This is a genomic window from Rhizobium sp. SRDI943 (assembly GCF_057653695.1).
In genome coordinates, this window is the sequence record NZ_CM172787.1 from 4,197,625 (window position 1) to 4,255,295 (window position 57,671).

The 57,671-nt window shown below is 62.1% G+C and carries 48 protein-coding genes, 1 tRNA gene, 1 pseudogene and 1 riboswitch (2 of these 51 only partly in view); of the genes and pseudogenes, 18 read left to right on the plus strand and 32 right to left on the minus strand.

What is annotated here, in order from left to right; genetic code table 11:
• From AC245Y_RS21120 to tesB, 3 genes are all read right to left on the minus strand, one after another.
• Window positions 1-1,136: the 5' portion of an ammonium transporter gene (locus AC245Y_RS21120; protein WP_017995459.1), read on the minus strand. The gene continues 295 nt to the left of window position 1, outside the view; 1,136 of the gene's 1,431 nt are visible here — the first part of the coding sequence; the start codon lies at window positions 1,134-1,136; the stop codon falls past the left edge of the window.
• 27 nt (window positions 1,137-1,163) lie between these two features.
• Entirely contained in the window at window positions 1,164-1,514 is a 351-nt protein-coding gene (locus AC245Y_RS21125; RefSeq protein WP_003543684.1) for a P-II family nitrogen regulator, read from the minus strand.
• Between the two features lie 210 nt (window positions 1,515-1,724).
• Window positions 1,725-2,609, minus strand: a complete 885-nt coding sequence (tesB, locus tag AC245Y_RS21130; protein ID WP_012759387.1) for an acyl-CoA thioesterase II — start codon at window positions 2,607-2,609, stop codon at window positions 1,725-1,727.
• A gap of 83 nt (window positions 2,610-2,692) precedes the next feature.
• Between tesB and AC245Y_RS21135 the strand changes: the two genes are divergently transcribed.
• Window positions 2,693-3,907, plus strand: a complete 1,215-nt coding sequence (locus AC245Y_RS21135; protein ID WP_012759388.1) for a ubiquinone biosynthesis hydroxylase — start codon at window positions 2,693-2,695, stop codon at window positions 3,905-3,907.
• A 45-nt stretch (window positions 3,908-3,952) separates the two neighbouring features.
• Here AC245Y_RS21135 and AC245Y_RS21140 read toward each other — a convergent pair whose 3' ends face one another.
• The 4 genes from AC245Y_RS21140 to AC245Y_RS21155 form a co-directional block, all read right to left on the minus strand.
• Entirely contained in the window at window positions 3,953-4,141 is a 189-nt protein-coding gene (locus AC245Y_RS21140; protein ID WP_017995460.1) for a Trm112 family protein, read from the minus strand.
• Between the two features lie 9 nt (window positions 4,142-4,150).
• Window positions 4,151-4,837, minus strand: a complete 687-nt coding sequence (locus AC245Y_RS21145) for an LON peptidase substrate-binding domain-containing protein (protein ID WP_017995461.1) — start codon at window positions 4,835-4,837, stop codon at window positions 4,151-4,153.
• A 176-nt stretch (window positions 4,838-5,013) separates the two neighbouring features.
• Entirely contained in the window at window positions 5,014-5,988 is a 975-nt protein-coding gene (gene trxA / locus AC245Y_RS21150) for a thioredoxin (protein ID WP_017995462.1), read from the minus strand.
• 160 nt (window positions 5,989-6,148) lie between these two features.
• On the minus strand, window positions 6,149-6,658 hold the full coding sequence (locus AC245Y_RS21155; RefSeq protein WP_012759392.1) for a prolyl-tRNA synthetase associated domain-containing protein: 510 nt from the start codon (window positions 6,656-6,658) through the stop codon (window positions 6,149-6,151).
• A 256-nt stretch (window positions 6,659-6,914) separates the two neighbouring features.
• On the opposite strand from AC245Y_RS21155, the gene AC245Y_RS21160 reads away from it, so the two are divergent.
• The 11 genes from AC245Y_RS21160 (at window position 6,915) to AC245Y_RS21210 (ending at window position 19,640) form a co-directional block, all read left to right on the plus strand.
• Window positions 6,915-6,989: transfer RNA gene (locus AC245Y_RS21160), tRNA-Gly, on the plus strand.
• A 273-nt stretch (window positions 6,990-7,262) separates the two neighbouring features.
• Window positions 7,263-7,667, plus strand: coding sequence for a hypothetical protein (locus tag AC245Y_RS21165; protein ID WP_157628344.1), 405 nt, complete (start codon window positions 7,263-7,265; stop codon window positions 7,665-7,667).
• 28 nt (window positions 7,668-7,695) lie between these two features.
• Window positions 7,696-9,138, plus strand: a complete 1,443-nt coding sequence (locus tag AC245Y_RS21170; protein WP_012759393.1) for a M81 family metallopeptidase — start codon at window positions 7,696-7,698, stop codon at window positions 9,136-9,138.
• Between the two features lie 210 nt (window positions 9,139-9,348).
• Window positions 9,349-10,080 carry a FadR/GntR family transcriptional regulator gene (locus AC245Y_RS21175; protein ID WP_012759394.1) on the plus strand — a complete coding sequence of 244 codons (732 nt, stop codon included), beginning with the start codon at window positions 9,349-9,351 and terminating at the stop codon, window positions 10,078-10,080.
• A gap of 91 nt (window positions 10,081-10,171) precedes the next feature.
• A complete protein-coding gene (locus AC245Y_RS21180) occupies window positions 10,172-11,680 on the plus strand; it encodes an ABC transporter substrate-binding protein (RefSeq protein ID WP_012759395.1) in 1,509 nt (502 codons plus the stop codon).
• Between the two features lie 125 nt (window positions 11,681-11,805).
• Window positions 11,806-12,753 (plus strand): ABC transporter permease, encoded by a 948-nt coding sequence (locus AC245Y_RS21185; protein ID WP_012759396.1) that lies wholly within the window; start codon window positions 11,806-11,808, stop codon window positions 12,751-12,753.
• Window positions 12,750-13,625, plus strand: a complete 876-nt coding sequence (locus tag AC245Y_RS21190) for an ABC transporter permease (protein ID WP_017995465.1) — start codon at window positions 12,750-12,752, stop codon at window positions 13,623-13,625. The genes AC245Y_RS21185 and AC245Y_RS21190 overlap by 4 nt, the downstream gene beginning before the upstream one ends.
• A 21-nt stretch (window positions 13,626-13,646) precedes the next feature.
• Window positions 13,647-15,431 (plus strand): gamma-glutamyltransferase family protein, encoded by a 1,785-nt coding sequence (locus AC245Y_RS21195; RefSeq protein WP_017995466.1) that lies wholly within the window; start codon window positions 13,647-13,649, stop codon window positions 15,429-15,431.
• Between the two features lie 2 nt (window positions 15,432-15,433).
• Entirely contained in the window at window positions 15,434-16,189 is a 756-nt protein-coding gene (locus AC245Y_RS21200; RefSeq protein ID WP_017995467.1) for a DUF1028 domain-containing protein, read from the plus strand.
• Window positions 16,190-16,212: 23 nt separating this feature from the next.
• Window positions 16,213-18,051 carry an ABC transporter ATP-binding protein gene (locus AC245Y_RS21205; protein ID WP_020487047.1) on the plus strand — a complete coding sequence of 613 codons (1,839 nt, stop codon included), beginning with the start codon at window positions 16,213-16,215 and terminating at the stop codon, window positions 18,049-18,051.
• Between the two features lie 254 nt (window positions 18,052-18,305).
• Window positions 18,306-19,640: a glucoamylase family protein gene (locus tag AC245Y_RS21210; protein WP_017995469.1), complete on the plus strand. Its 1,335-nt coding sequence runs from the start codon at window positions 18,306-18,308 to the stop codon at window positions 19,638-19,640.
• A 125-nt stretch (window positions 19,641-19,765) separates the two neighbouring features.
• Here AC245Y_RS21210 and AC245Y_RS21215 read toward each other — a convergent pair whose 3' ends face one another.
• From AC245Y_RS21215 to hglS, 6 genes are all read right to left on the minus strand, one after another.
• Window positions 19,766-20,803: an ABC transporter ATP-binding protein gene (locus AC245Y_RS21215; protein ID WP_017995470.1), complete on the minus strand. Its 1,038-nt coding sequence runs from the start codon at window positions 20,801-20,803 to the stop codon at window positions 19,766-19,768.
• Window positions 20,800-22,467, minus strand: a complete 1,668-nt coding sequence (locus AC245Y_RS21220; protein ID WP_017995471.1) for an ABC transporter permease — start codon at window positions 22,465-22,467, stop codon at window positions 20,800-20,802. Before AC245Y_RS21220 ends, AC245Y_RS21215 begins: the two co-directional genes overlap by 4 nt.
• A gap of 149 nt (window positions 22,468-22,616) precedes the next feature.
• Window positions 22,617-23,633, minus strand: coding sequence for an iron ABC transporter substrate-binding protein (locus AC245Y_RS21225; RefSeq protein ID WP_026157504.1), 1,017 nt, complete (start codon window positions 23,631-23,633; stop codon window positions 22,617-22,619).
• A 212-nt stretch (window positions 23,634-23,845) separates the two neighbouring features.
• Complete coding sequence (gene amaB / locus AC245Y_RS21230; protein ID WP_017995473.1) at window positions 23,846-25,384, minus strand: L-piperidine-6-carboxylate dehydrogenase; 1,539 nt, start codon at window positions 25,382-25,384, stop codon at window positions 23,846-23,848.
• Window positions 25,385-25,429: 45 nt separating this feature from the next.
• Window positions 25,430-26,713: an NAD(P)/FAD-dependent oxidoreductase gene (locus AC245Y_RS21235; RefSeq protein WP_017995474.1), complete on the minus strand. Its 1,284-nt coding sequence runs from the start codon at window positions 26,711-26,713 to the stop codon at window positions 25,430-25,432.
• Between the two features lie 68 nt (window positions 26,714-26,781).
• Window positions 26,782-28,212: a 2-oxoadipate dioxygenase/decarboxylase HglS gene (hglS, locus tag AC245Y_RS21240; RefSeq protein WP_017995475.1), complete on the minus strand. Its 1,431-nt coding sequence runs from the start codon at window positions 28,210-28,212 to the stop codon at window positions 26,782-26,784.
• A gap of 84 nt (window positions 28,213-28,296) precedes the next feature.
• On the opposite strand from hglS, the gene AC245Y_RS21245 reads away from it, so the two are divergent.
• The 3 genes from AC245Y_RS21245 (at window position 28,297) to AC245Y_RS21255 (ending at window position 30,937) form a co-directional block, all read left to right on the plus strand.
• Window positions 28,297-29,205 (plus strand): LysR family transcriptional regulator, encoded by a 909-nt coding sequence (locus AC245Y_RS21245; RefSeq protein WP_017995476.1) that lies wholly within the window; start codon window positions 28,297-28,299, stop codon window positions 29,203-29,205.
• Window positions 29,206-29,273: 68 nt separating this feature from the next.
• Window positions 29,274-29,510 (plus strand): Lrp/AsnC ligand binding domain-containing protein, encoded by a 237-nt coding sequence (locus AC245Y_RS21250; protein WP_012759409.1) that lies wholly within the window; start codon window positions 29,274-29,276, stop codon window positions 29,508-29,510.
• Window positions 29,511-29,758: 248 nt separating this feature from the next.
• On the plus strand, window positions 29,759-30,937 hold the full coding sequence (locus AC245Y_RS21255; protein ID WP_017995478.1) for a glycosyltransferase family 4 protein: 1,179 nt from the start codon (window positions 29,759-29,761) through the stop codon (window positions 30,935-30,937).
• Between the two features lie 124 nt (window positions 30,938-31,061).
• On the opposite strand, the gene AC245Y_RS21260 is transcribed toward AC245Y_RS21255, so the two are convergent.
• From AC245Y_RS21260 to epmA, 9 genes are all read right to left on the minus strand, one after another.
• A complete protein-coding gene (locus AC245Y_RS21260; RefSeq protein ID WP_017995479.1) occupies window positions 31,062-34,373 on the minus strand; it encodes an oligosaccharide flippase family protein in 3,312 nt (1,103 codons plus the stop codon).
• Window positions 34,374-34,461: 88 nt separating this feature from the next.
• Entirely contained in the window at window positions 34,462-35,640 is a 1,179-nt protein-coding gene (locus AC245Y_RS21265; RefSeq protein WP_017995480.1) for a glycosyltransferase family 4 protein, read from the minus strand.
• Between the two features lie 45 nt (window positions 35,641-35,685).
• Window positions 35,686-38,166, minus strand: coding sequence for a glycoside hydrolase family 2 protein (locus AC245Y_RS21270; protein ID WP_017995481.1), 2,481 nt, complete (start codon window positions 38,164-38,166; stop codon window positions 35,686-35,688).
• 16 nt (window positions 38,167-38,182) lie between these two features.
• On the minus strand, window positions 38,183-39,175 hold the full coding sequence (locus AC245Y_RS21275; RefSeq protein ID WP_017995482.1) for a DUF1839 family protein: 993 nt from the start codon (window positions 39,173-39,175) through the stop codon (window positions 38,183-38,185).
• A complete protein-coding gene (locus AC245Y_RS21280; RefSeq protein WP_026157505.1) occupies window positions 39,166-40,074 on the minus strand; it encodes an amino acid--[acyl-carrier-protein] ligase in 909 nt (302 codons plus the stop codon). The genes AC245Y_RS21275 and AC245Y_RS21280 overlap by 10 nt, the downstream gene beginning before the upstream one ends.
• Before the next feature lie 5 nt (window positions 40,075-40,079).
• A complete protein-coding gene (locus AC245Y_RS21285) occupies window positions 40,080-41,261 on the minus strand; it encodes an acyl-CoA dehydrogenase family protein (RefSeq protein ID WP_017995484.1) in 1,182 nt (393 codons plus the stop codon).
• Window positions 41,261-41,512, minus strand: a complete 252-nt coding sequence (locus AC245Y_RS21290) for an acyl carrier protein (RefSeq protein WP_012759417.1) — start codon at window positions 41,510-41,512, stop codon at window positions 41,261-41,263. Before AC245Y_RS21290 ends, AC245Y_RS21285 begins: the two co-directional genes overlap by 1 nt.
• 262 nt (window positions 41,513-41,774) lie before the next feature.
• Entirely contained in the window at window positions 41,775-42,827 is a 1,053-nt protein-coding gene (locus AC245Y_RS21295) for a lysine-2,3-aminomutase-like protein (protein ID WP_017995485.1), read from the minus strand.
• Window positions 42,824-43,885, minus strand: coding sequence for an EF-P lysine aminoacylase EpmA (epmA, locus tag AC245Y_RS21300; RefSeq protein WP_017995486.1), 1,062 nt, complete (start codon window positions 43,883-43,885; stop codon window positions 42,824-42,826). The genes AC245Y_RS21295 and epmA overlap by 4 nt, the downstream gene beginning before the upstream one ends.
• Before the next feature lie 149 nt (window positions 43,886-44,034).
• Between epmA and efp the strand changes: the two genes are divergently transcribed.
• Window positions 44,035-44,604 carry an elongation factor P gene (gene efp / locus AC245Y_RS21305; protein WP_012759420.1) on the plus strand — a complete coding sequence of 190 codons (570 nt, stop codon included), beginning with the start codon at window positions 44,035-44,037 and terminating at the stop codon, window positions 44,602-44,604.
• Window positions 44,605-44,827: 223 nt separating this feature from the next.
• On the opposite strand, the gene AC245Y_RS21310 is transcribed toward efp, so the two are convergent.
• The 6 genes from AC245Y_RS21310 to metA form a co-directional block, all read right to left on the minus strand.
• Window positions 44,828-45,556, minus strand: a complete 729-nt coding sequence (locus AC245Y_RS21310; protein ID WP_017995487.1) for an SIS domain-containing protein — start codon at window positions 45,554-45,556, stop codon at window positions 44,828-44,830.
• Between the two features lie 17 nt (window positions 45,557-45,573).
• The gene (gene nagA, locus AC245Y_RS21315) at window positions 45,574-46,725 is read right to left on the minus strand and encodes an N-acetylglucosamine-6-phosphate deacetylase (RefSeq protein ID WP_017995488.1); all 1,152 of its coding nucleotides are present in this window, start codon (window positions 46,723-46,725) and stop codon (window positions 45,574-45,576) included.
• The gene (locus tag AC245Y_RS21320; protein ID WP_017995489.1) at window positions 46,725-47,756 is read right to left on the minus strand and encodes an SIS domain-containing protein; all 1,032 of its coding nucleotides are present in this window, start codon (window positions 47,754-47,756) and stop codon (window positions 46,725-46,727) included. Before AC245Y_RS21320 ends, nagA begins: the two co-directional genes overlap by 1 nt.
• Window positions 47,753-48,526, minus strand: a complete 774-nt coding sequence (locus AC245Y_RS21325) for a GntR family transcriptional regulator (RefSeq protein ID WP_003543751.1) — start codon at window positions 48,524-48,526, stop codon at window positions 47,753-47,755. The genes AC245Y_RS21320 and AC245Y_RS21325 overlap by 4 nt, the downstream gene beginning before the upstream one ends.
• Before the next feature lie 165 nt (window positions 48,527-48,691).
• Window positions 48,692-49,714, minus strand: coding sequence for an aldose epimerase family protein (locus AC245Y_RS21330; RefSeq protein WP_017995491.1), 1,023 nt, complete (start codon window positions 49,712-49,714; stop codon window positions 48,692-48,694).
• A 226-nt stretch (window positions 49,715-49,940) separates the two neighbouring features.
• Window positions 49,941-50,864, minus strand: a complete 924-nt coding sequence (metA, locus tag AC245Y_RS21335; protein WP_017995493.1) for a homoserine O-acetyltransferase MetA — start codon at window positions 50,862-50,864, stop codon at window positions 49,941-49,943.
• A 48-nt stretch (window positions 50,865-50,912) separates the two neighbouring features.
• A riboswitch (SAM riboswitch) is annotated at window positions 50,913-50,990 on the minus strand.
• A gap of 114 nt (window positions 50,991-51,104) precedes the next feature.
• Between metA and AC245Y_RS21340 the strand changes: the two genes are divergently transcribed.
• Window positions 51,105-52,994: an ABC transporter ATP-binding protein/permease gene (locus AC245Y_RS21340; protein WP_017995494.1), complete on the plus strand. Its 1,890-nt coding sequence runs from the start codon at window positions 51,105-51,107 to the stop codon at window positions 52,992-52,994.
• Between the two features lie 71 nt (window positions 52,995-53,065).
• Here AC245Y_RS21340 and AC245Y_RS21345 read toward each other — a convergent pair whose 3' ends face one another.
• The 4 genes and pseudogenes from AC245Y_RS21345 to AC245Y_RS21360 all read right to left on the minus strand — a co-directional run bounded on the left by AC245Y_RS21345 (window position 53,066) and on the right by AC245Y_RS21360 (window position 56,876).
• Window positions 53,066-53,695, minus strand: a complete 630-nt coding sequence (locus AC245Y_RS21345) for a hypothetical protein (protein WP_032996483.1) — start codon at window positions 53,693-53,695, stop codon at window positions 53,066-53,068.
• A 120-nt stretch (window positions 53,696-53,815) separates the two neighbouring features.
• Window positions 53,816-55,633 carry an ABC-F family ATP-binding cassette domain-containing protein gene (locus AC245Y_RS21350; protein ID WP_017995496.1) on the minus strand — a complete coding sequence of 606 codons (1,818 nt, stop codon included), beginning with the start codon at window positions 55,631-55,633 and terminating at the stop codon, window positions 53,816-53,818.
• 3 nt (window positions 55,634-55,636) lie between these two features.
• Window positions 55,637-56,291: pseudogene (locus AC245Y_RS21355) on the minus strand (thiamine diphosphokinase).
• Window positions 56,292-56,348: 57 nt separating this feature from the next.
• Entirely contained in the window at window positions 56,349-56,876 is a 528-nt protein-coding gene (locus AC245Y_RS21360) for a MarR family winged helix-turn-helix transcriptional regulator (protein WP_012759429.1), read from the minus strand.
• Between the two features lie 116 nt (window positions 56,877-56,992).
• On the opposite strand from AC245Y_RS21360, the gene AC245Y_RS21365 reads away from it, so the two are divergent.
• A protein-coding gene (locus AC245Y_RS21365; RefSeq protein WP_012759430.1) for an MDR family MFS transporter crosses the window boundary here: on the plus strand, window positions 56,993-57,671 show its beginning. It continues 860 nt past the right edge of the window; only the first 679 of its 1,539 coding nucleotides appear in the window; it begins with the start codon at window positions 56,993-56,995; the stop codon falls past the right edge of the window.

Genomic DNA, 57,671 nt, shown 5'->3' on the forward strand with positions numbered 1-57,671 from the left:
CAATGGACGCCGAAGACATCAAGGCTGTCGTCGTAGTTGAACTTGTTCTTCACGACGTCGACGAAGAAGTAGCAGACCGGTGAGACGATCAGGCCGAGAACGATCGAGCCCATCGGGCCGGCAAAGCCTGCCGCCGGGGTAATGGCGACGAGACCGGCAACCGCGCCGGAAGCGCCACCCAGCATGGAAGCCTTGCCGCGGGTGAGGGTTTCGACGATGCACCAGGACACAGCGGCGGCAGCCGTGGCGACGAAGGTGTTGATGAAGGCAAGCGAGGCGTAGGAATTGGCTTCGAGGTTGGAGCCGGCATTGAAGCCGAACCAACCGACCCAGAGCAGCGAGGCGCCGACCATGGTCAGCGTCATCGAGTGCGGAGCCATGATTTCCTTCTTATAGCCCGTGCGCTTGCCGAGCATGATGGCGCCGACGAGGCCCGCAATACCGGCATTGATGTGAACGACCGTGCCGCCGGCGAAGTCGATTGCGCCATAGGAGAAGATCAGTCCGGCCGGCGAGGTGTAGGAGCTCGGACCGCCCCAGAACCAGACCATGTGTGCCATCGGGAAGTAGATGAAGGTGACCCAGAGCACGACGAAGAGCATGACGGCCGAGAACTTGATGCGTTCGGCGAATGCGCCGACGATCAGGCCAGGCGTGATGCAGGCAAAGGTCATCTGGAATACGATGAAGGTGTATTCCGGAATGGCGACGCCCTTCGAGAAGGTTTCAGCGAGCGACGACGTGTTGACGCCGGCGAGGAAGGCCTTGGAGAAGCCGCCGACGAAGCTGTTCAGCGAGCCGCCGTCGGTGAAGGCGAGCGAATAGCCGTAAGTCACCCAGATCAGCGCCACGACGGCGGTGATCATGAATACCTGCATCAGCACCGAGAGCATGTTCTTGGCGCGGACGAGACCGCCGTAGAAAAGCGCAAGGCCGGGGATGGTCATCAAAAGGACGAGCGCCGAGGAGACGAGCATCCAGGCATTGTCACCCTTGTCCATGGTGTAAGCAGGAGCAGCAGCAGCGGTGGCAGCAGCTGGTGCAGCCTCCTGCGCAAAAGCGACGGCCGGCGCCAGAAGGGCGGCCGAAGCTGCGCAAAGCCGCGCAAAGGTGGAAGAAAACTTCGAAATTGACATTGGAAAAAGCTCCTTGATCTGCCGTTCTTACAGCGCTTCTGAATCGGTTTCGCCCGTACGGATGCGCACGGCATGGTCGATCGAATAGACGAAGATCTTGCCGTCGCCGATCTGGCCGGTCTTGGCCGATGCCGCAATGGCCTCGACCGCCCTGTCGACGAGTTCCGATGCAACAGCGATTTCGATCTTGAGCTTCGGCAGGAAGCTGACTGCATATTCGGTGCCGCGATAGATTTCGGTGTGCCCCTTCTGGCGCCCGTAGCCCTTCACCTCGGTTACGGTCAGCCCCTGAATACCGATCGCCGTAAGGGCTTCGCGGACCTCATCGAGCTTGAACGGCTTGATAATGGCCATCACAATTTTCATCTGGTTTCCCATCCTTCGTTATCCTCGGCACGGAGCCGACTCTCCTTGCCGCTGACGTTCCTGAACAGCGACCGGCGATATACATTCAAGGGGCGTGCCAGATTCAAGGCAGATCGTAAGTTATTGAAAAGTAAAGGTTATAATAAATAATGCCAATAAACAGGCAAATGACCGGCCGATAAGCGCACAAATAACGCGCAAATTCAAAAAGATGCACATTATTTATTCATTTGCCTTTTTCCGAATCAGACCTTCCTGCGCGACAGAGGCAATCAGCTCACCCGATCGCGTAAATAGGCTACCCCGGGTTAATCCTCTGGCGCCAGAAGCCGACGGACTGTCCTGCGTATAAAGCAGCCAGTCGTCGAGTTTGCAGGGTCTGTGGAACCACATGGAGTGATCGAGGCTCGCCACCTGCAGGCTCTGGTCGAAGATGGACGTTCCGTGCGCATAGAGCGACGTATCGAGCAGCGTCATGTCCGAAAGATAGGCAAGCACGGCCGCCTGATACAGCCTGTTGTCGGGAACCGGGCCGGTAGCGCGCACCCAGACATCCTGCTTCGGATCGAGTTTCCTGTCGGAAAAATAATGCGTCAGCGAGACGGGACGGATCTCGATCGGCCGCTCGCGCTGCCAGTATTTTCGGATCGCCTCCGGCGCGTGCGCGAGATACTGTTCCTTGATCTGCTGCTCGCCGAGCAGCGCCTCCGGCATCTCGACATCGGGCATCGTAATCTGATGTTCGAAGCCCGGCTCCTCCACCTGGAAGGAGGCCGACAGCGCGAAGATCGCCTTGCCGTGCTGGATGGCGACGACGCGCCTCGTATTGAAGCTCGATCCATCGCGGATGCGTTCCGCCTGGTAGATGATCGGCACCGAGGGATCGCCGGGACGCATGAAATAGGCATGCAGCGAATGGACGAAACGCTCGCCCTCGATGGTGCGCTGCGCCGCCATCAGCGCCTGGCCGATCACCTGGCCGCCGAAGACCCGCTGCCAGCCGACCTTCGGGCTGCGGCCGCGGAAGATATCGACCTCGATCGGCTCGAGGTCGAGCGTAGAAAGCAGCGTCTCCATCGCCGAAGGCTCTGATGTCTCGCGCGTCATTTCTATGTCTCCCGGCGGTAGGAAGTGAAGTTGCGATGATCTATATAGAGCACATCTGAGGCACAAGGTACGGGAGCGGCGCGATGTTGGACATGCTGGTTGTGGGCGGGGGTTATGTCGGCCTTTCCGCCGCTGTAGCGGTCAAACAGGCAGCACCCCATCTGAATGTCGCCGTCGTCGAGGCGGCCCCCGAGCATGTCTGGAAAAACGATACGCGCGCTTCCGCCGTCATCGCGGCGGCGGCAAAGATGCTCGAGGTCTTCGGCATCTGGAACGAGATCGAGCCGGAAGCCCAGCCGATCACCAAGATGATCGTCACCGACTCCAAGACCTCCGATCCGGTGCGTCCGGTTTTTCTGACCTTCGACGGCCAAGTCTCCGAAGGCCGGCCCTTCGCCCACATGATCCCGAATGTTGCCATGGTCGCAGCCCTGCGCGGCGCCTGCGAGCGGCTCGGCATCGATATCCGCCATGGGCTCGGCGCCACGGAGCTGAAAACCCACGACACTCATGTCACCGTCACGCTTTCGGACGGTGGTACGCTGGAAACCAAGCTATTGGTTGCCTGCGACGGCGTGCGCTCGAAACTGCGCGATCTCGCCGGCATCAGGACCGTCACCTGGGACTACGGCCAGTCCGGCATCGTTGCAACCGTCGAACACGAGCGGCCGCATGACGGCTGCGCCGAGGAACACTTTTTGCCGGCCGGCCCCTTCGCCATCCTGCCGCTCAAGAACAACCGCTCCTCGCTCGTCTGGACGGAGCGCACGCCGGATGCCAACCGGCTGGTCGCCGCCGACGACCTGATCTTCGAGGAAGAGCTCGAACGCCGCTTCGGCCACAAGCTTGGGAGCCTGAAAGTGATCGGCGACAAGCGTGCCTTCCCGCTCGGCCTGACGCTCGCCCGCTCCTTCGTCGCGCCGCGTTTCGCGCTGGCTGGCGACGCCGCCCATGGTATCCACCCGATTTCGGGGCAGGGCCTCAATCTCGGCTTCAAAGATGTGGCGGCACTTGCCGAAACCATCGTGGATGCCGATCGCCTCGGCCTCGATATCGGCTCGATCAATATCCTAGAGCGCTACCAAACCTGGCGCCGCTTCGACACTTTCCGTATGGGGGTGACGACCGACGTGCTGAACCGGCTCTTCTCCAACGACGCAACGCCGATCCGCATCGCCCGCGACGTCGGACTCGGCATCGTCGACCGGCTGCCACGCCTCAAATCCTTCTTCATCGGCCAGGCGGCCGGAACGACGGCAAAGGACAATCCGCGGCTGCTTGCCGGAGAGACGATTTAAAGAGGCGCTTGCGCATAACTCGAAATCGGAAACGCTAAGGACGCTCTATTCATCAAGACGGCGAGCCTCTGACACCAGCATGATCGGAATGCCGTCGCGGATCGGATAGGCAAGCCGCGCCTTTTCCGAGACAAGTTCATTCTGGTCGCGATCATAGGAAAGCCGGCCCTTGGAGAGCGGGCAGACCAGGAGATCGAGCAGCTTTGGATCGACGCGGCTGAGTTTTTCGTCCATGGCTGAAGTCTACTGCAGAACCGTATCGGAGTCACCGAAGACGCGCGCCAGCACGATTTCGGTAATGGCGATCAGCGTCTCGGCTCGCGTCTTCAGGTCAGGCGCCTCCAGCAGCGCTTGCTTTTCCGCCGGCCCGAAGGGCGACATCATCGCCAGCGAATTGACCAGCGTCAGATTGCTCGCGCGTTCGACGCTCTCCCAGTCGGCCTCGAGCTTGTTGGCATCGAGATAGGCCTTGAAGGCGGTCAGAAGCGCTGCGCGATCGACCGCCTCCTCCTCATTCGCGGCCGAGAGGTCGGCGATAAAAGGGGCGATACGGAAGATGCGGAAGGGATCGCTGGTCGCTTTCTCCTCCAGCAGCCGGAAGCGGCAGACGCCGGTCAGCGATACGATATAGCGCCCGTCGCCGGTCTCGGCGAAAGAGGTGATGCGGCCGAGGCAACCGACGGCGGCAAGGTTGGGCTCGCCGCCCTTGTCCTCGTGTTCGCCGAATGCCGGCTGCACCATGCCGATCAGACGGTTTCCGGTCAGTGCTGCATCCAGCATCGCCAGATAGCGCGGCTCGAAAATGTTGAGGGGAAGCTGCCCGGCCGGCAGCAGAAGGGCGCCGGTCAGGGGGAAGACAGCGATCGCATCAGGCAGATCGCCCGGCTTCAGGTATCTGGCATTCCCGACTTGCATGAAACCGTCCCGCATTCTTGTAACGGGCTTGCCCGTCCTGACGAGAATGTGGTGCCCTCGTCCGAAAACGCAAGGGCAGATGCTCGAAACTTAACTCGTACGCCGAAAATCGGAATCGGTTCTCGGAAAAGATCCTGCACCGATTCAATGCGATAGACCGACCGTGGCGCGTGCTGCGGATGCGCGGCGCCCTAGGAAAACAGCATCGCCGAAAGCTTGCGCCGCGCTGCAACCGTCGCTGGATCCTTGAAGCCCCAGACCTCGAAGAACTGCAGCAGCTGGCGGCGGGCGCCGTCGTCGTCGAAGGCACGGTCCTTGCGCATGATCAGCAGCAGATGGTCGGCCGCTTCGTCGCGCCGGCCTTCGACATTGCGGATCTTGGCAAGCTTGATCCGCGCTTCGTGGTCATCGGGATTGGCGGCCAGTTCACGCTCGAGCGCAACGGGATCACCGAGCTTGCGGGCCTCCTCGATCTGCTCGAGCTTCATCAGCACGGCCTGGATGCCGGCGTCTTTCGCCAGCTCTTCCGGCAATTCCGTCAGTATTTCGCGCGCCCGCTGATGCTGGTTGGCTGCGATCATGCATTCGGCCATGCCGGCAAGCGCCTTGGCATTCTCGGGATCGGCCTGCATCACGGCGCCGTAGAGCTGAGCGGCCTCGTCGATATTGCCGGTGGCAAGCAGTTCCGCCGCTTCCGCAACCACCGCTTCGATTTCGGCCGCCTCGTCGGCGCCGGCCGGACCGGCGATCCGGTCGATGAACTGCTGGATCTGGCTTTCCGGCACCGCGCCCATGAAACCGTCGGCGGGACGGCCGTTGACGAAGGCGATGACGGCGGGGATCGACTGGATGCCGAGCTGACCGGCGATCGAGGGATGGTCGTCGATATTCATCTTGACCAGCCGAACGCGGCCCTTGGCTTCGTTGATGACCTTTTCCAAGACCGGCGTCAGCTGCTTGCACGGGCCGCACCAGGGTGCCCAGAAATCGACCAGTACCGGCTGCTTGCGCGATTCCTCGATGACGTCCTTGGCGAAATTCGCGGTCGTCGTCTCCGTGATGTAGCTGCCGGCCGCAGCCGCGGGTTCCGGCGCAGCACCGAAGTTTGTCGTCGCCGTCATCTGATTTCCGAAGGAAGCATTATAGGGGTTGTCGCTGCCGCTCATAGGTATCTCCCGCCGCGCCGATCCTGCCGGCGTCTTTGCTAAAGCATGTCGCGCAAAACTGTGTGGCGGTTTTGCGATAAAGGCATGCGCAAAACCAAAGACTAAAGCGCGGCAGGCGAATCTAAAAGATCGAGACGCGCTTTAGCGCTAAAATCGTATGTCAGGACGTCACTTTCAAGACAAGTGGCTTATGTCCCGTCGCTTCCATGAAACGGATAAGATCGCTGCTCGCAATCGAGGTCGTCGCATCATTGGATAGCGGATGGCAGTTGACGATCTCGTACGCCATCAGCTCGGCATCGAGCACGAAGGTGACATTCTCAGCGGTATCGTTGATCGCGCCGAAGGCCGTCACCGAACCCGGAGCGACGCCGAGATACTCCATCAGCTTCTCCGGTCTGCCAAAGGAAACCCGGCCCGACCCGCCGATCGCATTATGCACCTGCTTGAGGTCGACGGCAGCATTTTCCTCCACGGTCAGCAGAAAATACCTGTCCTTCTTGTCTTTGACGAACAGGTTCTTGGTGTGGCCACCGGGGATTTCATCGCGCAGCGACACCGATTCCGCCACGGTGAAAACAGGCGCATGATCGACCGTCTTATGGGCGATCCCGAGCCCGTCGAGAAAGGCAAACAATTCTTCTCTTGTCTTCGGGGCATTTTCGGACATCGGGCAATCCATTGGACAGGAAGGGAAAAAAGCGAGGCGTCCTGATTAAGGCGGTCCACATCGTTTGGCAATCTTTGCGACCGACGCTTTGCCCCGCATTTGCGGCCTTTCTGCCGGGCGTCAGCGAACACCAGAATTTTTCTTCGCCTCTCCGTCATTTCCCTGTTGCATTTGAAAACCCGTTAGGCCATATAGCGCCGGTCGCCGCGAGGCGGCGCCCACGGTCCAACAACTACCCCGGACCGATGTGGATTGAGCGGGTGTAGCTCAGGGGTAGAGCACAACCTTGCCAAGGTTGGGGTCGAGGGTTCGAATCCCTTCGCCCGCTCCAGTTTCTCAAATAAAATTAAATGTCTGCTTAGCGCCGGGATAGACGCCCTTGCGCCAACGCACGGCAAGAGCAGATTTGACGCCTTGCGCTGCTCCGAGCTCATTTTGGCAGGAATCCATGAGCTGGATAACCATTCTCGAAGAATACGACGATAGCCTCTGAGTGGGTGGGCGCATCGACTTACTGTTCGGCGAACCTGTCGAGGCGCTGCGCTGAATTCATCGGCCAGCCAGACCCCCACCATAATCTATATAGCACTTCGGAATCCCGAAATTGGTTGCGGTGTTGAAATCATTGGATGTTTCCTCGCGGCGACACCACCCAAAACGCGACGAATTTCGGGATCCCGAAGTGGGATTTTTTCTTTATGGCGATGCGGCCGCGTTTGTCGGCAACAATCGGCCCGCGGCATCCGACGGAAGAAACCGAACCGGTCGGAGGCTCACCGATTACGGCACTTTCGACCTCGACGCCGGCTTAGAAGATCAAGATTGTAATTTATTTTGGTTGATTGGTTCGTTTGTAAACTTATTGTCGAGGCAAAAGGACGCGTCTGCGGATCGGATCCCGAATGTTCAGTTTATCGCAGCACAACTCAGTCGACCGACACAGATCCGCACCCGGCGCGTCGATACCGGCGCTGGAGCCGGGTTGCCAGCATCGCCCATAACTTTCTGACTGCTCCCAACATCAACTGAGGTTTCCCATGCGCATCGCCGTCGGTGGCATTCATATCGAATGCAGCACATACAACCCCGTCCTGAACGAGGAGAAGGATTTCCGCGTGCTGCGCGGCGCGGCGCTGCTGGAAGCGCCGTATTTCGCCTTCCTCAGGGATTACGCTGCCGAATTTCTGCCGACGATCCATGCCCGCGCCATCGCCGGCGGCCCGGTTTCGCGTGCCACCTACGAGGCCTTCAAGGGTGAATTCCTCGAGCGGCTGAAGCCGATGCTGCCGCTTGACGGTCTCTATCTCGCCATGCACGGCGCCATGTATGTCGAGGGCATGGAGGATGCGGAAGGCGACTGGATCAGCGCGGCCCGTGCGCTGGTCGGCAAGGATTGCACGGTCTCGGCAAGCTACGATCTGCACGGCAACGTCACGCAACGCATCATCGATGCGCTCGATATCTATTCCACCTACCGCACTGCGCCGCATATCGATGTCGAAGAGACGATGCGCCGCTCCGTTTCCATGCTGGTAAAGAGCCTGAAAACCGGCGAGAGGCCGGTCGTGCTCTGGGTGCCGATCCCGGTCGTGCTGCCCGGCGAGCGCACCAGCACCGTCGATGAGCCGGCAAAGAGCCTCTATGACATGCTGCCCGGGATCGATGCGATCGACGGCGTCTGGGATGCATCGCTGATGGTCGGCTATGTCTGGGCCGACGAACCGCGCGCCACCGCCGCCGCGATCATGACCGGCACCGACCGCACCGTGCTGGAGCGCGAGGCCAAACGCCTCGCGAGGGCTTATTGGGATGCGCGCGAAGACTTTGTCTTCGGCTGCAAGACCGGCACGCTCGAGGAATGTGTCGAAAGGGCGATCGCAAGCCCGACCGCTCCTGTGGTGCTTGCAGAATCCGGCGACAACCCGACCGGCGGCGGCGTTGGGGACCGGGCTGATGTGCTGGCAGAGCTGATTGCCAGGGGCGCCACCGGCGTCGTCTTTGCCGGCATCGCCGACAAGGCGGCGACCGAGGCCTGTTATGCCGCTGGCATCGGTGCGGAACTGGAGCTCAGTGTCGGCGCCTCGCTCGACACCCAGGGTAGCAAGCCCGTTCACGGCCGCTTCACGGTCAAGTTCCTGCATGAGACATCAGATCCCACAGACCGCCAGGCGGTAGTTTCGGTCAGTGGTATCGATCTCGTGCTCTCCGCCAAGCGTCGGCCCTATCACAACATCGTCGACTTCACCCGGCTCGGCCTCGACCCACACAAGGCCAGCATCATCGTCGTCAAATCGGGCTATCTCTCGCCGGAACTGGCGCCGATCGCCAATCCGAACCTGATGGCGCTATCAACAGGGGTCGTCGATCAGTTCGTCGAGCGCCTGCCGCGGCTGCGCAAGCAGCGTCCGACCTATCCTTTCGACAAGGATTTTGCCTTCGAGCCGCAGGTTTTTCTCTCCGCACGCTCGACGCTGGCCTGAGCTTCAGCTGAACCAATTGCATTTTCTGGATGACATTGTCGATCGCGGCGCCGCCCTGTCGCCGCGATCGACTGCTTTCCCGTATCGCGGCAATAGCGGGATTTGAGCAAAAAACGGGCAGATTTGGATTTGCACAAAAAAGCGCTTGACGGTCGGCGCTATTTGGTTTGGACTGAACCAATAGAAAATTGGTACGGACCATTTAAGCGAATGCCGATGGATGAGACGCAGGGCAATTCGAATTATGCGCTGGAGAGGCTGAGGGCTCTGCTGCGGTCCGACAGTCTCGACGCCGACGGCAAGCTGCCGACCGAGCGCACCCTTTCGGAAATGCTTGGCGTCGGCCGCCGTGCCGTCCGCCGTGCCCTCGAAGTGCTGGAGGCTGAGGGCCGCATCTGGCGCCGCCAAGGCTCCGGCACCTATGCCGGCCCGCGCCCCGACGGCTGGAGCGATCATGTCGGCTCGATCGTTGCCGGCACCGATCTCATGGAAGTCATGGAAGTGCGCCTGCGCATCGAACCGCAGCTCGCCCAGCTTGCCGCCATGCGCGCCAAGGCCGCCGATATCGAGCGCATGTATGATCTGGTGAAGAAGATCTACGAAAGCACCGATGCCGACGGCCGCGAACTTTGGGACGGGGCGCTGCACCGCCAGATCGCCCAATGCGCCGGCAACGGCTTCTTCCTCACCATCTTCGACGTCATCAACCGGGTGCGCCAGGACGAGGCCTGGCAGACGATCCGCGAGCGCGCCCGCAGCGCCAGCCGGACGCGGCCCGTCACCTTCGGTCAGCACACGGCGATCGTCGATGCGATCGCCGCTCGTGATCCTGCCAGGGCGGGCGAAGCGATGCGCCAGCATCTGCTGACGCTGCAGGAAAGCCTCATCCGCATCACCTCGCTCGATCATAGCGAAACGGAGGTCGACAAGACCCTCGCCTGAACAGCGAGGTGAGCAGGGAGAAGAGAGACGGGCGGGCCATAACCGCCGGAATGGAAGCCAAAACCAAACAAACAGAACAGAGGAGAATGGAATGAAGATCGCCAAATTGCTGACCGCCACCGTTGCCGGCGCGCTGTTTGCGCTTCCTGCCTTCGCCGTCGACCTGAAGATCGGATTGCAGGACGATGCCGACGTGCTCGATCCCGCGCAGTCACGCACCTTCGTCGGCCGCATCGTCTATACTGCAATGTGCGACAAGCTGGTCGACGTCTCGCCGGATCTGAAGATCGTGCCGCAGCTTGCCACCGAATGGAGCTGGTCGGCCGACGGCAAAGAGCTCACCATGAAGCTGCGCCAAGGCGTCAAGTTCCATGACGAGACCCCGTTCAACGCCGAAGCCGTCGTCGCCACCATCGAGCGCAACATCACCTTGCCGGAATCACGCCGCAAGAGCGAGCTGACCTCGGTCGCAAAGGTCGAGGCGACAAGCGAATACGAGGTCAAGTTCACCCTCAAGGCGCCTGACGTCACCCTTCTTGCCCAGCTTTCCGACCGCGCCGGCATGATCGTCTCGCCGAAGGCCGCCAAGGAGCTCGGCGCCAAGTTCGGCGATCACCCGGTCTGCGCCGGTCCGTTCAAGTTCGTCGAACGCATCCAGCAGGATCGCATCGTGCTCGAAAAGTTCCAGGACTACTGGAACAAGGACAAGATCTTCATCGACAAGCTCACCTATCTGCCGATCCCGGATACGACGGTGCGCCTCGCCAATCTGCGTTCCGGCGATCTCGACATGATCGAGCGCCTGGCCGCGACCGATGCTGAAGCCGTGAAGGCGGATTCGAGCCTGGTCTATGCCGACGCCGTCGGCACCGGCTACATGGCGCTCTATACCAATATCGGCAACGGCGCGCGTGCCGACAATCCTTTCGGCAAGGACAAACGCCTGCGCCAGGCTTTCTCGCTGGCGATCGACCGCGATGCCGTCAACCAGATCGTCTATGAAGGCACGGCCGTCTCCGGCAACCAGCCCTTCCCGCCGAGCAGCCCGTGGTTCGACAAGGATATTCCCGTCCCCGCCCGCGATCTCGACAAGGCCAAGGCGCTGATCAAGGAAGCCGGCTTCGACCGCGTGCCGATCGAGCTGCAGATCCCGAACAATCCCGTTGCCATGCAGATGATGCAGATCATCCAGTCGATGGTCGGCGAAGCCGGCTTCGACGTCAGCCTGAAGTCGACGGAATTCGCCACGCTGCTGAGCGAGCAGACCGCCGGCAACTATCAGCTCAGCCGTTCCGACTGGTCCGGCCGCGTCGATCCCGACGGCAATATCCATCAGTTCATCACCTGCAAGGGCGGCATCAACGACACGAAATACTGCAACGCCGAGGTGGACAAGCTGCTGAACGAAGCTCGTGCTTCGACCGACGATGCCGTGCGCAAGCAGAAATACGATGCCGCCGCCGTCATCCTCAACGACGATCTGCCGATCATCTATCTCGGCCATCAGTCCTGGATCTGGGCGCTGCACAAGAACATCACCGGCTTCGTTCCGTCGCCGGATGGCATGATCCGCCTCGTCGGCGTCAAGAAAGCCGGCTGATCCCTAGAGCATGATGCCGAAAAGTGTGAGCGGTTTTCGGACGACATCATGCTCTACTTTTTGATCCAGCAAATCATGCGGCGGAAACCCTCCGCCGCATGACCCCAGTCGTGTCAGGATCGCCCATGTACACCTACATCGCCAAACGGCTCTTGGTCGCCATACCGACGCTTTTGATCATTTCGGTCTTCGTCTTCTCGCTGCAGAAGCTGCTGCCCGGCGATCCGATCCTCGCCATGGCCGGTGAGGAACGCGACCCGCAGGTTCTCGAATTCCTGCGCGAGAAATACCGGCTGAACGATCCCGTGCCCTATCAATATGTCCGCTGGCTGGGTGCGGCCCTGCAAGGCGATCTCGGCATTTCGCTGCGCACCAACCAGCCGGTTCTGCAGCTCATCGCCGAAAAGCTGCCGGTCACCATCCAGCTCGCCATCATGTCGATGATCTTCGCCTTTGTCATCGGCGTGCCGATGGGCATCCTGGCGGCCGTCAAGAAGAACACGATGATCGACTATCTCGCCAACATCATCGCGCTGACCGGTCTGTCGATCCCGAATTTCTGGCTCGGCATCATGCTGATCCTGCTGGTTTCGGTCAATCTCGGTTGGTTGCCGGCATCAGGTTACGAACCCTTCTTCAGCAATCCGCTGCGTTCGCTGGAAACCATGCTGATGCCCTCCTTCGTGCTCGGCAATGCGCTGGCCGCGACCCTAATGCGGCATACACGCTCGGCGATGCTGAGCGTCCTCAGCACCGATTACATCCGCACCGCCCGCGCCAAGGGGCTGGCTGAAAGCTCGGTCGTGCTCGAACACGGCTTCCGCAATGCCATGCTGCCGATCGTGACGCTGACTGCCTTGCTCTTCGGCGAACTGCTTGCCGGTGCCGTGCTGACCGAGCAGATCTTCACCATTCCGGGTTTCGGAAAGCTCATCGTCGACGCCGTCTTCAACCGCGACTACGCCGTCGTCCAGGGTGTGGTGATCTGCACCGCGATCGGCTTCATCCTGATGAACCTCTTGGCCGACATTCTCTACGTCCTGCTCAATCCACGCATGAGGGCCGCCCTATGACCGCGATCGGAGAGACCGTCATTCCCTCTGCGATCGACCGCTCGCCGAGCCGTGCCTGGCGCAAGCTGAAGGCCAACAAGGGTGCGCTCGTCGGCCTTGCGATCATCGCCTTCTTCGCAATCCTCGCCATTGCCGCCCCCCTCCTTCCGATTCCCGATCCGAACGCCACAAGCTGGTCGGCGATCCGCAAGGCCCCGTCCGCCGCCCATTGGCTTGGCACCGACGACATCGGCCGCGACGTTCTTTCCCGAATGATCTGGGGCGCGCAGGCTTCGCTGATGGCCGGCGTCTTCTCGGTGGCGATCGCCGTTGTCATCGGCGTGCCCTTCGGCCTTATCTCCGGTTATTTCGGCGGCTGGATCGACATGGTGATCTCGCGCATCACCGAAGCCTTTCTGGCCATGCCTTTCCTCATCACCGCGATCGCGCTGGCAGCCTTTCTCGGCCCGAGCCTGACCAATGCGATGATTGCGATCGGCCTTTCCGCCATGCCCGTCTTCGTGCGGCTGACGCGCGGCCAGGTGCTTTCGGTCAAGATCGAAGAATATGTCGAGGGTGCCCGCTCGATCGGCCTCCGGTCCTCGAGCATCATCACCCGCTACATCCTGCCGAACGTCTTTGCACCGATCCTCGTGCAAGCGACGTTGACCATCGCCACCGCGATCATCGCCGAGGCAAGCCTCTCCTTTCTCGGTCTCGGGCAACAACCGCCGGCGCCGAGCTGGGGCTCGATGCTGAACGTCGCCAAGAATTTCCTCTCCCAGGCGCCATGGATGGCGATGTGGCCGGGTGCCGCGATCTTCCTCGTCGTCATCGGTTTCAATCTTTTAGGCGACGGCCTGCGCGATGCGCTCGATCCGCGCGAAGCATGATTTCTCGAAAGGACATTTGACATGACCGCATTCACCACCCGTCCCGAGATCCTCGGCACCTTCGGTGTCGTCACCTCGACGCACTGGATCGCCTCGGCCGTCGGCATGAGCATTCTCGAAAAGGGCGGCAATGCCTTCGACGCGGCAGTGGCGACGGGCTTCGTGCTGCAGATCGTCGAGCCGCATCTTTGCGGTCCGGGCGGCGATATGCCGGCGGTGATCTATTCGAAGAAGAAGGACAAGGTCGAGGTCATCTGCGCGCAAGGCCCTGCCCCCGCCGGTGCGACGATCGAACACTATACGGCAGAGGGCCTGAGCCTGATCCCCGGCGACGGGCTGCTTGCGACCGTCATCCCCGGCTCCTTCGATGGCTGGATGCTGATGCTGCGCGACTATGGCTCGATGAGCGTGCGCGATGTGCTGGAACCGGCGATCTATTACGCCGAGCACGGCCATCCGATGCTGCCGCGCGTCTCCGCCACCATCAAGGGGCTCGCCGCCTTCTTCGAGAAGGAATGGCCGACCTCCTACGAGACGTGGCTGCCAGGCGGCAGCGCGCCCGAAGCGCATGCGAATTTCAGGAATCCGGTGCTTGCCGAAACCTGGAAGCGCGTCATCGCCGAGGCGGAAGTGAAAAGCGGCCGGGAAGCGCAAGTGCAGGCGGCCCGCGACGCCTTCTATCGCGGCTTCGTTGCCGAGAAGATCGACGATTATCTGAAGACCGCCGAGGTGATGGATGCAAGCGGCAGCCGCCACAAGGGCGTCCTGACTGCCGCCGACATGGCGAACTGGTCGGCGACGATCGAGGAGCCGCTGACCTATGATTATCATGGCTGGACGATCGCCAAGATCGGCCCCTGGGGCCAGGGTCCGGTCTTCCTGCAGACCCTGTCGATCCTCAAAGGCTTCGATCTCGCCGCGATGGATCCCGCTGGCGCCGATTTCGTCCACACCGTCGTCGAGGCGATGAAGCTCGCCTTCGCCGACCGCGAAGTCTATTACGGCGATCCTGACTTTTCGGAGATTCCCATCGCGCATCTGCTGTCGGAGACCTATGCCGCCGAGCGCCGCAAGCTGGTCGGCACAGACGCCTCCTTCGATCTTCGCCCCGGCATCGTGCCTGGCTTCGAAGCGCAGCATGATCTGACGATGAAGATGCTCGGCGCGGATTCCAAGACCGGCGCCGTCTACGAGCCGACCATGGCGCATCTTTCCGAAAAGCGCGGCGACACCGTGCATATCGACGTCATCGACCGCCACGGCAACATGGTTTCCGTCACGCCATCAGGCGGCTGGCTGCAATCCTCGCCGACCGTGCCCGGCCTCGGCTTCTGCCTCAATTCCCGCGCCCAGATGTTCTGGCTGAAACCAGGGTTGCCGACGTCGCTTGCGCCCGGCAAGCGGCCGCGCACGACGCTGACACCGTCGCTCGGCCTCTATGAGGGCCGCCCGACACTGGCCTTCGGCACACCCGGCGGCGATCAGCAGGAGCAGTGGCAGCTTTCCTTCTTCCTGCGTTATATCAATCACAAGCTGAACCTGCAGGCGGCGATCGACCAGCCGCTGTTCCACACCTCGCATTTTCCGGGCTCTTTCTATCCGCGCACCCGCGAACCCGGCAGCCTGATGGCGGAAGCGAATTTCGGCCCTGATGTCCTTGATGCCCTGCGTCGCAAGGGTCACAAGCTGACGGTCGCCGATCCCTGGACGATCGGCCGGCTGACCGCCGCGAGACGCGATGCCGACGGACTGTTGCGCGCTGCAGCCACCCCGCGCCTGATGCAGGCCTATGCGATCGGGAGATAGTCATGACCTGGTCTATCGTCGCCCGTGATCCCTCGACCAGTCATCTCGGCATCGCCGTCGCGAGCCGCTTCTTTGCCGTCGGCGCCCTGGTGCCGCATATTCGCGGCGGCATCGGCGCCGTTGCTACCCAGGCCTTCGTCAGCCCGCTTTACGGCGTCGACGGCCTGTCGCTGCTGGCTGCAGGCAAGGCGCCGGAGGAGATCATCACCCAGCTCACTGGGCGTGACGCCGGCCGCAATCAGCGGCAGTTGCACCTCATCGATGCGAAGGGGCGCAACGCCGCCTTCACCGGTCCCGCATGCATCGACTGGGCGGGGCATCTGATCGACGAAAACGTCTCGGTCGCCGGCAACATGCTCGCGGGTCCCGACGTCGTCGCCGAAACACTTGCCACCTACAACAAGGCAATGGACAAGCCGCTGGCCGAACGCCTGCTGCTGGCGATGCAGGTAGGCGAGGATGCCGGCGGCGACAAGCGCGGCAGGCAGTCCGCCGCCCTCATCATCCATCGCGACCAGGATTATCCGTGGCTCAGCCTCCGCGCCGACGATCATCCCGATCCGCTCGCCGAACTTGTTCGCCTGCACGCGGTGGCGGGTGAACGTTACCTGCATGTCGCCGAGACGATGGCGACGCGGCAAAATCCGAACGGCATGACGGACAGGCGCGAGATCGATGAAAAGATCGCGGCGCTGGAAGCGGCCCGCATTGCTGAAGGCAGGCCTTCGGCCTCCTTCGCCACGCCTTTGAAGACGTGAACCAGATAGAACAAGGCAACGACATGCTTGATGTTTCTTCAGCCCCCGCCTCCCCGGTTCTCTCGGTCAGGAACCTGACGACCTCCTTCCTCGTCGATGGCGACTGGAAGCCGGTGGTGCGCGACGTCTCCTTCGACGTCATGCCAGGCGAGACGGTGGCTATCGTCGGCGAAAGCGGCTCGGGCAAGAGCGTCACCTCCCTTTCGATCATGCGGCTTCTCGCCAAGGGATCGAGCCGCATCGATGGCGCCATCACCTTGAACGGCAAGGATGTTCTCACCCTTTCGGAAAAGGAGATGCGCCGGGTGCGCGGCAACGACGCCGCCATGATCTTCCAGGAGCCGATGACGTCCCTCAATCCGATCTTCACCATCGGCCGCCAGATCTCCGAAGCGCTGACCTGCCACGGCGATATCGGCAAGGCCGAGGCGCGGGCCGAAACCGTGCGCCTGCTGGAAAAGGTCCGCATCCCCAACGCCGCGTCTCGCTTCGACGAATATCCACACCAGTTCTCAGGCGGCATGCGCCAGCGCGTAATGATCGCCATGGCGCTCGCCAGCCGGCCGAAACTGCTGATCGCCGATGAGCCGACGACGGCGCTCGACGTGACGATCCAGGGCCAGATCCTCGACCTGATCAAGATGCTGCAGGAAGAAGAGGGCATGTCCGTGCTCTTCATCACCCACGACATGGGTGTCGTCGCCGAAATCGCCGACCGCACCATCGTCATGTATCGCGGCGAGGCGGTGGAAACCGGCACGACCGACGACATCTTCCATCGCGGCAGGCATCCCTATACCCGAGCTTTGCTCTCGGCCGTGCCGCGCCTCGGCTCGATGGCCGACCGGAAATGGCCGCTGCGTTTCCCTGTCGTCGATACCACGACCGGCGAACGCCGCGAGCCGATCGAGGTGGCCGATACCGTCGACCGCCGCCGGACGCCGATCCTCGAAGTCAAGAACCTCGTTACCCGTTTCGATATCCGCGGCGGCCTGCTCGGCCGCAAGACCGGCGCGATCCATGCGGTCGAGGATGTCTCCTTCGATCTCCTCCAGGGCGAGACGCTGTCGCTCGTCGGCGAATCCGGCTGCGGCAAGTCGACCACCGGCCGCTCGATTACCCGTCTCGTCCAGCCGAACGGCGGCAGCGTCAGCCTCGACGGCTATGACGTGCTGAGCCTTGACGCGGCCAGTCTCAGACGGATGCGCCGCAGCATCCAGATGATCTTTCAGGATCCCTTCGCCAGCCTCAACCCGCGCATGACCGTCGGCGCCGCCGTCGCCGAACCCATCACCGAACATGGCCTCGGCACCGGCGCCCAGGCCCGCGACAAGGCGGCCGATCTTCTCGAACGCGTCGGGCTGAAGCCCGACATGATGAAACGCTATCCGCACGAATTCTCCGGCGGTCAGCGCCAGCGCATCTGCATCGCCCGCGCGCTCGCACTCGATCCGAAGGTGATCGTCGCCGATGAAAGCGTTTCAGCCCTCGATGTCTCGATCAAGGCGCAGGTCTGCAATCTGCTGATGGACCTGCAGCAAAGCCTCAACCTCGCCTTTCTGTTCATTTCCCACGACATGGCTGTGGTTGAGCGCGTCAGCCACCGCGTCGCGGTGATGTATCTCGGCGAAATCGTCGAGATCGGCCCGCGCGCGGAACTGTTCAGCAATCCGCAGCACGCCTACACGAAGAAGCTGATGGCAGCCGTGCCCGTTCCCGACCCCTCGCGGCGCGGCATCAAGCGCAACCTCGGAACCGACGAGCTCAAGAGCCCCGTTCGCCCGGTTGGCTACGTCGCGCCGCCGCGCCGGTACCGGGAAGTGACGGCAGGTCATCTGGTGCGGCTCGATGAAGCCGCCTGAGCGGGAAAACCCACTCTCCAAAGCATCAGGAAAACAAGTATTGCGGGAAAATAACCCGCGCCGGTGGCGCGCGGACCGTCTTTTTTGCTGCACCGCTTATATGACTTCTGCTAGATATTATTTTGCCGATAATTATTAACGACCGATTCCACCCTTTTGTGTTCTCTTATCCTTGCGAATCAAAAAGGTTTGATTTGCCCGGGGACGGCCCCCATGTTGAAGCATGGGGCGATGCAACAGTTGGGTAGGAGCCTATGCTGCAACGGATTGAAGACATTGATGCAGCGCTCGTCGACAGGCTGCAGCATTCGGCGTTCAAGTACTTCCTGAAATATACCAATCCCGAAAATGGCCTGGTGGCGGATACCTCGATCGACGGGGTTCCGTGCAGCATCGCAGCCGTCGGCTTTGCGCTTTCCTCTTATCCTGTTGGTGTCGAGCGTTTATGGATCAGCCGCGAGGAGGCAGCCGAACGCACGGTCAATACGCTGCGGTTCTTTGCCGAGGCGCGCCAGGGCGAGGAACGCCACGCGACCGGCCACCGCGGCTTCTTCTACCACTTCCTGCACATGGATACCGGCCATCGCGCCTGGAACAGCGAGCTTTCGACCATCGACACGGCGCTGCTCGTCGCCGGCATCCTGACGGCTGCGCAATATTTCAATCGCGAGGACGACGAGACGGAAACCGAAATCCGGGAACTCGCGACCTTCATCTACGAGCGGGTCGACTGGCGCTGGGCGCTGAACAAGGGCGACACTATTGCCATGGGTTGGAAGCCCTCTTCCGGCTTCTTGCGCTGGCGCTACCATGGCTTCGACGAGGCGATCATCCTCTATACGCTGGCGCTCGCTTCGCCGACGCACCCGATACCGCAATCGAGCTACGACGCCTTTACGTCAAGCTATTCCTGGATGCTGCATGGCGAGCAGTCCTATCTCTATGCCGGGCCGCTGTTCATCCACCTCTTCTCGCATGCCTGGATCGATTTCCGCACCATTCAGGACAAGCCGATGGCGGAGCGAAACTGGGACTATTTCCGCAACACGCAGGTGATGATCAACGTCCAGCGTGACTATGCCGAACGCAATCCCGGCCAGTTCGTCGGCTACAACAGGAATATCTGGGGTTTCTCTGCCTGTGACGGCCCGCCGCCGACACGGCGCATGCGTGGCGGCCGCCAGCCGAAGGTTCTGGGTTACGCCGCCCGCGGAGCGCCGCTCGGCCCGGATGACGGCACGATCGCACCCTGGGCAGCCCTTGCCTGCCTGCCCTACGACAAGCAGGCGGCTCTCGACGGCACCAAGGCGCTTCTGACCACCTATCCGAACCTGCTCTTGGAAGGCGGTTTTCCCGGCGGCTTCAATCCGACGGTCAAGACCAAGCGGCCGGAAGGCTGGGTCGACGACCGCACCGTCGGCATCGACCAGGGCCTTGTCGTCATGACCATCGAGAACGACCGTTCGGATTTCATCTGGAAACTGATGCGGCAATCGCCGGTCATCCGCCTCGGGCTCGAGCGCGCCGGCTTTACCGGTGGCTGGCTCGAAGGCATCGAGCCCGAAGAAGTGGTACGCAAGGTCGGCTAGGTCCAGAGCATGCCGCGCAAAAGTGTACAGCGGTTTTGCGACAACGACATGCGTAAAAACAAAGGCCTAAAGTGCGAGGAGCGAATCTGAAAGATCGTGACGCGCTTTAGAGCTGTCGCATGGTATCAGTTCTCGAAGACATGCGCCTTGCCGGCGATATCGAGGCGAACGAGGTCTCCCCGCGCCGGAAGAGCGACGCTCGAGGTCTTGATAAGGATCGGCGGCAACGCCACGCCTTCGAGCGAGACGGCGACGGTGCAGACTGCGCCGCCGAATTCCACTTCGACGACACGCCCGCCATAGTTGCGATCGCCTTCATCGGCAACGACGCGAATCTGCTCGGGACGCAGCATGATCTCCGCCTTGCCCTGACGGCTGCCTTCGACGGCGACATGGCCAAGGGCGCAGTCTGCCAAGCCGTTGCGGATGATGGCGGGAAGCAGCACGGCATCGCCGAGAAACAGTGCCGTCTCGCGATCGCGCGGATGCAGGTACAAGGATTGCGGCGACCCGGCCTGGATCAGCCGTCCCTCCCTCAGAACCGCGACCTGATCGGCAAAGGTCAGAGCCTCTTCCTGATCATGGGTGACGAGAATGGTGGTGATGCCGGCCGCCTGCAGCACGCGCGCAACCGCCTTGCGCATGTTTTCACGCAGGCCGGTATCGAGTGCCGAGAAAGGTTCGTCGAGCAGCATCAGCCGCGGCTTACGGCCGAGCGCGCGGGCGAGCGCCACGCGCTGCTGCTGCCCGCCGGAAAGCTGATGCGGACGCCGCGCCAGCATGCCGCGGTCGAGCTCGACCATATCGAGCAACTCGACGATGCGCTTCTCGCGATCGGCTGCGCCTCGTTCGAAGCCGAAGCCGATATTTTCGGCAACGCTTAAGTGCGGAAACAGCGCGCCGTCCTGCGAGACAATACCGATGCCGCGCTTGTGTGCCGGTACTGTCGCCGGACCGTCCGCGAGCAGGTCGCCATCCAGCGTCACCCTGCCGACATCGGGTTGCTCGAAGCCGGCAATGATGCGCAACAGCGTCGTCTTGCCTGAACCGGACGGGCCGACGACGGCCGTGCGGCTTCCGGCCGAAACCTCGAGCGAAATATCCTTCAGCGCCTGGACGGGGCCATAGCGCTTGCTGATGTTTTCGATCGTGAGCAGCGTCATTGGCCGGCGGTCCGTTTCGATTGGGTATAGAGCATCAGGGTGAGCGGCAGCGACAGCACGACCATCATGAAGGCGTAGGGGGCGGCCGAGACATAATCGATCTCGCTGGTCAGCGACCAGAATTTCGTCGCCAGCGTATCGACGCCGTTGGGCGACAGCATCAGTGTCGCCGTGAGTTCATTGGTGATGCCGAGTGCGGCCAGCGCGACGCTGGCGGCCGCTCCCGGTGCGGCAAGCCGCATGGTGATCTGCCGCACCGCCTGGCCCGGGGTGCGGCCGAGGCCCATCGCGGCGCGCTCCAGCTCCACCGGGGCCTGGGCAATGCTGGCGCGCAGCCCGACCATGGCGCGCGGCAGGAAAAGCATCACATAGGCGACGAGCAGCGTTGCGAAGGTCTGATAGAGCGGCAGCACGAGACGCACGGTGATCGTCACCAGCGCCAGCGCCACGACGACGCCCGGCAGCGAGCCGACATAATAATGGCAGGCTTCGAGCACGCGCTGGAGGCGGCCGGGCGCCCGCACGGAAAGCCAGGCCATCGGTGCTGCAGCAATCGTCGCCAGCACGCCGCCGACAATGGCAAGCACGATCGTCTGCAGGAAGGCGCTGCCGACCTCGATGCGCCAGATATCGGTTCCGCCGAGATAGAGCCAGCGGCCAAGCGTCACCAACGGGACGCCGAGCGTCAGAACCGCCAGGAGGACAGGCAGCAAAACGGCGGGCACCACCAACCAGCCCAGGCGGCGGCGGTCCGTCGGGCGTGGCGAACCCGCGCCGACGCGGGCATAACGTTCGTTGCCGCGCACCAGCACCTCGAATCCGAGCAGAAAAAGACAGCAGGCGACGAGCACGCCGCCGAGCATGTTGGAGGCCGGGCTGTTGTAGGAGGACTGGAACTGGTCGACGATTGCCGTCGCGAACGTGTCGAACCGGATCATCACGAACAGGCCGTACTCCGAAAGCAGATGCAGCGCGATCAGCAGAGAACCGCCGCAGATGGCGAGCCTGAGCTGCGGCAGCACGGCGCGGAAGAAGACGCGCCAGGGATTGAGGCCCAGCGAGGCCGCGGCATCCTCGATAGCCGGATCGAGACGGCGCAGCGCTGCGGCGACCGGCAGGTAGAGGAACGGATAATAGGCGATGACCGAGACGAAGACACCGCTCTGCAGACCGCGCATGCCGGGAACGAGGCTGACCCAGGCATAGCTGTGCACGAAGGCAGGCACGGCGAGCGGAGCGATCGCCAGCCAGGCCCAGAGCCGGCCGAAAGGAATGTCCGTCCGCTCGGTCAGCCAGGCGAGCGTCACCGCAAGCGCGATCGACACCGGGATGGTGATCGATTCCAGAAGGACCGTATTGATGAGAAGTTCGCCGACGCGTGGCCGGAAGACCAGGGCCTTCACCGTTTCCCAGCCGACATCGTAGGTTACCCAGCCGATGAAGCCGAGCGGCACGAGACTGAAGATCGCGACGACGGTTGCGAGGAGGATCACCGAAGCGTGCGGCATGCGTCCGCGCGGCAAAGCCATTCGCGTGGCCCTCGGCGCGACCGGCGCCTGGTTGCCGGATGCGAGCAATCTGTTGTCCTGCAGCAAGGCCGATGCCTTTACACGCTGAAAAAGGAAGGCAACCGCCTTTGAAAGGCGGTTGCCGGATATCGTCATGCCCTAAGGTTTTCTTGAGCCAAATGCAATAGTTTTGGCCGGAAGACGCCTGCGGCAGAAAGGTCTAAGCATGTCGCGCAAAAGTGTGCCGCGGTTTTGCGACGACGACATGCGGAAAACGAAAGATCTTAAGTGTGGCGCGCCACGCTTTAGATCAGGCCGGCAGCCGTCATCAGCTCCACGACTTTCTTGCTGTCGAGGGTCGAAGCTTCGACCTTCGGGGCATTGAGATCGGCAAGCGGAGTGAGCTTGTCGTTGGAGGGCGCATCCTTGCCGATGGCATATTCATAGGAATCGCCGTCCTTGAGGACTGCCTGGCCGGCCTTGCTTGTCAGGAACTTCAGGAAAGCCTGGGCTTCCTTCATGTGCTGCGTGGACTTCAGGATGCCGCCACCCGAAACGCTGACGAAAGCGCCCGGATCCTGGTTCTTGAAGTAGTGCAGACCAACATTCTTGCTGTTCTCGCCTGTTTTGGCCTGATCGCCGAACCAATAATAGTGATAGATAACAGCGCCTTCGACTTCGCCTGAATTGACGGCCTTCATCGCGACGCTGTTGCCCTTGTAGGGCGTGGCATTGTCTTTCAGGCCCTTCAGCCATGCCTTGGTGGCATCTTCGCCCTTGAGCTGCAGCAGGGCAGCGACGATGGCCTGGAAGTCTGCACCGGCAGGTGCTGCACCCCAGCGGCCCTTCCAGGCGGGATCTGCCAGATCGAGCATCGACTTCGGCAGCTTGTCTTCGGTGAGCTTGGTCTTGTCATAGGCAAAAACGGTGGTACGGGCGGCAATGCCGGTCCACATGCCGTCAGCCGGGCGATACTGATCCGGAACCTGATCCAGCGTTTCCTTTTCGATGGGGGCGAAGAGGCCCGCGCCATCGACCAGCGTCATTGCCGGCGAATTTTCGGTCAGGAAGACATCCGCCGGGGAGGCGTCGCCTTCCTGGATGATCTGGTTGGCGAACTGCATGTCGCTGCCCTGGCGCATGGTGACCTTGATGCCGGTCTCCTTGGAGAAGGCGTCGATCCATTCGCGGCCGAGGCTTTCGTGCTGGGCATTGTAAACGACGAGACCTTCGTCCTGCGCTTGGGCGCTGCCTGCGAGCGCGGTGGCGGAGAGAAGCGAAGCGGCAAGCGCGAGCGAAAAACGGTTAAGAGCAATTTTCATGATGGCCTCCGTGACGATGTCACCCGAGCTCTCCAAGGGCGATGAGAGGCGTATATTTTTCCTGACTGCCGATTTCAAGTTTGGCTTGGTCGGAAAAGCCATCACAATATCTTGACTAAATATTTCATATTACAGGGGAATAAATCTCGATTTGGCAAAAAAGGCGGCGCTTCCCGAGCGCCGCCTCTCTTTTGCAGCCTTTTGCCGCCAGCTTATTCGACGTCGAACTTGACGCCCTGCGCCAGCGGCAGCGTCCTGCCGTAATTGATCGTGTTGGTGGAGCGGCGCATATAGGCCTTCCAGGCATCCGAGCCGGATTCACGGCCGCCGCCGGTCTCCTTCTCGCCGCCAAAGGCGCCGCCGATCTCGGCGCCCGATGGCCCGAGGTTGACGTTGGCGATGCCGCAATCCGAACCGCGGGCGGAGACGAAGGTTTCGGCCTCGCGCATGTCGTTGGTGAAGATCGACGACGACAGCCCCTGCGGCACGGCATTGTGCAGCGCCAGCACCTCGTCGAAATCGCTGTATTTCATCACATAGAGGATCGGCGCGAAGGTCTCGTGCTCCACCGGTCCGGTCTGATCAGGCATTTCCACGAGCGCCGGGCGAACGTAGAAAGCCTCGGTCGAACCGCTTTCGACGCGGTCGCCTCCGGTCACCGTGCCGCCGGCCGACTTCGCCTCGCCAAGCGCTGCCTGCATGTTTTTAAAAGCCTGGCCGTCGATCAACGGTCCTACAAGCGTGCCGGTTTCGAGCGGATTGCCGATGGTGACGGAGCCGTAGGCCTTCTGCAGTCTAGGCACCAGCTGATCGTAGACGCTCTCGTGGACGAAGAGACGGCGCAGCGTCGTGCAGCGCTGGCCGGCCGTGCCCATGGCGGAGAAGGCAACGCCGCGCAGCGTCAGGTCGAGATCGGCCGACGGGCAGACGATCGCCGCATTGTTGCCGCCGAGTTCGAGAATGGCGCGGGCAAAACGCTGCGACAGGCGCGGACCGACGGCGCGGCCCATGGCCGTCGAGCCGGTGGCGGAAACCAGCGGGATCTTCGGATGATCGACCAGCACTTCGCCGACCTCGCGGCCGCCGATGATCAGCGTCGACAGATTGGCCGGTGCGCTACCGCCCTCGGCGACGAAACGCTTCAGCGCCTTTTCGAACAGCGCCTGCACGGCAAGCGCCGTCAACGGCGTCTTTTCCGAGGGCTTCCAGACGGTGGAATTGCCGCAGACCATCGCAAGTGCGGCATTCCACGACCAGACGGCAACAGGGAAGTTGAAGGCGGAGATGATGCCGATCACGCCGAGCGGATGCCAGCTTTCCATCATCCGGTGCTCGGATCGCTCAGTGGCGATCGTCAGGCCGTAAAGCTGACGGGAAAGGCCGACCGCGAAATCGCAGATGTCGATCATCTCCTGCACTTCGCCCAGACCTTCCGAAGTGATCTTGCCAACCTCGATCGAAACGAGACGGCCGAGCGCCGCCTTGGAGGCGCGCAGTTCCTCGCCCAGCAGGCGGACCAGTTCGCCGCGCTTCGGCGCCGGCACGGCACGCCATTCGAGGAAGGCCTGATGCGCCGCTTCGATCGCCGCCTTCGTCTCGGAAACGGAATGTTCCCTGAGTTTGCCGATTTCCTTGCCGGTGACCGGCGAGGTGACGGCAAGCGTGCCGCCGTGATAGCGGCCGGCATCGACGCCGAGTTCGGCAAGCAGCTTGGCGGTTTCGGTGGCGAGATCGAGGACGGCGATGGTCATTGTCGTGTTTCCAATCTTATTATTCTCAGAAGCGTGCATCGCTTCTCAGAAGCGGGCATCGGCGAAATGGGCGACCTGAGCGCCGGCTTCGTACCATATTTCCTTGAGTGCACGGAAGCTTGGCTCGGTGGGCGAAGTCAGCGGCAACGGCAGATCGGCTTCCGGAAGCCGGCCGAGGATATGCTCCGCCAGCGTACGGCCGAAGACCGTACCGGGGGCAATGCCGCGGCCATTGTAGCCCGAAAAGCCGACGACACAAGGTGCGAACTTGTGGAAGCGCGGCAGCGCATTGTCGGTCATGCCGATCTGGCCATACCATTCACACTCGAATTCGACGTCGCCGATTACAGGGAAGAGCCGCTTCAATGCGCGTTTGGCCCAGCCCTTGTGTACGGCCAGTCCGGTATTGCGCAGCGCCCCGACACTGCCGAAAACGAGACGGCCGGCCTGGTCCATGCGGAAGGAGGAGAGGATTTCCTTGGAATCCCATGCGCCTTCTCGCCCAGGCAGGATCGACTGGCGCAGATTGTGGCCCAGCGGCACGGTGGCGAAATTGAAATAGGGCAGATGCACCTGTTCGCTGCGCACCTGTTCCCACGGGCCGGTACTGTAGGCATCCGTTGCAACGATGATCCACTCCGCGCTGACCTCGCCGCTTGCCGTCTTCACGGTCCAGCGGCTGCCATTGCGCTCCGTCGCGATGACCGGGCTGGATGTGTGAATGGCGACGCCGGCCTTGACGGCGGCATGGGCAAGGCCGCGCGCATAGGCAAGCGGCTGCAGCGTGCCGGCGCGTTTGTCGAGCAGCGAACCCGAATAGGCATCGCTGCCGATGCGTTTTGCCGTCTCCGCCGCGTCGAGCAGCGTCACGGCTGCGCCGCGGGCAGACCATTGCGCCGCGCGATCCTCGATCTCCTTCAGACCGCCCGCGCCGACCGCGCAATGCAGCGTGCCGTTCCGTTCGAGTTCGCAGGCAATCTGATGTTTGTCGATCAGCTCCATGACCAGCTTCGGCGCATTGCCGAGCAGATCGAGCAGACGTTCGCCATGCACCGGGCCGAGCACGCCGGGCAGATCGTTCGGCATCACCCACATGCCGGCATTGATCAGCCCGACATTGCGCCCGGCACCGCCGAAGCCGATCTCCTTCGCCTCCAGCAACACCACCTTCGACCCGGCTTCGGCAAGATGCAGGGCGGAAGAGAGGCCGGTGTAACCGCCGCCGACGATGACGACGTCGGCCGATACCGCGCCGTCGAGAGGCGAGGTCGTCGGCGCTTCGGGCGCTGTCTTTTCCCAGAGGCCGTGGGAGCGCGGATCATTCAGCATGGCTCAGTCCGATCAGAGCGAAATCGCGGATACTCTAATGCAAAAAAGAAAGTGTTGAACCTGCCATTTCACGCAACGGTCTTCAACGGCAGGCCCGCAAGGCCGAGCGCGGCCAGCGCCGAATCCAGCGATGCGGCCTGGCGTTCGGCGTAAAGCGCCAGCTCGTCCTGAACGGTAGCACCGAGTGCCGCCTCGAAGGCGTCACGGTTCGAGCGGGTCGCATAGTTCTGCTGCTGGTCGGTACCGAGGTTCGACTGGAAGATGCCGGCCGCGCTGACGGGCAGGAAGTCTTCGTAGACGATCGGGGTGAAGGCGAGATAACCCTTGGCGATCAGCGCCTCCGGATCGCCGGGCAGCGTGCTGCCGGCCGCGGCGACAATGCCCGCAGGCGTCGCGGAATAGCGGAAGAAGGCCAGACCCGCCCTGCGCAGCTCGTCCCAACTATCCGGCAGTGCCTTGAAACGCGCAGCGAGTTCGTGATCGTAGGCGCCGGCCTTGGCGCCGCCGGCGCCCACCTGCACCTCGCCGCGAACCGAGGCGAGCAGTTGGTCGTAGAGCACCCGGCCCTTCGCCGTCAACGCCACGCCGCGCTGTTCGATCTCCCCGAAGCGGGCGGTATGTGTCCCTTGAATCGCACCGTCATCATCGGTAAAGGCGATCGTTTCTTCCAGCGCCTTGAAGCTCGTCTGTCGCAGCAGGATATCGCAATGACGGCGCGGCGGCCCTTCGATGACAGCCTTCGGCGTGATGCCGCGTTCCGGCATGCGGGCCTGGACGGCGTCGATATCGAGCGTGCGCGGCGTCAGATGGTTGATGTGCGGTCCCTTGAAGCTGACGACGTCGGCGATCAGCCGATGGGCGTCGTGCAGGCGCTTGTAGGTGTCGGCGCTGACTGTCGCTTCGCCATGCCAGCGGAAGGTTTCCAACGCCTCGGCGACGAATTCCGTCGCTTCCGCCTCGGTCAGGCCGCGGTTCTGCTCGTGGCGCTCGATCAGGGCGACGGCGCGCGGCGTGTAGATCCGCCGTTTCGCCAGAATGGCTTCGGCTTCGCCGCGCAGCCCTTCGTCCTCGATCAGTTCCAGTCGCAGCAGCGAGGTGAAGACGCGGAATGGATTGACGTTGAGTGCTGCCTCGTCGATCGGCCGGAAGCTGGTGGAATGAACCGGCACGCCAGCGACCGAAAGATCGTAGTAGCCGACCGGCTGCATGCCCATGACCGCAAACAGCCGGCGGATGGTGAAAAGCTCGTCGGCCGTACCGAGCCTTATAGCGCCGTGACGCTCGACATCGATGCGCTCCAGCTCGCCGGCGCGGGCCAGGCGATCGCGCAGGTCAGGATCGTTTTCGAGGCAGCCGGCATTCACATCCGCCACCAGTTCGATCAGCGTGCCGTATTGCGGCACCTCCGCCCGGTACATCTGCGACATCGACTCGGTAAACAGTGATCGGATGCGGTCTGGGGAAACGAAGGCTTGCGGCATTGGGAAACTCCGGCTCATTCCGTTTTTGCAGGATGAACCTCTTTACACGCGCCAGAAAGCGGCAAATATCGCTATTTCGGAAATAGCCCATTCTGAAACGGAATGACCATGCTGACGTCTAGACGTTTTCTGCCATCGATCTCGCATCTCGCCGCCTTCGAGGCGGTTGCCCGCACCGGCAGCGTGACGGCAGCGGCGCGCGAACTCGATCTGACGCAGAGCGCCGTCAGCCGCCAGGTCAGCGCGCTGGAGGAGCAGCTTGGCGTCGAGCTCTTCCTGCGCGAACGCCAGACCATGCGGCTGACGCTTGCCGGTGACGGATATGCCCGCGAGATTCGCGAAGCGCTGCGGCGGATATCGAGCGCCTCGCTGAACCTGCGCGCCAATCCGCATGGCGGCACGCTCAATCTCGCCATCCTGCCGACCTTCGGCACGCGCTGGCTGGCGCCGCGCCTGGGACGCTTTCTCGTCGCCAATCCCGGCGTGACCATCAATCTGGTGACCCGGCTTTCGCCTTTCGACTTTCGCCTCGATTCGATCGACGCCGCCATCCATTTCGGCCACCCGCACTGGCCGGGCGCCGAACTCGCGCTTCTGATGTCGGAGCGCACGGTGCCGGCCTGCAGTCCGGATTTTCTGAAGCGATATGCGATCAAAGCGCCAGAGGATCTGCTCGCTGCTCCGCTTTTGCACCTGACGACGCGCCCTGACGCCTGGGAGCAATGGTTCGCCGGCAACGGCGTTTCCTTCGAAAATGTGCACGGCATGCTCTTCGATCAGTTCGCCACCGCCGCGCAGGCGGCGATCGCCGGCCTCGGCGTCGCCCTGCTGCCGACATTCCTGATGCAGGAGGAGATCAGGCGCGGCGATCTCGTCGCCGCTGTCGACCGTGAAATGGAGAGCCGCGAGCGCTATTATCTCGCCTTTCCGCCCGAGCGTGCCGATTATGCGCCACTTGCCGCCTTTCGCGACTGGATCGTCGCCGAAGCGGCCGCCAATCTGACTGCGTGACGAACGGCTTGCATCGGCATGGCGCTTTCGACCATTATGCGATCCAAACAACTTTGCAGGAAATCTCCATGAAGCCGATCTTCGTCCAGCTCCAATGCGCACCCGGCAAGACCTATGATGTCGCCGACGCCATCTACCAGACCGAACTGGTCTCGGAGCTCTATTCGACCAGCGGCGACTACGATCTGCTGCTGAAGGTCTATATCGAGGAAGGCCAGGATATCGGCAAATTCATCAACGACAACATCGCCAATATTCCCGGCATCATCCGCTCGCTGACGACGCTAACCTTCAAGGCGTTCTAGAGCAATTCCAGCAAAAGTGCGCAGCGGTTTTGCGTCCGGAATTGCGTGAAACAAAAGAGATAGAGCGTTTCCGTGATTCGAGAAAAACGGAAACGCTCTGAATCCCCGTCAGACACGGTTAACCTTTTTCGCGAAGAATCGCCTTGGCAGGACGTCGCCTAAACCGCGCCTTAACGCCGGGCATGTCTGGTCGTTGCTATCACGGGCCCGCGTCAGCGCAGGCCGGCACGTGCAGCGATAGGTGGAAAATGTCGATCGTCGAGGCAGATTGGGCGCGCGCGAAGCCGCAGTTGGAAACAGCCCCGCTGATCGTCCATGTCGTGCGCCAGTTCCTGCCCAACCGCGGCGGCCTCGAAGACGTGGTCGCCAATCTCGCCCGCCAGACGGTACGCCGCGGTTATCGCGTGCGCGTCGTCACGCTGGATTCGCTCTTCACCGCCCCAGAGGATAAGCTGCCGCCTCGCGAAGGTATCGACGGTATCGAGGTGGTGCGCATTCCCTGGTTCGGCACCAGCCGTTATCCGCTGGCGCCTGAGGTTTTCCGCCATCTCGCCGATGCCGATCTAGTCCATGTCCATGCCATCGACTTCTTCTTCGATGCGCTCGCCTGGGGCCGGCTGCTGCACGGCAAGCCGATGATCGTCACCACTCATGGCGGCTTCTTCCACACGCGGAAATACGCGACGATCAAGAAGATCTGGTTCCGGACGCTGACCCGCGCTTCGGCGATGGCTTACCGCCGCGTCGTCTGCTGCAGCGCCTCCGACCTCAAGCAGTTTTCCGAGATCGTGCCCGACAGCCTTCTGATCGAAAATGGCGCTGATATCGGCAAATTCGCCGACACCGCTTCGCGTCGGGCAAAGCGCCGCATCGTCACGATCGGCCGGTTTTCGGTAAACAAACGGCTGGATCACCTGCTCGATGCGATGGCCAAGCTGAAGACCCGCGACCCGGAATGGCATCTCGACATTGTCGGCGCCGAATCCGACCTGAACCGGGCGGATGTCGAAGGCGCAATCGAAAGCCGTCATCTTTCCGGCCGCGTCACCTTGCATGTGTCGCCCGAGAACGACACCATCCGGCGCATCATCGCAGAAGCCTCGCTCTTCGCCTCCGCCTCGGAATATGAAGGTTTCGGCCTGGTGGCGCTGGAGGCGATGAGCGCCGGCCTCCTGCCGGTGCTGAACGCCAACGATGCCTTTGCGACGCTTGCCGCCCGGCATCCCGCAATCATGCTTGCCGATTTCACCAATCCTGAGAGCGCCGCCACGGCGATCGAAGCGGCCTATGAAGGCCTTTCGCGCCAGCCGGAGACCGTTCGCACCGAGCTTCTCGACGCCGCCCGCGGCTATTCCTGGGATATCGTCGCCGGACGTTATATCGATCTCTACAGATCGCTTGATGTCGTTGCCGCGGAAAGCAGCTGATCCCGCCTAAAGCGCGCCGCGATCTTTCAGATTCGCTTGCCGGAATTCAGGTCTTTGTTTGCCGCATGTCTTCGGCGCAAAACCGCTGCCCACTTTTGCGCAACATGCTTTAGCTGAAATCCGGTCATGCTCTGGCGAGACGAATGATCTCGTCGAGCACGAATTTGCGCGATTGCGGCGGCGTCAGATTGTGGTCGGCATCCGGCAGCATCAGCAGGCGCACGTTCGGATAGCGGGAAAGCCTGGCGCCGCGCGGCCCGAAGTGGAAGTAGACATGGTCGAGCCCGACATCGCCCTCGCTGTAGATCAGCGTCAGCGGCACCTTGCGCTTGCCGAACAGCGCGAAGGAGTGCCGGACCTCGCGGGCGATATGGCGCCGGTCGGGAAGCAGCTCGAGCACCGGCGCGATCCACGGCGACAGCCGGCGGCCGGCGGCGATGACGATGTTCTGCAACGCCGAGACGACATCCACCTGGCCGCGCAGCAGCCGCTTCAGCGTGTCGAGCCGCGCCAGGCGCTGGCTGTAATCATCGAGGCTGCGGGGAACGGAGACGACATGCTCCCTGCGCACCGGCATGTCAGGATCCCAGTAATAGACGAACGGATTGATCGACACGACAGCCTTCAAGCGCTCGTCGGCAACGCCGGCGCGGAAGGCGACATAGCCGCCGCTGCATCGGCCGGCGACCATGACGGGGCCGGCGACGACGCTTTCGAGCAGGTCGAGCGCGGCGACCGCGTCCCCGGTCTGGGTATCCGAATAAAGCACCTGTTCCGGCGCATCCGGCCGCGGCGGGCTGTCGCCGACATTGGCGGAATCAAAGCGCAGCGAAACGACGCCTTGGCGGGCGAGCTCGCGCGCCATGTCTACCGTCGTCCGTCCCCAGCCGGCATGCCGGTCATAGGCTGTCGACAGGAAGAGCACGGCGTTACCCTTGATCTCGCCGAGCGGCCGGCTGACGACGCCGACGAGATGATTGTGGCTTCCGAAACGGACCGGCGTTTCCGCAAAATCATCGCCGGCAAGCAGCGGGTTGTCGATCGCCGCCGGCGAATGGGCGGCGGATGTCTGCGTCGTCGTTGTCTCCAGCCATGTCGTCAGCAGCCCGACGACAGCCATCGGCGTCTTGGCAAACAGCGGATTGGTGGCGAGCTCGTCATAGCCTTCGAAGGCCGTCTGCTCGACATCGGCGCCAAGCGCCTTCAGCGCATCGGCAAAGCCGGTATCGTCGGCCTTGGCAGGGCGTTCGAGGATCAGATAGCGGGAGGTCGCGAGCCCCTGCGGCGAGGCGATGTTGAGCTTGCCGAGCTCGGCAGCGATTTCCTCGGGCATGACGAGCCCGGCGATCTGCACCTTGGTGGTCTGGACATGCTCCTTGCCGAGGCCGAGATCGGCATCGATGATCTTGGACCACATGTTGAGTTCGCGCAGATAGGCCCGGCCGCTCAGTACCGGCGCCAGCATGACGAGGCTGTCGACGCCTTCGATCGAGGAACCGACGCGATGGGCAAGCGTCGCGCCGAGGCCCTGTGCGATGAGGATGATACGGTCGCAGCCGCTCAGCGACTTCAACTTGTCGGCGGCCGCGCGGATCGAATCTTCCCAGGTTTCCAGCCTCGCCGGCAGTGCGTCGAAATTAAGCGCATCGCCCGTGCCACGATAGTCGAAGCGCAGGCTCGGCACGCCGATATCCGAGAAGTGCTCGGCCGCGACGCGGAAGAATTTGCGGCTGCACATCTCCTCGAAGCCCCAGGGGCTGACGAAAAGCACGGCGGCCGAACGTTTCTTGGCGAGAGGATTTTCAGGCATGAACAGCCCGATCGTGCCCTCGAAGACCACAGGCAGGGCGGCGCTGCGTCCCGCGCCCTCGGCCGGTTCCAGCGAGAATTCGCCGGGCGCGACCTTGGCGCGATCGGGATCGCCGGGAAGCCGTGGCGCGATGAAATTGATCGCCTGGCCGACCGGTCGCCGCAGCAGGGATGGCATCTTCTCGAGAATGGAGCGCATGACTTCGACATCCTCGCCTGGCACGGCGCGCAGCACCCGGAGTGCTGCAAAATAGGCGAATGCGCCGGCGATGATCGCGCCGACCAATCCGGCCGGACCATGGACGAATTCCAGCACGGAAATCGCTCCGCAAGCACACAGCACGGAGGCGAGCGTCACCTTCGTCAAGCTTGCGTAGAGACCCGAAAGCTGGGATCCGAATCCTGTCTGTCTGATCATCATCACCGACATCGCTACGAATACGAGGATGCGCACGAGTGCGGCACCCTCGGCCGCAAGCCTAGGTACGATCAGTAAACAACCCGCTACCATCAGTAGGCCACCTATCACACTGATGTTCAGGCGGGAGCGGGCCCTGTCCATCGACAGCAGGTAGAGGCTGAGAATCTGCATGAAGGTATAGGCGGGAGCAACAAGCGCAAGCAGCGCCACCACCGTCCCGCTGCGGCGGAACGCTTCGCCGAACACCACGAGCACCAGTTCGCTAGAGATCGCGGCAAGCCCGAGGCTCATCGGCAGCACGATATAGGCCATGCTGCGGGTAACGGCGGTAAAGACCTCGACCGGCAATGTCGAATCGTCGCTGCTGTGCCGTCGCTCGGAATAATAGGGCAGCAGGCTGCCGGTCATCTGGATCGGCAGTTGCAGCGCGATATTGGCGATCGACAGGCCGACGGCATAATAGCCGACCATCTCCACCGACCAGAACTGCTGCAGGAAGAGCAGCTCGAGCCGGTTGAGGAAAATGGAATCGATGATGAACTGGATCGACAGGATGACGGAGGAGGAGGCGAGATATTTCAGCGAGACCCCGCACCAGTCGCGCCGCGCCAGAAGGATCGGCAGCGTGGCGAAAAACAGCACCAGCTGGCCGAGCGCATAGCCGACGAGTACGCCTTCGACGCCGTAGAAAACGGCGCCGACGGCAACGCCGGCAAGCTGCACGATCGAGACGGCGACCGTCAGCTTAAAGAAGGCGCCCAGCTTCTTTTCGCCGATCAGGTAGAATTTGACGAAGGAACCGATCGCTTGGACGAAGAACAGCACGCCCGTGACCAGAGCGACGGATGGCGCCGTGTCGGCCCAGTGCATCTTTTCGGAGGTCAGGAAGAACAGCGCGTAGAGCGCCAGCAGCACGACGGTCGAGAACATCATGAAGCTGACGAGGATGGCGGCAAAACCTCGCCGGCGGCGCGCGTCGAAGCCTTCCGCCGAAAGTTGCGGCAACGTCTTCAAGAGCGTGATGCTGGAGCCGAGCTCGGCGATCGAGGCGCCGGTCACCACCAGCCAGAGCGAAAAGGCGACGATGCCGTTGGCTTCCGGCCCGAGCAACCGTGCGGTTATGATCGATGAAACAAAGCCCGTCAGAAGCAGCAGCATGCCTGCCGCCCCGTTCATCACCGAGTTTGCGATAATACCCTTCGACATCTGTCCATCCGTCAGGATCGGCCTACCGCCGCATACCTGCCATCTCTAATGCGAAAATGTTAAAATAAAGCGGAGTGACGACGTCACCTTAGGCGGTCTGCATCGCCTCCAGCGCCTTGAGCGCCTTGTCATAGCTGTTCTCGGCGAGGTAGCGCAGCAGGAACTCCCGCGCCTTCTCGGCCTTCTTGCGCGCTCGCTCAGGCGCGAGGAAGATATCCTTCAGATGCCCGGCTGCTGCCTCGGGTGAGGGATCGGCCCAGACCGCGCCTTCGAGCCCGGCAAATTCGGGATGGGTATCGACCACCGGAATGAGGGGAGAGGCAACCAGCCAACTATTGTCGGGATCGCAGAAATCCACCGTGCCCGACCAGGCCGTGGAAACGACCGGCGTACGCTGCATGATCGCCTCGGCTACCGTCAGCCCGAAACCCTCGGAACGATGCAGCGAAAGATAGGCGTCGGAACAGCGGATCAGGCCGTTGATCTCGGAGTCCGACAGCCTGTCGGTGACGATCCTGATCCGGCTGTCGCCAGCGACCGAGCCGATCAGTTCTCGCAGGCCTTCATCCTTGTCGATATTGCCGCTGGCCTTCATCAACAGGAAGGCGCTGGGGCATTCGGCGGCAAATATCCTGAAGGCCTCGATGACGGCCTGCGGATTTTTCCGGTTGATCGAGGAGCCGGCGCTGAAGATGAAGCTGACGAGAAAGGCGTCTTCCTCGATGCCGAATTGCCGGCGCATGCCTTCGGTCGCCGGCTTCTCGGTGACGGGATGCGGAACGACGATGACCGGTGCCGTGGTGAGGGGCGCAATCGCCCGCCTGGTGAATTCCGACGGCACGAACACGGCATTCATGTAATGCATCGCATTGCGCCACTCCGCCGGCACGACTTCGAGCTCCCAGGCGAAATAGCCGATGTTGAAAGCGCGGGTGAAATTCGCAACGCCCTTCTTCAGGATCGCGCGCGGCAGCATCGGCGGATTGAGATGCCAGATCCGGCTCCCCGCGGGTTCGGCGGAGAGATGCGACGGTGTCCATCCGGCGAAGGAATTCTCGTCAGGATGCGTGCTGACGTCGGAGAGCGAAATCGCCCGCCCAGCTTCCGTCAATGCGCCGGCGCAGAGCCTTGCCGATTCGCCAACGCCGACCGCCATCGAGAGATAACCGACGACTTCCACCGGCCTGCGCGGATTGAAGGCAAGACGCGACCGCGGGATCAGCCGCTGCAGGACATGGGCGCGCAGAAGGCGGTATATCGTTCTCAAATCACGGTCTTTCCCAATGGATCGGCATCATCCTTCGCACAGGCGTCAGCCCTCGATTGCGACGCGATGCGAACTGCCTAGACTTTTGATCTCGCCCGCAGGCGGAATATCGCTTTCCAAGCCGGACAGCGCGTGGAGCTTCACGCGCCGCATCGCACCGGGGGCAAGGTGGAACCAGTCGTCGTCGGCCCGATAGCCTTCGATGTCGATATGCACCGATTGCGCCAGCCGGTCGGTCGTGAGATCGACGAACCAGTCGTCGCCGTCTCTGGTGAATGATGCTTCGATCCCTGCGTCATGCAGCGCCTTCCCCCGTCCGCACGGGAAGTGGAAGCTCTCGGCGAGAATGGCGCCGTCTGCCAGCGAGCGCAGGCGCGCCACACTGGCATCATGCGCCGGCGGCCCGAAACGGAAGGCATAGGTCGTATCGAAGAAGGCGCCGAACAGCGCGGTGCAGGCAAGGCGCTCCGTGTCCCTTGCCGCCAGCTTGAAGGCCCTGCTGCCGCTGACGACCTGCTGTTTTCCGTCGCGCAGGCAGACGACCTCGAGCTCGACGTCAAGCGCGGCATCCGTCTCGTTGACGACATGCACGTCGAGACCGTTCGTTCCCTCGTCGGTGAAGACCACTTGCACCGGCCGGAATGCACGGCGCATCGCATACCAGACAGGCTTCGGCTCTCCGGTGGAATCGATCACTCCCCAGCCGGGGCCGGGCAACAGGTCCTGCAGCGTCCAGACGAGCGCGCCGTTGCAGGCGGAGCCCTTGCGCCGCCATTCGCCAAAAGTCTCCTCGATCACCTCGCCGGTAACGGCGCGGGAGAGATCGAGATAGCGTTCCGGATCTTCGCGGCGCAGCTCGGCCGGATCGAAACCGTAGAGAAGCTGCAGGTAGAAATCGCGAACATCCTCGAAATCCCACGATGCGCTGCGGTCGCGGGGCACGCGGGCCTTCCACAGCGGACTGTGGACGGCGGGCACATCGAGATGACGCTGCAGCGTCCTTTGCTGCGGCACATGCGCGAAGGCGAGGCTTTCGGAGGCAAAACGCACATCGGCGCGGCGCGCATCGGCAATTGGCCGCATATAGGCGCCGACGCCGTAATAATGGGCAATACCGGCATTCGGCGAAAAGGGCATCGCTCCGCCATAGGGCGAGTTCGGCACATAGGGCACATCGGGGCGCATGCGCGCGACGACCGCCGGGATGATTTCATCGGTGACCGGCCCGCTCCAGAATTCCGCCGGCAGGCCGAGCATTGCCGCCTGCTGGTGGACTTCGCTGCCGCCGCAGAGCACGGCCAACGAAGGCGACGCCTGCACGCCGTGGAGGAATTCCTCGACCTCCGCATGCACGTGACCAAGAAAAGCCTTGTCGTTGCGTGGATAATCAAAATTGGCGAACATGAAGTCCTGCCAGACGAGCAGACCGAGCTCGTCGCAGAGTGCGAAGAAATCAGGCGTTTCGTAGGCCATGGTGCCGCCGATGCGGATCATGTTCATGCCGCCTGCAGCGGCAAGCCGCAGGAACGGCTCATAATCCGCCCGCCCGCCCGGCAATCGCACGATATCGGCCGTCGTCCACACGGCACCACGGCAGAAGATGCGTTCGCCGTTGACGAGAAGCGCGAAGTCGTCGCCATCGGCACCACGGTCGACGTCGATACGTCGAAAGCCGGTCCTGCCGAGCGGATATTCCACCCCGTCCGAAACCAGTGTCAGCGCATAGAGACGCGGAGCACCATGCGTATGCGGCCACCAGGCCTCGATGCCGGAAAGCTTGAGGATAGCCGAGTAATGACTGTCGCCGACCTTCTCGAAGGGCTGCTCCATCCCGCCGCAGCGCAGCAGCATCGCCGGATCCTCGGCATTGCTATGCAGGGACACGCTGAGACGGCCGACGCCACTCTCCTCCAATACGGCGCGGATGGAGACATTGTCGATCGAGACGGGATGACGCCGCACCATCGAAATCGGCCGCCATGGCCCGACGGCATGGATATCGGGGCACCAGCCCGGCATATGGCCGAGCAGCGTCGTGCGGAAATTCTTCAAGCCCGCCGGCGTGATCATCTGCGGCCGCCAGCGCGCGCGCGGGCCTGGCTCCGACAGGCGGGGCCCAAGCGCCCGGAAGCACAGCGCCAGTTCGTCGCCGCCCGAAAGCGTCACCGGAATCTCGTGCGCCGTGAACATGCTCTCGGAAAACAGGATTTCCTGGCCGTTCAGGAAGACATGGCAGAGCGTTGCCAGCCCTGCGAAACGCAGGATCGCGTCGCCGGGCTCGGCATCGAAAAGCCGGCAGAGATACCAGGCATCCCGCGTGTTCAGCGGCTCGGGATTTTCCCGGTCGAAGAGCCCGGCTTTTTCGAGCGCGGCGGCGACGGTGCCGGGAACGGGTGCTGGAATGAATTGTGCGGAGAGCGGGATGTCGTGCGGCACGGCGCAGGCGCCCGGCTCCGTCAGGATCAGGTTCCAGCCTTCGGAAAGTAGACTTTCCTCGGCACCGATGCTCGCCAAACGCCCCCGCATGGTCAGATCTCCGGCCTCAGATTCGCCCCGCAAGCGACGCCATCATGGAATCCCATGCATCGGCGGCCGGATCAAGTGCTGCCTGCAACGGCTCGAACTTCCTGCGGGTGACGGCGCGGGCAAGCTGGAACTGCACCGATTTCGCCACCTCCGAAATACGCCCGGCATGCTCGGCGGCAGCCGCGAATTCACCAGGGGAAAGCCAGGCGAGGTAATCGGCCGCCAGCTCGAAATTGGCGCCCACCTGGCGAAGCGTGTTGAAGGCGTATTTATGGAAGAAGCCGAACGGCCGTTCCGCCACCGCTTCGACCTGTTGCGGAAAGACGCTGGCAAAGGCGCGGATCGGGTTTTCGCGGGGACGCCGGGCAAAATGAAAACCGGCAAGTCGCCGCGCGGTCGCGCGCAGATGCGCGTCGTCTGCCGGCCTTTCCGGGAATCGTGCAAATTCCGTATAGGGCAGAAACGGCGCGTCGTTTTCCGTCAGATGCAGCTGAAACAGCCCGTCGAAATCCTCGCCTTCGAGACGGAAATAACCGGCATTGTGGAAATAATCGACGCGCTTGGCCGCAACATCCAGCCGGTTGATCGCAACCGTCGTCTTGCCGTGCTCCTGCCGGTAGGCGGTGCCGCGCGTATCCGGCATGTAGAAAGAATCCATTTCGATCAGGCAAAGGCGGGCACGCGCGATCTGAACCTCGACATGGCGTTCGACACGGTCGTAGATGGCAAGCTCAGTCGCACGAATGCCGTAGAGCGCTTCGAGATCCTCGAGCGGCACCTTGAAGAAGGTGAACTGGTCGCCCTCGAAATCCTGCGTCAGGGTAAAACCCAGCATCGCCTCTGGCGCAACGCCTGATGTCGCCAGAACCTCGATCCAGAGATCGACATAACAATTGGTTTCCGGCCAGGCGCGCTCGCCGGAATGCAGCGCATGCGCCCGGTAGGTTTCCGGGTCGATTCCCGAAAATACCCCCGAAAATAACGACGTCATCGATTTGCTCAGCCCCACAGCGCTTTCCGTACGCTGGCCGGCCATTGCTTCACATCGAGCCCGTGATGATGGAAGAGGGCAAGGGCGATGCGCTCCAGTCCGAAGCCGACGCAGGCGGTGTGCGCGACACTGCCGTCTTCGAGATTGAGACCCCATTTCGTGCCGAAGGCATCCTGATGGTAGTTGAAGCTCATGCAGGCGGTCGGGTTGGCAGTCGAGGTGATCGGGATCAGAAGCTCGAACTTCAGGTTCTGGTCGCGCTGATTATTGGCGAGCATCTTGCCGGCGCGGCCGAAGAACGGATCATTGGCAACGTCGATCGTCACCTCGAGGCCCACGGCCTTCATCATCTCGACGCCGCGATCCATCCAGCGCTGGCGGAAGTCGGTAACGTGCAGCTCTGTGCCCATGCACACATATTCGCGCATGCGGAACAGCTGCTGGCGGGCAGGATCTTTCGACGGCTCATGGCGGAAGCAATAGGATTGCAGGTCGAAGAGGCCGCCGGTCTTCGGCAGGTTGCCGCGCTTGGCGATCGTCGGATAAAGCGGATAGCAGGCAGCCGGCGTCAGCACGATGTCGGTCGCCTCCTGCCCCTTGGTCCAGTCTTCGCCGACTTCCATGCATTGCAGCAGGCTGACATGATCGAGCTCGCTGCCGCAGAAGCTGTGCACCGTGCCGGCGAGCTGCGGAAAGCTCTTCATGTAGCCGCTCTTCTCGAAGAAGGCGCGGTTCATGCCGGGCGGAAAGCGCATGGCTTCGGCACCATCGGCGCCGCCGAACGTGTCGATCAGGCGCTCGAAGGCAGCGATCACGTCTTCGAACTGGCCGCTGCGGCCGTAGAGCCCGTCGATGCCGGTATCGATCAGCAGACCGGATTCGAAAAGCCGGTCCAGAAACGAGGTCTGCATATCCATGACTGTCACCCCAGTAGGCTAGTGTCCTGCTTATGGACAAGAAGCATGCTCGACGTGTTGCCGAGGATGCGGTCATTCGAAATCATGAGCTGTGCGGAATGCGCGTCGCGCAGATGGCGTCCGAGGCTGAAGGGCGTGCCGTTCTTGTAGCCCATGATGCCGCAGATCAGCATGGCATGGTTGACGATTTCCAGGATCATCTCGGACGAGGCGATCTTGACGTTGTTCATCGCCACCGCAAATCCCATCGAAGACAGCCTGTCGGCATCGGCCTTGGCATCCTCATAGGCCTTGAGGCCGGCAACCACGTTGGATTTCACCATCTGCAGCAGGTTCGAAACCTCGGCGAGGCGCAGCGCGCCCGGCGGCTGGGCATCCGGCGCCTTGCGGGCGGCAGCACGCACGAAAGCCTGGGCGCGCACAACGGCGTCGACGGCGATGCCGTACCAGACGCCGCTCCATAAGAGGTGCGAGGAGGCAAGCATGGATTGCGCCGCGATCTCCGCGAAAGGCTTCGGCAGGATCTGGCAAGCCGGCGCTTCGCCCTTGAACAGGAAGCCGTCGGAGCAAGTGCCGCGCATGCCGAGCGTATTCCAGACATGCGTTTTCTCGAGCGTGTACTGGTCCTTGAGGAAGGCCGTCAGCACCTGATCGGAGGAAGCCGCCTGCGCGTGGCCACGCGAGGTGATAAGGATGGCGTCGGCGTGCGAGCCATAGGAAATGACAGTCGCATCCTTTTCGAGGCGGCACGTGTCGCCATCGACCTCGACCGCGCAGATGCTGTTGCGCAGATTTCCGCCGATACCGCCTTCGGTGGTGGCGGATGCGATCAGCAACTGTTCGGCGGCGATGCGGCGCATGAAGCTGCGATGCCATTCGCTGTCGGCGCCGTGTTCAACGAGGCTCGATAGCTTGATATGGTGCATGGCGAAGACCATGGCGCTCGCGGCGCAGGCCTGGCCGAGCATCGAGCACAATTCGGCGATCTCGGTGATCGAGGCGGATTCGCCGCCGAAATGGCGCGGCACCTGGATGCCGAGCAGCCTTTCGGCCTTCATCGCGTCCACGGCTTCCCTGGGGAAACGGGCGTCGGCGTCGACGGCATCGGCGTGTTTCGCCGCGATTTCAGCAACGCGGGCCACCCTTGCAACAAGACCGTCCTGCATGATCTTGACGGGGAAATTCATCAGGCGACCTTCCGGCTGTCCCGGATGAGATCGACGGTCCTGGCGATGGCCGAGATGCTCGCGAAGGATTTGCGGTTGAGGAGATTGTCGGGAAATTCGATGTCGAAGGCCTCTTCGATGCCAAGCATTAACTGCACAGAAGCAAAGGACGTCAAACCTGCCGCATAAAGATCGGCGTCGTCGGCGACCTGGTCGATCGACCCAGGAAGCTTGCCGAATTTGGCTACGAGGTCGCGGATTGCCTTATTCATCCCATCACTCCAAGATTCTCATGATCCCGAACCGGCGTTCATCGCCTTGTCATGAGCGTTCTTTTAGTGCGGAAAACAGAACATTCCGCTAATTTATTGAGTTAAATATGACTGAGGCTCATAGCTACGATTTTAGCGATCATTCCCGGATTGTCGTAAACAACCATATTATATCAATGACTTAAGATAATTTCGATACTGCGACACAGTCTGGTTTCTGGCGTGGAGAGTACAGAAATGACACGCAAACGCCGCGTTTGTCTCAATCGGCCGGCGGATAGGAATGCTCGCCGCCACGATAATCGGTGACGGAATAACATCCGTCGCCTGTCGCCCGCATCGCGCTTCCGCTGATGACGGCCTTGCCGTGACCGCCGGGGATATCGAGGATGTAGGCCGGCTGGCAGAGACCGGAAATCCGCCCGCGCAGCGCCTCGACGATCTCCTGCCCCTCCTCGATCGTCACTCTGAAATGACTGGTGCCGGGCGCCAGATCCGGATGATGCAGATAATAGGGTTTGACGCGGATTTCGACGAAGGCCTTCATCAGCTTCGCCAGCACGTCTGGATCGTCATTGACACCCTTAAGCAGCACCGACTGGCTGACCATGGCGATGCCGGCATCAACGAGACGGGCGCAAGCGGCCCGCGCTTCCGGCGTCAGTTCGCGGACATGGTTGGCATGCAGCGCGACATAGACCGTCTTGCCGCTCGCCTTCAGCGCGCCAATCAGCGCCGCATCGATCTTCTCGGGGTCGACGACCGGAACACGCGTGTGGAACCTGATGATCTTCACATGCGCGATCCCGGCAAGCGCCTCCATGATCTCGCCGAGCCGGCGCGGAGAAAGCACCAGCGGATCGCCGCCGGTGAGGATGACCTCCCAGATCTCCTCTTGCCTGCGGATATAATCGAAAGCTGCCTGCATCGCCGCCGCATCGAGCGTGCCGAGGCCCTGCGGCCCGACCATTTCGCGCCGGAAACAGAAGCGGCAATAGACCGGGCAGACATGCACGGCCTTGAGCAACACACGATCGGGGTAGCGGTGAACGATACCTTCGACAGGGCTGTGGGCATGATCACCGATCGGATCGGCGCGTTCTTCCGGGGCGATCGTAAGTTCGGCTGCATCGGGCACGAATTGCCGAGCGATCGGATCATCGGGGTCGGCTCGATCGATGAGCTTGCTGATCGCAGGCGACAGCGCAACCGCGTAACGCGCCGCCACCTCCTCGAGCGCTACGCGATCGGCAGGCGCGACCAGCCCCGCCTTCAGAAGATCGTCGACGCTCTTGATCGGTTTGACGACATTCATCGTCCGTACTCCGCCACCGGCGCCCAGAGCACCTGGTCGATGCGCGATGCTCCCGTCGCCAACATCACCAGCCGGTCGAAGCCGAGCGCGATACCGCTTGCATCAGGCATCAGCGACAGCGCGGCGAGGAAATCCTCGTCGATCGGATAGGTCTCGCCGTAGACCCGCGCCTTCTCGGCCATCTCGATCTCGAACCGTCGCCTTTGTTCGGCAGCATTGGTGAGTTCGCCGAAGCCGTTCGCAAGCTCGACGCCGCAGGCATAGAGCTCGAAACGCTCGGCAACCCTGGGGTTGCGCGCCGAGGGACGCGCAAGGGCTGCCTCCGAGACCGGATATTCGTCGAGGATGGTGATGCGGCCGAAGCCGAGATGCGGCTCGATCTTTTCGACCAACACCCGGCTGAAGAGATCGGCCCAGCCGTCGTCATCGGCAACACGCATGCCGACGCGCTTCGTCTCGGCCGCCAGATGGTCGCGGTCAGTCGAACCGTCGGCGGCGACCGAGGCGAGAAGATCGATGCCGGCATGACGCTCGAACGCTTCGGCAACGCTGATCCGCTCCGGCCCGGCGAAGGGATCGCTCTCGGCGCCGCGAAAGGCAAGCTTCCCGGTCTTCACCGTCTCAGTCGCCAGCGCCAGGATCCGCACGCAATCCATCATCAGGCTCTCGTAGCTTTCGCCGGCCCGATACCATTCGAGCATGGTGAACTCAGGATGATGCAGTGGCCCGCGCTCGCGGTTGCGAAAGACATGGGCAAAACACGAGATGCGCTCCTCGCCCGCCGCCAGCAGCTTCTTGCAGGCAAATTCCGGCGAGGTATGGAGGTAGAACGGCGCCTTTTGCCCATTCGTCGTCAGCGCTTCCGTCGCGAAGGCATGCAGATGCGCCTCGTTGCCGGGAGAAACCTGCAGCACCGCCGTATCCACCTCGATGAAATCCTCGCGCGCGAAAAACCCGCGCAACGCCGCCTGGATCGCATTACGTCCGATCAGGAACGGACGGCGGTCTGCATGCACGGACGGGGTCCACCAGGGGGACGCTTTCGCCGAAGAGTTCATTCCAAGCTTTCTTCGCCGGAGAGGCCGGCATGGGGGGTGGCTATTTCCCGGATTTTAGGTTAGTTGCGCCCCAAAGAAAAACATTTGCGTCTTCGGGGGCGTCTCGACAGTCATTTACGACGCCGAAAGCCGAGTTACAAGGAAGTCTTATGGTCAAGGTCATCGCCTCTTCGGTCCGCAAGGGCAACGTTCTCGATGTCGACGGCAAGCTCTACGTCGTTCTCACCGCCCAGAACTTTCATCCGGGCAAAGGCACGCCGGTCACCCAGGTCGACATGCGCCGCATCGTCGACGGCGTGAAGGTTTCCGAGCGCTGGCGCACCACCGAACAGGTCGAGCGCGCCTTCGTCGAAGACGTCTCCTTCCAGTTTCTCTATGAAGACGGCGAAGGCTTCCACTTCATGAACCCGGCGAGCTACGATCAGGTCGTCGTCGATGTCGCCACGATGGGTGACGACAAGGCTTATCTGCAGGAAGGCATGTCCTGCATCCTCTCGATGCATGAAGGTATTGCGCTGGCGCTCCAACTGCCGCGCCACGTCACGCTCGAAATCATGGAGACGGAACCGGTCGTCAAGGGCCAGACGGCATCGTCCTCCTACAAGCCGGCGATTTTGTCGAACGGCGTGCGCGCCATGGTGCCGCCGCACATCAATGCCGGCACCCGCGTCGTCATCGCCACGGAAGACAATTCCTACGTCGAACGCGCCAAGGACTGATCCCGGTTTCAGCCTATCGAAGAGGCCGGCTCGCGCCGGCCTTTTTTGTATCCGCCGTCTCAATTAAATAATCAGAGCATGATGTCGTCCGAAAACCGCACGCACTTTTCGGCATCATACTCTAGAGCAATTCCAGCAAAAGTGCACAGCGGTTTTGCGTCCGGAATTGCGTGAAAACAAAGAGATAGAGCACTTCCGTGATTCGAAGAAAAACGGAAATGCTTTAGAGATGCGGGTTGCGCGGACGGTATTTCTTGACGAGCTTCTGGTTGATCTCGGCGGCACCCGGCATGTTGGCACTGAGATAAATTGGCGCATCGCCGGATTTCGAAAGCTCCGAGGCGACTTCGGCGAAGATCGCATTAATGACGGTCACCCCGACGGCCGTCGAGACTGGCCCAACCCGGAGCCCCGTGCCTTCGAGATCGACAACGGCGTCACCCGGCGGCAGCCCGTTGTCCAGCACCACATCGGCCACGTCGGCAAGCCGCCGGCGGCCATTGGCGATCGCTGAGGAATAGGCGATCGACGTGATGGCAATCACCTTTGCGCCGATTTCGCGCGCATAGTCGGCGGCCTCGATCGGCGCGGCGTTCACGCCCGAATTGGAGGCGATGATGATGACATCGCCCGGCTGCATGCCGTAACGCTCCAGCATCGGCCGCACCAGGCCTTGCGTGCGCTCATAAACCGAACTGATGACCGCGCCCTCATGCAACATGGCCGAGCCGACGAGCACCGGCACGGTAAAGGCGAGCCCGCCGGCACGATAGTGCACCTCTTCCGCCAGCATATGCGAATGGCCGGTGCCGAAGACATAGACACGCTTGTCGCCTCGGGCAGCATCGAGGATGGCGGCTGCTGCCTGCGCCATCGGCTGGGCAAGCGTCTGCTTCAGTTCCTCCAGCCGGCCGATGAGGTTGGAGAAATAGGCATCGGTAATGTCGGTCATCCCACTTCTCCTTGATTTTAGGCCGCTTCGCCGCTGAGCCAGGTGGCGGTGACGGCAAGCGCATCGGTGAGATGCACGAGATCGGCACGCGCGCCCGGCGAGAGATGGCCGCGATCGGCAAGCCTGAGAAACCGCGCGGGATAAAGGGTCGCCATGCGCAAGGCCTCGGCGAGCGTCAGGTCGAGATAGGTGACGCCGTAACGGATCGTCGAGATCATGTCGACATCGGAACCGGCCAGCGTGCCGTCGGACAGCACCAGCTTCGAGCAAAAGCCGCCCCTTTCACGCCGGACGGTGCGCCCGTTCAGCGTGAACGAATCCTTCTCCGACCCGACGAGCGACATCGCGTCGGTGACGAAGAACAGCTTGCCTTCGCCGCGTTTGGCGCGGAGCGCTGTGCGCAAGGCCCTCGGATCTACGTGATGGCCATCGGCGATGATGCCGCACCAGGTTGAGGGATGATCGATTGCCGCGCCGACAAGACCGGGCGCACGGTGTCCCAGCTGGCTCATGGCGTTGAAGAGATGCGTGACGCCCAGCGCGCCGGCATCGAAACGGTCTTCCGCCGCCTCGCTCGAACAATCGGAATGGCCGATGCTGACGGTGACGCCGGCTTCCGCAAGTTCGCGCACCTGGGCAACCGTCACCTGCTCGGCGGCCATGGTGACCAGCAGCGTGCCGATCGCCTCGCGCGCCCGGATGAAAGCCTTGACGTCGCGGTCCTCCACCGGCCGCATCAGTTCGGCCAGATGCGCGCCCTTCCTCGCAGGCGCCAAGTGCGGACCTTCGAGATGCAGACCGGCGACGCCGCGGTTCATTTTCACTGCCTCCTTGGCCGCCTCGATCGCGGCAATGGAGGCCTCTGATGTATCGGTGATCAGCGTTGGCAGCAGCGACGTCGTACCATAGGGCCGGTGCCCGCCGGCGATAATGTCCATCGAGGCGGCGGAAGGCTCGTCGTTCAGCATCCGCCCGGCGCCGCCATTGACCTGCGCATCGATGAAGCCGGCCGACAGAACACCACCGGCAAGCGTCACCACTTCGCCGTCCGGCAGATCGTTTCTCGCGACGATCGCTTCGACGCGGCCGCCGGCAACGATGAGGGCTTTGTCGTCATGGAAGTGCTCGCCGTCGAAGATGCGGGCGCCGAGGAAGATCTTGCGGACCATCAGACCGTCTCCGTCACCTTGAGCAGGTTTGCCGGCTTGTCGGGATCAAAGCCTTTGCGGCGCGTCACCGACTCGATCAGCCGGTAATAGACGAGCAGCGACACCAGCGGATCGACGAGGCCGTTGCCCGTCGTCGGCACGCGCAGATGGACACCGGAGAGCGGCTGCGTCGAGAAGCCGACGGTGGTGGCGCCGAGTTTCTGCAGGCGTTCCAGCGCTTGGACATTGTTGGCGAAGGCCGCATCGTCGGGCGCAAAGGCGACGATCGGGAAGCCCGGCTGCACCAGACGCATCGGACCATGCATCAGTTCCGCCAGCGAGAAGGCCTCGGCATGCAGGCCGGAGGTTTCCTTGGCCTTCAACGCCGCTTCGAGCGCGATCGCGAAAGCCGGGCCGCGGCCGGCCGTATAAAGCGAGGTCGCGTTGAAGAGCACCTCCTCGGCTGCCGCCGTGTCGATCCCGGCGGTCGCCGACAGTGCCTCCGGCAGCTTGCCGAGCGCAGCCGCCAAATCGGACGCACTGCCGATCGCAGCCGTTACCCCGGAAAGGGCTGCAACCGAGGCGATGAAGGATTTTGTCGCCGCGACACTCTTTTCCGCGCCGGCATTGAGACCGAGAACAATATCGGCCTGCTTCGCAAGTGGGCTGTCGGTGACGTTGACGACGGCGATCGTCATCGCTCCGCCCTTCTTCGCCGCATCCTGCAGCGCGACGATGTCGGGGCTGGCACCCGACTGCGAGACGGTGAAATGGACACCGCCCTTCAGATGCAGCGCCGCACCATAGACGGAAGCGATCGACGGGCCGACCGAGGCGACCGGAACGCCGCAGGTGATCTCGAAGAGATATTTGAAAAAAGTGGCAGCGTGGTCCGAGGAGCCGCGCGCCGCCGTCGTCACCACGCTCGGGCGGGCGGACGAAAACAGCCGGGCGATCTCGGCAAAGACCGGTTTTTCCTTTTCGAGCAGCGTGGCCACCACCTCGGGCGATTGGCCGGCTTCCTGCAGCATCAGTGACTGGTTGTCATTCATAGGTCATCTCCGATTCTCAATTCGGCAACGAAATCATAGGCGTCGCCGCGATAATGCGAGCGGGTGTATTCGACGACGCGCTGGTCTTCCAGGCGCGAGACACGTTCGATCAGAAGCGCCGGCGCGCCTGATTTGACGTTCAGGATCGCCGCGGAGGACGGATCGAGCGTGACCGCCGTCAGCCGCTGCAGCGCGCGCACGGGCCGGTGGCCGCTGGCCGTTAGCGCATCGTAGAGCGATCCCTCGCCACCGGCATCGTGCCCCAGGAACTTGATCGGCACCACAGCGCGTTCGATCGCCAGCGGCAGTCCGTCGGCAAGGCGCAAGCGGTCGAGTCTCAGCACCGGCTCGTCACCGCCGAGGCCGAGCAGGAAGGATTCCTCCGGCGACGGCGTATTGACCGCCCGCGACAATATCCGTGCGGCCGGCAGACGCCCGCGCGAGCGCATGTCGGCGGAGAAGGAGGAAAGCCGCCACAGCGACTGTTCCATGCGCTCCACCCTGCTCGATACGAAAGTACCGCTTCCATGGCGCGATTCCAGTGCACCGGATGCCATCAGATCGCGATAGGCGGTGCGCACGGTGACACGGCCGAGCTTCAGAGCCTCGGCAAGGTCGCGCTCGCCCGGCAGCGCCGTGCCGGGCTTCAGTAGCCCTTCCTGAATGAGGCCAGTCAGCGTCTGCGCCAGCCGCTTGTAAAGCGGCCCGGTCAGTGCCTCGTCACGCAGGCCGCGGCTGTTCAGTTCCGCTATCAGACTGGTTCTATCCATGGGCACACAATAGAACCTATATAGAACCAATCGGCAAGTCGGAATCGAGCATGGAATCAAAAAACCCTCGCCGGGCGGACCGGCAAGGGTTTCATAGCGCTCAAATTTGACAGTCGTGCGTCCGCAGCGCCGCGCGTTTAGAAACGCGCCGGCGCTGGAGGATGCTCAGTTCTTGGTGAAGATATAATCCGTCTCCTGACGCAGCACTTCGCCGGGGCGCAGAACCGCATTCGGAAAACCTTGGTGGTTGATGGCATCCGGCCAGACCTGCGTCTCCAGGCAGAAGCCGGCGAACGGACCGTATTTGCGCCCGCCGATGCCCGGAGCCCCGGTGTCAAGCTTGAAGCCGGCATAGAACTGCACGCCTGGCTCGGTGCTGCGCACTTCCAGCGACACGCCGGAATAGAGGCTGCGGGCAAGCGCGACGCTCCGCTTGGCGGTGCGCTCGGCGGACAGGCAGAAATTATGGTCGTAGGACACTTGTTCGCTGCCGACGAAACGCTTCATCGGCGCCATCTCGCGGAAATCGAATTCCGTGCCCTCGACGGGACGGATTTCACCGGTCGGCACCTGCTTCTCATCGGTCGGCAGATAGTGATCGGCGGCTATCATGATGTCATGGCCAAGCGCATCTTCGCGGCCGTCGAGATTGAAATAGGCGTGCTGGCAGACATTGGCGAGCGTCGGCTGGTCGCTGGTCGATTCGTAGGTGATCGACAGTTCACCATTGCCATGCACCCAGAAAGTCGCCTGGATGGTGCAATTGCCGGGATAGCCGGCGCGGCCATCGGGATCGACGATCTTCAGTACTACGCGGTCGACGTCATGCTCGACGATCGTCCAGTTGCGTTTGGCGATATTGTCGCTGCCGCCATGCAGATGCGTCACGCCGTTTTCATTCAGTTCGAGCTGATAGTCCTTGTCGTCAAGCGTGAACCTGCCGCCGCCGACGCGGTTGGCGCAGCGGCCGGGCGTCGCGCCGAAATAGGATGAATAGAGGGGGTAGCTGTCGAAATCGTCGAAGCCGAGCTGCAGCGGCGCGTCATGTCCCTCGAGACGCAGATCCTGGATGACCGCGCCCCAGCTCAGGATCTTGGCCGTCAGCCCGCCGCCCTTGATCTCGACCCGATAGACGGTCTCACCCGCCTTCGTCTGCCCGAAAACGTCCCGCTCCAACTTATCCGACATGATCGTCCGTCCATTCTATCTCTGCTGCAAATTCCGCAATTCGGAATCGATTTGGGGAATTTGCAGCGATTCAAAGTGTGCATTGCACGTCCGACGAAGACGCGCGGCGTGGTAGGGTTCAGGACAGGAACCTGCCCGGATTTGCTTCGATCCGCAACCGGCGGATCAGAAAGAAAAGCCGCAGCAGCAATGCGGCGGAACCAGCTCGCGGCGCGCTCGGCAACGGTCAGAGGTCGGTGCCGATCTCTTCCACATCAAAGGGTGTCGTCTGGTAGATTTCGTTGATCCAGTTGCCGAACAAAAGATGCGCATGGCTGCGCCAGCGGTTCTGCGGCGCAAGCGCCGGATCGTTATGCGGAAAGTAATTGTGCGGCATCTTGATCGGCACCCCGGCATTGACGTCGCGGAAATACTCGTCGGAAAGCGAGGTGGAATCATATTCGACATGGTTGAACATGTAGAGCCGCCGGCCTCTCTTCTCGTGCACGAGGCAGACGCCCATTTCGCTCGACTCCATCAGGATCTCCAGGCTTTCGGATTTCTCGATATCGGCGCGGCGCACTTCGGTCCAGCGCGACACCGGCACTTCGAAATTGTCGGAAAAGCCGTTGAGATAGATCGAGGAAGGTTTCAGATTCCGGTGGCGGTAGACGCCGAAGGCCTTCTCTTTCAGCTCGTATTTCGGAACGCCGTGAAAATGATAGACCGCCGCCATCGCGCCCCAGCAGACGTTCATCGTCGAATGGACATTCGTTTCCGTCCAGTCGAGAATCTCCCGCATCTCCGCCCAATAGGTGACGTCCTCATAGGGCAAAAGCTCGATCGGTGCCCCGGTGATGATGAAGCCGTCGAACTTGCGGTGCTTTACTTCTTCCCAGGTCTGGTAGAAGGCAAGCAGATGGTCCTCGGACGTATTCTTCGCCTTGTGGCCGCCAATACGGACAAGCGACAGCTCCACCTGCAGCGGCGAGGCGCCGACGAGGCGGGCCATCTGCAGTTCGGTCTTGATCTTGTTCGGCATGAGATTGAGCAGCCCGATCTGCAACGGTCGGATATCCTGACGGATCGCCAACGTCTCGGTCATCACCCGCACACCCTCCTGAACCAGGGTTTCGAAGGCGGGCAGCGTATCGGGGATCTTGATGGGCATTGCGGTCACTCGATCAAAAACAAAAAACCGGCGGCGACAAAAATCGCTACCGGTCCGCACGCGGCCCTTTAGCGACTTTTTTAACGTGGCTGCAAGCCGGCCGGCCAAATCACCACGGAGGCCTTAATTAGACCCAGTCTGATTGCGAATCAACTGGCGAAAACATGCAGGAGAAACTCATGCAAGCATCATCACACTTTAATGACTGATAGAATCTGTTGATAGACCGGTAACGCCACCATGTTATTTATAGGGGCATGGGCGATTTGGAAAAGCGTAATGGCAGATAAGATCGAGAGGAAGCCGGGCATCGGAAGGCAGGATAGGGTAGGGTATGATTTAAGCCTGACATATCGCCTCGGCGTCATGTTCTCAGCATTCTGGAATTCGGAAGTGCGTGGCAAGGTGCTGTTTCTGGCCACCGTGCTGATCCTCGTCATCCTGGCGACGTCCTACGGCCAGGTCATCCTGAACGAGTGGAATGCTCCTTTCTACGACTCGCTGGAGCGCCGCGACCTCGGCGAATTCTTCCACCAGCTCGAAATCTTCGCGATGATCGCCGGCACGCTGCTGCTGCTCAACGTGCTGCAGGCCTGGCTGAATCAGATGACGGCGCTCTATATGCGCGAAGGTTTGTCGCGCGACCTGGTCGACCAGTGGCTGAAGCGCAAGCGAGCGCTGCGGCTCGCCTCCAGCGGCCTGATCGGCGTCAATCCGGACCAGCGTCTGCACGAGGATTCCCGCAACCTTGCCGAAAGCACGACGGGATTGGTTCTCGGCCTGCTGCAGTCTACCATTCTTCTGGTGAGCTTCATCGGCGTGCTCTGGGAGCTTTCGAGCGGCTTCATCTTCCGCATCAGCGGCCATAGCTTCTCCATTCCAGGCTACATGGTCTGGGCAGCGATTTTCTATGCCGCTTCCGCCTCGGTGCTCAGCCAGGTGGTCGGCCGCAAGCTGGTGAAGCTCAATGCCGACCGTTTTTCGAAAGAAGCCGAGCTTCGCTTCACGCTGATGCATGCCAATGAGAACATGCCGGCAATTACCGTTGCCCGCGGCGAGGAGAACGAGCGTCGGCGCATCAACACCGATATCAGCTCGGTCCTGACAGTCGTCAAGCGGCTTGCTATGGCCAATACCAATCTCACCTGGGTTTCGGCCGGCTATGGCTGGCTGGTGATCGTCATTCCGATCATCGTTGCCGCCCCCGCCTATTTCTCCGGCGGACTCACCCTCGGCCAGCTGATGATGTCCGTCGGTGCCTTCAACCAGGTCAACACGGCGCTGCGCTGGTATGTGTCCAATTTCGGCCCGATCGCCGAATGGCGCGCCACGCTGATGCGCGTCACCGATTTCCGCCAGGCGCTGGTCGAGATGGAAGAGGACTTCGACCTGAAGGACAGCATCGCCTATGAAAACGCCGCGCCCGACACGCTGACGCTGAAGGACGTGGTGATCGTCGCCAAGATCGGTGAAGACATCGAGGAATGCGGCGGTTTCCGTCTGCGTGAAACCAATGTCGTGATCAAAGCCGGCGAAAAAATCATGATCAACGGCGATCACAGCGTCAATCGCAAGCTGCTCTTCCAGGCGATGGCCGGCCTCTGGCCGTGCGGCAGCGGCACGATAGGCCTGCCGCCGATCGACGACATGCTCTTCGTTCCCCAGCTCGCCTATGTCCCCGGTGGCTCACTGCGCGAGGCGCTGGCCTTTCCCGAACGTCCCGAAGCCTACGAGAAAGCCGACGTCGAGGCGGCCCTCGACAAGGTTGGTCTGCATTCGCTGATCGCAAGGCTCGAAACCCGCGCCCGCTGGGACAAGCTGCTCGACAGCGACCAGCAGAAAGCGATCGGATTTGCCCGGCTGCTTCTCGAGCGCCCGCGCTGGATCATCTTCGACGAAGTGCTGGAAGGCATGGAGCCGGAATTGCAGGAAACAATGGCCAAACTGCTCACCTCGATGCCCGAAAGCGGCATGATCTATATCGGCCGCTCCGAGGCCTATCTCGAGGCGCTGAAGCCGCGCGTGCTGCATCTGCAGGCGCTGCCGTCAGCATCCGAGGAGCCGCCTGCCGTCCAGACCGGCGCCAGCGCCAGTGCGGGCGCTGCCGCCGTGCCCGCGCCGGCGCTTTAATGCATGCCGTCCAAAAATGTGGAGCGGTTTTGGGATGTCGGCATGCATAAGACGAGGATTTGAGCCGCTGGTCACATCGGCGGTATGACGCCGTTGAGGCCGACGGCGATCTGGCTGGCCGAGATGCTGCCATCCGCCGCCTTCTCGCCGGTGACGACGACGCCGGCACCGGCCTTCATATCATCCTTGGTCGCAGGCGCCAACGTCACGATCGGCGTGCCATCGGCAATCGTGATGGTCTTTTCCTTGCCCTGATAGGTCAGCGTGATCGTGTGGCCGTCGACGGACTTGACGGCGTTGCTGACAGTCGCGTTGGTCATCTGGCTGTTCGGCTGCGCATCCCAGGGACGGTTGCCCTCACCGGTTCCCTTCATCGACGCCGGAAAGATCAGCACCTCGATCGCCCCGTCCGGGCCCGTGCCCTTCGGAAGCGAAGCGACGCCGACGAAATCGCCGGGTTTGATATCCTCGACCGAAGCTTTTTTGATGCCGCCGACCTTCCAGCCGGGTTTCAGCGCGACCGTCGCATCGCTGCCTTCGCGCGTCTTGACGACGAGCGTATCGCCGCTGAGGCTTTCTATGGCGCCGCGAACACGAATGCGCTGGGCATCCTGCGCCTGTGCAGCTTGCGACAGGGCAAGCGCCATGAGGCTGCCGGCGACAAACGCCGTGAGAATTCCGGAATAAGGCTTGCGAGACATATGACTTTTCCTTGTCGCCATTGCGATCGGCAATATCCCCGGCTGCCGGACGGCACCTTATGCCGCCGGGCGACACACTGACGAATCAAGGAAAAGTGAGCCTCCAGCCTCGAGAAAATCTCACCCTTCCAGCTCTTCCCGCAGCATTTCGAGCGCCAGCCACTCCTCTTCCATGTCAGTCAGGCTGCCGCGCAGTTTTTCCATCTCGCCGGCAAGCCGGTTGAAAGCTGCGGGATCGCGCGTGAAAAGATTGGGATCTGCCATCACCTGTTCGCGCTTTGCGATTTCCGCTTCGGCCTTCGCCATTTCCTTTGGCAGGTTTTCCAGTGCGAATTTCTGCTTGAAGGAGAGCTTGACCTTCGAGCTGCTTGAAGCTGTTGCTTGCTGGGTCTTCGGCTTCTCCGCCGCCTTCTCGGCCCTCTTACGCTCCTCGAGCGCGCCCTTGCGCTGTACAAGCATGTCCGAGTAGCCGCCGGCATATTCGATCCAGCGACCATCAGGCGCATCCGGCACAGCGGGTGCGATCGTCGAGGTCACGGTGCGGTCGAGGAAATCGCGGTCGTGGCTGACGAGAATGACGGTGCCGGGAAAGCCGGCGACAATCTCCTGCAGGAGATCGAGCGTTTCGATATCGAGATCGTTGGTCGGCTCGTCGAGGATCAAGAGGTTCGTCGGGCGCGAAAGGATGCGCGCCAGCATCAGCCGGGCGCGTTCGCCGCCGGAGAGGTTTCTGATCGGCGTACGCGCTTGTTCCGGCTGGAACAGAAATTCCTTCATGTAGCCGGTGACATGGCGCTGCTCGCCGTTTACGAGCAGGTTTTCGCCGCGCCCATCCGTCAGATAGTTGGCAAGCGTATCCTCGGGGTCGAGATCCTCGCGTTTCTGGTCGAGCGTCGCGATCTCCAGATTGGTGCCGAGCTTGACGATGCCGCTATCGGGTGAAAGCTGCCCGGTCAGCATCTTCAGCAGCGTCGTCTTGCCGGCGCCGTTCGGTCCGACGAGACCAATGCAGTCGCCGCGATGCACGCGTATCGAAAACGGCGTGACGATAGCCCGCTCACCGAAGCTCTTGGTGATCTTGTCGGCCTCGATCACCAGCTTGCCGGATTCCTGCGCGTCCGAAACCGTCGCCTGCACCGTGCCCTGCGGTCCCTTGTGGCCGCGATAGTTCGAGCGCATCGTCTGCAACTCGCCGAGACGGCGCATGTTACGCTTGCGCCGCGCCGTGACGCCGTAGCGCAGCCAGTGCTCCTCGCGCTCGATCGACTTGCCGAGCTTGTGCTGTTCCAGTTCCTCGGCCTCCAGCACCTGGTCGCGCCAGGCTTCGAAATGCGCAAAGCCTCTCTCGAGCCGGCGCGAGGTGCCGCGGTCGAGCCAGACGGTTGCCGTCGAGACCTTTTCGAGGAAACGCCGGTCGTGCGAGATCAGCACCAAGGCGCTGCGCGTCTTTTGCAGCTCGCCTTCCAGCCATTCGATGGTCGGCAGGTCAAGATGGTTGGTCGGTTCGTCGAGCAGAAGAATGTCCGGTTCCGGTGCCATAACCCGGGCAAGGGCTGCGCGCCGTGATTCGCCACCGGACAGCATTTTGGGGTCTTCATCGCCGCTCAGCCCGAGATGCGACAGCAGATAGGTGACACGATAGGGGTCATCGCCTGGCCCGAGGCCGGCCTCGGCATAGGCCTGCACCGTGTTGAAGCCGGCAAAATCCGGCGCCTGTTCGAGATAACGCACCGTCGAGGACGGATGGCGGAAGAGCTCGCCGGACTGCGCCTCGACCAAGCCGGCGGCAATCTTCAGCAGCGTCGATTTCCCCGAGCCGTTACGCCCGACGAGACAGATTTTGTCACCGGGCTCGATCTGCAGGCCAGCACCGGCCAGAAGCGGTGCGCCGCCAAAGCTCAGGAAGATATCGTCGAGTTTCAGAATGGGAGGGGCCAAAAATCAGACTCCGGAAAGATCATAGGGCCGGGCGAGCACGATTGCCCGGCCGCTGCGGAGCGAAAAGCGAACCTTGCCTTCCGCAACATTGGAAATGGTGCGCGACGAGCCGAAAGGCAGATGGAAATCCGTGAGCGGATAACGCGCATTTTCGAGGGAAAGCCCTCTCAGCTCGCTGAATCCGGGCACGGAAAACAGGCTGCCTTTGGGAAGGTCCAGTTCGATCGTACCGGCAACCAGCGGCACGGCCTCTTCCTTGCCCGAGGTCAGCAGCAGGTCGAAACCCTCTTCCGCCAGGCTGACGGCCGACAACAGGTGTTGAAGCGCGTGGTCGGAGCGTTCACCGCCGAGCGCACCGGCCAGGATGAGCCGCCGCGCGCCCCGCGCGATTGCTTCCGCCACGGCGATTTCGCCGTCCGTCGCCGCCTTCGCGGCCGGATAAGGCTGTTTCGGCACATCGGGAAATGCACCCGCGAGATCATCAGGCGTCGAATCGAAATCGCCGACCCAGAGCTCCGGCGTAATACCGAGTGCTGCCGCATGCCGCATGCCGCCATCGGGCAATAAAGCGGCTGTTTTCGATGGCATCGCGCAGGCGCTCCGTCAGGCTGAGTTCGCCGCCAAGGAGAATGGTGAAGGTGGATTGGCTCATGGGCATTGCCCTTAGCGCAAACGAGGGGTCGAGGGGAAGGGCCGGCGAACGCCGGCGTCTGCCTCAGCCCGGCATATCCTTGTCGCGCGACAGGAAAACCGCCTCGTAGCCGCCGATGAAGCGCTCGAAAAGCGCTGCGAAGCGCTCGACATCCTCCTGTCGCCAGTCGGAAACGATCTCGGAAATGATCGCAAGCTTCTGCGCGACGATCTCGGCAAGCAGGTCCTGGCCAACCTCGGTCATGACGACGACGATCCGCCGCGCATCGGCCTGCGAGGCCTCGCGGCGCAGCACGTTGCGCCCGACCATGTCGGCCACCACCCGGCTTGCCCGTGACGGATCGATGCGCAGCATCTCCGCGATCATGCCGACCGTGACCTCGCCGGCAGGCTGCGCCCTGCGCACGGCATCGAGCACGTCGAGATGCGAAAGCTCGAGGCCCGGTGCAGCACTCTGGATCGCCAGGCGGCCGATCAGCCGCCGCCCGGTCATCAGCCGCATGCGCGCCATGCTCCGGCCGATACGCGGCACGTTTTCACGATCCGGCTCGGCCGGCTCCACAGAAGGGGTCTTGGTCAGAACGTCGCTCATCACAGGACCATAACAGAGCCGATTCAAAAATTGAATATGCCGATGTCATTAATGTGCCATTGACAACTATATGCTGTTAGCACATAAAAGCACATCAACCCGGAACGATGCCTCCCATGGACATGCAACTCGCGCCTGCGCCGCTCGTGACGGATCCTCGTCGTCGGCTTATCCTCTTCTTCTTCCTGATGACCGCCATGTTCATGGCGACGCTTGATAATCAGATCGTCTCCACGGCGCTGCCGACGATCGTCGGCGAATTCGGCCATCTCGAGCGCTTCGGCTGGATCGGCTCGGCCTATCTCCTGTCGCTGAGCGCCGTCATGCCGGTCTACGGCAAGCTCGGCGACCTGTTCGGCCGAAAATACGTGATGATGACGGCGATCATGATCTTCACCGTCGGATCGACAGTCTGCGGCCTTGCGGTCTCGATGAATACGCTGATCGCCGCCCGCGTGCTGCAGGGTCTTGGCGGCGGCGGCATCATGGTGTCGATCTTCGCCGTCAACGCCGACCTGTTCGAGCCGCGCGAGCGGGCGCGCTACCAAAGCTATTCCAGCCTTGTGCTGATGGCATCGGGCGCGATCGGCCCGGTGCTCGGCGGTACGATGAGCGATCTCTTCGGCTGGCGCTCGATCTTCCTCGTCAACGTGCCGATCGGCTTCATCGTGCTCACCGGCCTTGCCTTCATGCTGCCGTACCGCAAACCGCATCGTCGCCCCAAGATCGATTATGCCGGTGCGCTCCTGCTTGCCATGACGACGACAAGCATCGTGCTTGCCACCGACAGCAGCG

Bases quoted from the DNA above. Each gene is read 5' to 3' on its own strand.
- AC245Y_RS21175 (WP_012759394.1), top strand. From the start codon at position 9,349: ATGCCGATGGATGAGACGCAGGGCAATTCGAATTATGCGCTGGAGAGG.
- AC245Y_RS21195 (WP_017995466.1), top strand. From the start codon at position 13,647: ATGACCGCATTCACCACCCGTCCCGAGATCCTCGGCACCTTCGGTGTC.
- AC245Y_RS21200 (WP_017995467.1), top strand. From the start codon at position 15,434: ATGACCTGGTCTATCGTCGCCCGTGATCCCTCGACCAGTCATCTCGGC.
- AC245Y_RS21140 (WP_017995460.1), bottom strand. From the start codon at position 4,141: ATGGACGAAAAACTCAGCCGCGTCGATCCAAAGCTGCTCGATCTCCTG.
- trxA (WP_017995462.1), bottom strand. From the start codon at position 5,988: ATGAGCGGCAGCGACAACCCCTATAATGCTTCCTTCGGAAATCAGATG.
- AC245Y_RS21320 (WP_017995489.1), bottom strand. From the start codon at position 47,756: ATGAATGACAACCAGTCACTGATGCTGCAGGAAGCCGGCCAATCGCCC.
- AC245Y_RS21145 (WP_017995461.1), bottom strand. From the start codon at position 4,837: ATGCGGGACGGTTTCATGCAAGTCGGGAATGCCAGATACCTGAAGCCG.
- metA (WP_017995493.1), bottom strand. From the start codon at position 50,864: ATGCCCATCAAGATCCCCGATACGCTGCCCGCCTTCGAAACCCTGGTT.
- AC245Y_RS21205 (WP_020487047.1), top strand. From the start codon at position 16,213: ATGCTTGATGTTTCTTCAGCCCCCGCCTCCCCGGTTCTCTCGGTCAGG.
- AC245Y_RS21210 (WP_017995469.1), top strand. From the start codon at position 18,306: ATGCTGCAACGGATTGAAGACATTGATGCAGCGCTCGTCGACAGGCTG.
- AC245Y_RS21270 (WP_017995481.1), bottom strand. From the start codon at position 38,166: ATGCGGGGGCGTTTGGCGAGCATCGGTGCCGAGGAAAGTCTACTTTCC.
- efp (WP_012759420.1), top strand. From the start codon at position 44,035: ATGGTCAAGGTCATCGCCTCTTCGGTCCGCAAGGGCAACGTTCTCGAT.
- AC245Y_RS21340 (WP_017995494.1), top strand. From the start codon at position 51,105: ATGTTATTTATAGGGGCATGGGCGATTTGGAAAAGCGTAATGGCAGAT.
- AC245Y_RS21250 (WP_012759409.1), top strand. From the start codon at position 29,274: ATGAAGCCGATCTTCGTCCAGCTCCAATGCGCACCCGGCAAGACCTAT.
- AC245Y_RS21260 (WP_017995479.1), bottom strand. From the start codon at position 34,373: ATGTCGAAGGGTATTATCGCAAACTCGGTGATGAACGGGGCGGCAGGC.
- AC245Y_RS21255 (WP_017995478.1), top strand. From the start codon at position 29,759: ATGTCGATCGTCGAGGCAGATTGGGCGCGCGCGAAGCCGCAGTTGGAA.
- AC245Y_RS21325 (WP_003543751.1), bottom strand. From the start codon at position 48,526: ATGGATAGAACCAGTCTGATAGCGGAACTGAACAGCCGCGGCCTGCGT.
- amaB (WP_017995473.1), bottom strand. From the start codon at position 25,384: ATGACCATCGCCGTCCTCGATCTCGCCACCGAAACCGCCAAGCTGCTT.
- AC245Y_RS21280 (WP_026157505.1), bottom strand. From the start codon at position 40,074: ATGGATATGCAGACCTCGTTTCTGGACCGGCTTTTCGAATCCGGTCTG.
- AC245Y_RS21170 (WP_012759393.1), top strand. From the start codon at position 7,696: ATGCGCATCGCCGTCGGTGGCATTCATATCGAATGCAGCACATACAAC.
- AC245Y_RS21185 (WP_012759396.1), top strand. From the start codon at position 11,806: ATGTACACCTACATCGCCAAACGGCTCTTGGTCGCCATACCGACGCTT.
- AC245Y_RS21225 (WP_026157504.1), bottom strand. From the start codon at position 23,633: ATGAAAATTGCTCTTAACCGTTTTTCGCTCGCGCTTGCCGCTTCGCTT.
- AC245Y_RS21245 (WP_017995476.1), top strand. From the start codon at position 28,297: ATGACCATGCTGACGTCTAGACGTTTTCTGCCATCGATCTCGCATCTC.
- AC245Y_RS21360 (WP_012759429.1), bottom strand. From the start codon at position 56,876: ATGAGCGACGTTCTGACCAAGACCCCTTCTGTGGAGCCGGCCGAGCCG.
- tesB (WP_012759387.1), bottom strand. From the start codon at position 2,609: ATGACGCGCGAGACATCAGAGCCTTCGGCGATGGAGACGCTGCTTTCT.
- AC245Y_RS21180 (WP_012759395.1), top strand. From the start codon at position 10,172: ATGAAGATCGCCAAATTGCTGACCGCCACCGTTGCCGGCGCGCTGTTT.
- AC245Y_RS21285 (WP_017995484.1), bottom strand. From the start codon at position 41,261: ATGAATTTCCCCGTCAAGATCATGCAGGACGGTCTTGTTGCAAGGGTG.
- AC245Y_RS21155 (WP_012759392.1), bottom strand. From the start codon at position 6,658: ATGTCCGAAAATGCCCCGAAGACAAGAGAAGAATTGTTTGCCTTTCTC.
- AC245Y_RS21310 (WP_017995487.1), bottom strand. From the start codon at position 45,556: ATGACCGACATTACCGATGCCTATTTCTCCAACCTCATCGGCCGGCTG.
- AC245Y_RS21235 (WP_017995474.1), bottom strand. From the start codon at position 26,713: ATGCTGAATGATCCGCGCTCCCACGGCCTCTGGGAAAAGACAGCGCCC.
- AC245Y_RS21295 (WP_017995485.1), bottom strand. From the start codon at position 42,827: ATGAATGTCGTCAAACCGATCAAGAGCGTCGACGATCTTCTGAAGGCG.
- AC245Y_RS21220 (WP_017995471.1), bottom strand. From the start codon at position 22,467: ATGACGATATCCGGCAACCGCCTTTCAAAGGCGGTTGCCTTCCTTTTT.
- AC245Y_RS21290 (WP_012759417.1), bottom strand. From the start codon at position 41,512: ATGAATAAGGCAATCCGCGACCTCGTAGCCAAATTCGGCAAGCTTCCT.
- AC245Y_RS21125 (WP_003543684.1), bottom strand. From the start codon at position 1,514: ATGGGAAACCAGATGAAAATTGTGATGGCCATTATCAAGCCGTTCAAG.
- AC245Y_RS21345 (WP_032996483.1), bottom strand. From the start codon at position 53,695: ATGTCTCGCAAGCCTTATTCCGGAATTCTCACGGCGTTTGTCGCCGGC.
- epmA (WP_017995486.1), bottom strand. From the start codon at position 43,885: ATGAACTCTTCGGCGAAAGCGTCCCCCTGGTGGACCCCGTCCGTGCAT.
- hglS (WP_017995475.1), bottom strand. From the start codon at position 28,212: ATGAGCCGGAGTTTCCCAATGCCGCAAGCCTTCGTTTCCCCAGACCGC.
- AC245Y_RS21330 (WP_017995491.1), bottom strand. From the start codon at position 49,714: ATGTCGGATAAGTTGGAGCGGGACGTTTTCGGGCAGACGAAGGCGGGT.
- AC245Y_RS21190 (WP_017995465.1), top strand. From the start codon at position 12,750: ATGACCGCGATCGGAGAGACCGTCATTCCCTCTGCGATCGACCGCTCG.
- AC245Y_RS21135 (WP_012759388.1), top strand. From the start codon at position 2,693: ATGTTGGACATGCTGGTTGTGGGCGGGGGTTATGTCGGCCTTTCCGCC.
- AC245Y_RS21215 (WP_017995470.1), bottom strand. From the start codon at position 20,803: ATGACGCTGCTCACGATCGAAAACATCAGCAAGCGCTATGGCCCCGTC.
- nagA (WP_017995488.1), bottom strand. From the start codon at position 46,725: ATGGTCCGCAAGATCTTCCTCGGCGCCCGCATCTTCGACGGCGAGCAC.